General features: G+C 67.7%; 55 protein-coding genes, 5 tRNA genes, 3 pseudogenes and 1 other annotated feature (2 of these 64 running past the window's edge). Of the genes and pseudogenes, 39 read left to right on the top strand and 24 right to left on the bottom strand.

Annotation, left to right across the window (positions count from 1 at the left end):
• The 10 genes from ACXAFN_RS15535 to ACXAFN_RS15490 form a co-directional block, all read left to right on the top strand.
• Positions 1–130, top strand: partial view of an HD domain-containing protein gene (locus ACXAFN_RS15535; RefSeq protein WP_474990062.1) — the 3' portion only. The gene continues 458 nt to the left of window position 1, outside the view; only the last 130 of its 588 coding nucleotides appear in the window; its start codon lies beyond the left edge, outside the window; its stop codon occupies positions 128–130.
• Positions 127–1,737, top strand: coding sequence for a 5-guanidino-2-oxopentanoate decarboxylase (locus ACXAFN_RS15530; protein WP_474990060.1), 1,611 nt, complete (start codon positions 127–129; stop codon positions 1,735–1,737). Before ACXAFN_RS15535 ends, ACXAFN_RS15530 begins: the two co-directional genes overlap by 4 nt.
• Positions 1,738–1,965: 228 nt before the next feature.
• Positions 1,966–2,907, top strand: a complete 942-nt coding sequence (locus ACXAFN_RS15525) for an ABC transporter substrate-binding protein (RefSeq protein WP_474990058.1) — start codon at positions 1,966–1,968, stop codon at positions 2,905–2,907.
• A complete protein-coding gene (locus ACXAFN_RS15520) occupies positions 2,904–3,638 on the top strand; it encodes a class II aldolase/adducin family protein (protein ID WP_474990056.1) in 735 nt (244 codons plus the stop codon). The genes ACXAFN_RS15525 and ACXAFN_RS15520 overlap by 4 nt, the downstream gene beginning before the upstream one ends.
• Before the next feature lie 32 nt (positions 3,639–3,670).
• Positions 3,671–4,864, top strand: a complete 1,194-nt coding sequence (locus tag ACXAFN_RS15515) for a pyridoxal phosphate-dependent aminotransferase (protein ID WP_474990054.1) — start codon at positions 3,671–3,673, stop codon at positions 4,862–4,864.
• Between the two features lie 178 nt (positions 4,865–5,042).
• The gene (locus tag ACXAFN_RS15510; protein WP_474990052.1) at positions 5,043–5,846 is read left to right on the top strand and encodes an ABC transporter ATP-binding protein; all 804 of its coding nucleotides are present in this window, start codon (positions 5,043–5,045) and stop codon (positions 5,844–5,846) included.
• Positions 5,847–5,963: 117 nt separating this feature from the next.
• Positions 5,964–6,731: a transporter substrate-binding domain-containing protein gene (locus tag ACXAFN_RS15505; RefSeq protein ID WP_474990050.1), complete on the top strand. Its 768-nt coding sequence runs from the start codon at positions 5,964–5,966 to the stop codon at positions 6,729–6,731.
• 85 nt (positions 6,732–6,816) lie between these two features.
• Positions 6,817–7,530, top strand: coding sequence for an ABC transporter permease (locus tag ACXAFN_RS15500; protein ID WP_474990048.1), 714 nt, complete (start codon positions 6,817–6,819; stop codon positions 7,528–7,530).
• A gap of 1 nt (position 7,531) precedes the next feature.
• Positions 7,532–8,284 (top strand): ABC transporter permease, encoded by a 753-nt coding sequence (locus ACXAFN_RS15495; RefSeq protein ID WP_474990046.1) that lies wholly within the window; start codon positions 7,532–7,534, stop codon positions 8,282–8,284.
• Positions 8,272–9,711, top strand: a complete 1,440-nt coding sequence (locus ACXAFN_RS15490; protein ID WP_474990044.1) for an aldehyde dehydrogenase family protein — start codon at positions 8,272–8,274, stop codon at positions 9,709–9,711. The genes ACXAFN_RS15495 and ACXAFN_RS15490 overlap by 13 nt, the downstream gene beginning before the upstream one ends.
• Before the next feature lie 56 nt (positions 9,712–9,767).
• On the opposite strand, the gene ACXAFN_RS15485 is transcribed toward ACXAFN_RS15490, so the two are convergent.
• The 6 genes and pseudogenes from ACXAFN_RS15485 to ACXAFN_RS15460 form a co-directional block, all read right to left on the bottom strand.
• Complete coding sequence (locus ACXAFN_RS15485; protein ID WP_474990042.1) at positions 9,768–10,130, bottom strand: cupin domain-containing protein; 363 nt, start codon at positions 10,128–10,130, stop codon at positions 9,768–9,770.
• 113 nt (positions 10,131–10,243) lie between these two features.
• A complete protein-coding gene (locus ACXAFN_RS15480; RefSeq protein WP_474990040.1) occupies positions 10,244–11,563 on the bottom strand; it encodes an NAD(P)/FAD-dependent oxidoreductase in 1,320 nt (439 codons plus the stop codon).
• A 250-nt stretch (positions 11,564–11,813) separates the two neighbouring features.
• Positions 11,814–13,088: an FAD-dependent oxidoreductase gene (locus ACXAFN_RS15475; protein ID WP_474990168.1), complete on the bottom strand. Its 1,275-nt coding sequence runs from the start codon at positions 13,086–13,088 to the stop codon at positions 11,814–11,816.
• A pseudogene (locus ACXAFN_RS15470) lies at positions 13,077–13,238 on the bottom strand (rubredoxin); the annotation flags it as partial. The gene ACXAFN_RS15475 and the pseudogene ACXAFN_RS15470, both read right to left, overlap by 12 nt.
• 11 nt (positions 13,239–13,249) lie before the next feature.
• Positions 13,250–14,692, bottom strand: a complete 1,443-nt coding sequence (locus tag ACXAFN_RS15465) for an aldehyde dehydrogenase family protein (RefSeq protein ID WP_474990038.1) — start codon at positions 14,690–14,692, stop codon at positions 13,250–13,252.
• 57 nt (positions 14,693–14,749) lie between these two features.
• Positions 14,750–15,940, bottom strand: a complete 1,191-nt coding sequence (locus ACXAFN_RS15460) for an aromatic ring-hydroxylating oxygenase subunit alpha (protein WP_474990036.1) — start codon at positions 15,938–15,940, stop codon at positions 14,750–14,752.
• Positions 15,941–16,297: 357 nt separating this feature from the next.
• On the opposite strand from ACXAFN_RS15460, the gene ACXAFN_RS15455 reads away from it, so the two are divergent.
• Both ACXAFN_RS15455 and ACXAFN_RS15450 read left to right on the top strand, forming a co-directional pair.
• Complete coding sequence (locus tag ACXAFN_RS15455; protein ID WP_474990034.1) at positions 16,298–17,989, top strand: BCCT family transporter; 1,692 nt, start codon at positions 16,298–16,300, stop codon at positions 17,987–17,989.
• A 70-nt stretch (positions 17,990–18,059) separates the two neighbouring features.
• Complete coding sequence (locus ACXAFN_RS15450) at positions 18,060–19,310, top strand: M24 family metallopeptidase (RefSeq protein WP_474990032.1); 1,251 nt, start codon at positions 18,060–18,062, stop codon at positions 19,308–19,310.
• Between the two features lie 95 nt (positions 19,311–19,405).
• On the opposite strand, the gene gcvA is transcribed toward ACXAFN_RS15450, so the two are convergent.
• The 3 genes from gcvA to ACXAFN_RS15435 all read right to left on the bottom strand — a co-directional run bounded on the left by gcvA (position 19,406) and on the right by ACXAFN_RS15435 (position 22,100).
• A complete protein-coding gene (gene gcvA, locus ACXAFN_RS15445) occupies positions 19,406–20,332 on the bottom strand; it encodes a transcriptional regulator GcvA (protein WP_474990030.1) in 927 nt (308 codons plus the stop codon).
• Positions 20,333–20,404: 72 nt separating this feature from the next.
• Positions 20,405–21,328: an aromatic amino acid exporter YddG gene (gene yddG, locus ACXAFN_RS15440; protein ID WP_474990028.1), complete on the bottom strand. Its 924-nt coding sequence runs from the start codon at positions 21,326–21,328 to the stop codon at positions 20,405–20,407.
• A gap of 73 nt (positions 21,329–21,401) precedes the next feature.
• Positions 21,402–22,100 carry a helix-turn-helix transcriptional regulator gene (locus tag ACXAFN_RS15435; RefSeq protein ID WP_474990026.1) on the bottom strand — a complete coding sequence of 233 codons (699 nt, stop codon included), beginning with the start codon at positions 22,098–22,100 and terminating at the stop codon, positions 21,402–21,404.
• 110 nt (positions 22,101–22,210) lie between these two features.
• On the opposite strand from ACXAFN_RS15435, the gene ACXAFN_RS15430 reads away from it, so the two are divergent.
• Positions 22,211–22,969 carry a sporulation protein gene (locus ACXAFN_RS15430; RefSeq protein WP_474990024.1) on the top strand — a complete coding sequence of 253 codons (759 nt, stop codon included), beginning with the start codon at positions 22,211–22,213 and terminating at the stop codon, positions 22,967–22,969.
• Positions 22,970–23,025: 56 nt separating this feature from the next.
• Here ACXAFN_RS15430 and acuI read toward each other — a convergent pair whose 3' ends face one another.
• The 4 genes from acuI to ACXAFN_RS15410 all read right to left on the bottom strand — a co-directional run bounded on the left by acuI (position 23,026) and on the right by ACXAFN_RS15410 (position 26,998).
• Positions 23,026–24,009, bottom strand: a complete 984-nt coding sequence (gene acuI, locus ACXAFN_RS15425) for an acrylyl-CoA reductase (NADPH) (RefSeq protein ID WP_474990022.1) — start codon at positions 24,007–24,009, stop codon at positions 23,026–23,028.
• A gap of 71 nt (positions 24,010–24,080) precedes the next feature.
• Positions 24,081–24,725, bottom strand: coding sequence for an acrylate utilization transcriptional regulator AcuR (acuR, locus tag ACXAFN_RS15420; protein ID WP_474990020.1), 645 nt, complete (start codon positions 24,723–24,725; stop codon positions 24,081–24,083).
• Between the two features lie 86 nt (positions 24,726–24,811).
• Entirely contained in the window at positions 24,812–25,939 is a 1,128-nt protein-coding gene (locus ACXAFN_RS15415) for an alkene reductase (protein ID WP_474990018.1), read from the bottom strand.
• Positions 25,940–26,104: 165 nt separating this feature from the next.
• Positions 26,105–26,998 carry a LysR substrate-binding domain-containing protein gene (locus ACXAFN_RS15410; RefSeq protein WP_474990016.1) on the bottom strand — a complete coding sequence of 298 codons (894 nt, stop codon included), beginning with the start codon at positions 26,996–26,998 and terminating at the stop codon, positions 26,105–26,107.
• A 165-nt stretch (positions 26,999–27,163) separates the two neighbouring features.
• Between ACXAFN_RS15410 and ACXAFN_RS15405 the strand changes: the two genes are divergently transcribed.
• From ACXAFN_RS15405 to ACXAFN_RS15380, 6 genes are all read left to right on the top strand, one after another.
• The gene (locus ACXAFN_RS15405; protein WP_474990014.1) at positions 27,164–28,144 is read left to right on the top strand and encodes an alcohol dehydrogenase catalytic domain-containing protein; all 981 of its coding nucleotides are present in this window, start codon (positions 27,164–27,166) and stop codon (positions 28,142–28,144) included.
• A 35-nt stretch (positions 28,145–28,179) separates the two neighbouring features.
• Positions 28,180–28,488, top strand: a complete 309-nt coding sequence (locus ACXAFN_RS15400; protein ID WP_474990012.1) for a putative quinol monooxygenase — start codon at positions 28,180–28,182, stop codon at positions 28,486–28,488.
• Between the two features lie 112 nt (positions 28,489–28,600).
• Positions 28,601–29,200: an NAD(P)H-dependent oxidoreductase gene (locus ACXAFN_RS15395; protein WP_474990010.1), complete on the top strand. Its 600-nt coding sequence runs from the start codon at positions 28,601–28,603 to the stop codon at positions 29,198–29,200.
• A 53-nt stretch (positions 29,201–29,253) separates the two neighbouring features.
• Positions 29,254–30,063: a 2,5-didehydrogluconate reductase DkgB gene (gene dkgB / locus ACXAFN_RS15390; protein WP_474990008.1), complete on the top strand. Its 810-nt coding sequence runs from the start codon at positions 29,254–29,256 to the stop codon at positions 30,061–30,063.
• An 88-nt stretch (positions 30,064–30,151) separates the two neighbouring features.
• A complete protein-coding gene (locus tag ACXAFN_RS15385) occupies positions 30,152–30,838 on the top strand; it encodes a type 1 glutamine amidotransferase domain-containing protein (protein ID WP_474990006.1) in 687 nt (228 codons plus the stop codon).
• 140 nt (positions 30,839–30,978) lie between these two features.
• Positions 30,979–31,737 (top strand): SDR family NAD(P)-dependent oxidoreductase, encoded by a 759-nt coding sequence (locus ACXAFN_RS15380; protein ID WP_474990004.1) that lies wholly within the window; start codon positions 30,979–30,981, stop codon positions 31,735–31,737.
• Between the two features lie 131 nt (positions 31,738–31,868).
• On the opposite strand, the gene ACXAFN_RS15375 is transcribed toward ACXAFN_RS15380, so the two are convergent.
• Together ACXAFN_RS15375 and ACXAFN_RS15370 are read right to left on the bottom strand one after the other, a co-directional pair.
• Positions 31,869–31,944: transfer RNA gene (locus ACXAFN_RS15375), tRNA-Ala, on the bottom strand.
• A gap of 150 nt (positions 31,945–32,094) precedes the next feature.
• Positions 32,095–32,170, bottom strand: a tRNA-Ala gene (locus ACXAFN_RS15370).
• Between the two features lie 217 nt (positions 32,171–32,387).
• Between ACXAFN_RS15370 and uvrY the strand changes: the two genes are divergently transcribed.
• The 8 genes from uvrY (at position 32,388) to nadB (ending at position 39,150) form a co-directional block, all read left to right on the top strand.
• The gene (uvrY, locus tag ACXAFN_RS15365) at positions 32,388–33,035 is read left to right on the top strand and encodes a UvrY/SirA/GacA family response regulator transcription factor (protein ID WP_474990002.1); all 648 of its coding nucleotides are present in this window, start codon (positions 32,388–32,390) and stop codon (positions 33,033–33,035) included.
• A 57-nt stretch (positions 33,036–33,092) separates the two neighbouring features.
• Positions 33,093–34,907: an excinuclease ABC subunit UvrC gene (gene uvrC, locus ACXAFN_RS15360; RefSeq protein WP_474990000.1), complete on the top strand. Its 1,815-nt coding sequence runs from the start codon at positions 33,093–33,095 to the stop codon at positions 34,905–34,907.
• Positions 34,908–35,365: 458 nt separating this feature from the next.
• The gene (pgsA, locus tag ACXAFN_RS15355) at positions 35,366–35,914 is read left to right on the top strand and encodes a CDP-diacylglycerol--glycerol-3-phosphate 3-phosphatidyltransferase (RefSeq protein ID WP_474989998.1); all 549 of its coding nucleotides are present in this window, start codon (positions 35,366–35,368) and stop codon (positions 35,912–35,914) included.
• A 61-nt stretch (positions 35,915–35,975) separates the two neighbouring features.
• A tRNA-Gly gene (locus ACXAFN_RS15350) sits at positions 35,976–36,050 on the top strand.
• Between the two features lie 128 nt (positions 36,051–36,178).
• A tRNA-Cys gene (locus tag ACXAFN_RS15345) sits at positions 36,179–36,252 on the top strand.
• Positions 36,253–36,281: 29 nt separating this feature from the next.
• Positions 36,282–36,368 (top strand) — tRNA-Leu (locus tag ACXAFN_RS15340).
• A 47-nt stretch (positions 36,369–36,415) separates the two neighbouring features.
• Positions 36,416–37,567 (top strand): FUSC family protein, encoded by a 1,152-nt coding sequence (locus tag ACXAFN_RS15335; protein ID WP_474989996.1) that lies wholly within the window; start codon positions 36,416–36,418, stop codon positions 37,565–37,567.
• On the top strand, positions 37,564–39,150 hold the full coding sequence (gene nadB / locus ACXAFN_RS15330) for an L-aspartate oxidase (RefSeq protein ID WP_474989994.1): 1,587 nt from the start codon (positions 37,564–37,566) through the stop codon (positions 39,148–39,150). The genes ACXAFN_RS15335 and nadB overlap by 4 nt, the downstream gene beginning before the upstream one ends.
• 142 nt (positions 39,151–39,292) lie before the next feature.
• Here the strand turns inward: nadB and ACXAFN_RS15325 are convergent, their stop codons facing one another.
• Both ACXAFN_RS15325 and ACXAFN_RS15320 read right to left on the bottom strand, forming a co-directional pair.
• Entirely contained in the window at positions 39,293–39,649 is a 357-nt protein-coding gene (locus tag ACXAFN_RS15325) for a hypothetical protein (protein ID WP_474989992.1), read from the bottom strand.
• 1 nt (position 39,650) lies between these two features.
• The gene (locus ACXAFN_RS15320; protein ID WP_474989990.1) at positions 39,651–39,944 is read right to left on the bottom strand and encodes an FAD assembly factor SdhE; all 294 of its coding nucleotides are present in this window, start codon (positions 39,942–39,944) and stop codon (positions 39,651–39,653) included.
• Positions 39,945–40,136: 192 nt separating this feature from the next.
• Here ACXAFN_RS15320 and ACXAFN_RS15315 point away from each other — a divergent pair.
• The 3 genes and pseudogenes from ACXAFN_RS15315 to lapB all read left to right on the top strand — a co-directional run.
• Positions 40,137–40,451 (top strand): annotated as a pseudogene (locus ACXAFN_RS15315) (integration host factor subunit beta); the annotation flags it as partial.
• A 36-nt stretch (positions 40,452–40,487) separates the two neighbouring features.
• Positions 40,488–40,793 carry a LapA family protein gene (locus ACXAFN_RS15310; RefSeq protein WP_309651697.1) on the top strand — a complete coding sequence of 102 codons (306 nt, stop codon included), beginning with the start codon at positions 40,488–40,490 and terminating at the stop codon, positions 40,791–40,793.
• Between the two features lie 2 nt (positions 40,794–40,795).
• Entirely contained in the window at positions 40,796–41,977 is a 1,182-nt protein-coding gene (gene lapB / locus ACXAFN_RS15305; RefSeq protein WP_474989988.1) for a lipopolysaccharide assembly protein LapB, read from the top strand.
• Positions 41,978–41,982: 5 nt separating this feature from the next.
• On the opposite strand, the gene pyrF is transcribed toward lapB, so the two are convergent.
• On the bottom strand, positions 41,983–42,684 hold the full coding sequence (gene pyrF, locus ACXAFN_RS15300) for an orotidine-5'-phosphate decarboxylase (RefSeq protein ID WP_474989986.1): 702 nt from the start codon (positions 42,682–42,684) through the stop codon (positions 41,983–41,985).
• Positions 42,685–42,893: 209 nt separating this feature from the next.
• Here pyrF and ACXAFN_RS15295 point away from each other — a divergent pair, with 209 nt between their 5' ends.
• A complete protein-coding gene (locus tag ACXAFN_RS15295) occupies positions 42,894–43,172 on the top strand; it encodes a ComEA family DNA-binding protein (protein ID WP_474989984.1) in 279 nt (92 codons plus the stop codon).
• Positions 43,173–43,327: 155 nt separating this feature from the next.
• On the opposite strand, the gene ACXAFN_RS15290 is transcribed toward ACXAFN_RS15295, so the two are convergent.
• Positions 43,328–44,089 (bottom strand): SDR family NAD(P)-dependent oxidoreductase, encoded by a 762-nt coding sequence (locus ACXAFN_RS15290; protein ID WP_474989982.1) that lies wholly within the window; start codon positions 44,087–44,089, stop codon positions 43,328–43,330.
• Positions 44,090–44,278: 189 nt separating this feature from the next.
• On the opposite strand from ACXAFN_RS15290, the gene ACXAFN_RS15285 reads away from it, so the two are divergent.
• The 6 genes from ACXAFN_RS15285 to ACXAFN_RS15260 all read left to right on the top strand — a co-directional run bounded on the left by ACXAFN_RS15285 (position 44,279) and on the right by ACXAFN_RS15260 (position 49,198).
• Positions 44,279–44,797: an FxsA family protein gene (locus tag ACXAFN_RS15285; RefSeq protein ID WP_474989980.1), complete on the top strand. Its 519-nt coding sequence runs from the start codon at positions 44,279–44,281 to the stop codon at positions 44,795–44,797.
• A 203-nt stretch (positions 44,798–45,000) separates the two neighbouring features.
• A complete protein-coding gene (locus tag ACXAFN_RS15280) occupies positions 45,001–45,294 on the top strand; it encodes a co-chaperone GroES (protein ID WP_035595572.1) in 294 nt (97 codons plus the stop codon).
• Positions 45,295–45,352: 58 nt separating this feature from the next.
• The gene (groL, locus tag ACXAFN_RS15275) at positions 45,353–46,999 is read left to right on the top strand and encodes a chaperonin GroEL (RefSeq protein ID WP_474989978.1); all 1,647 of its coding nucleotides are present in this window, start codon (positions 45,353–45,355) and stop codon (positions 46,997–46,999) included.
• A gap of 672 nt (positions 47,000–47,671) precedes the next feature.
• Entirely contained in the window at positions 47,672–47,905 is a 234-nt protein-coding gene (locus tag ACXAFN_RS15270; protein ID WP_474989976.1) for a hypothetical protein, read from the top strand.
• Between the two features lie 43 nt (positions 47,906–47,948).
• Positions 47,949–48,236 (top strand): helix-turn-helix domain-containing protein, encoded by a 288-nt coding sequence (locus ACXAFN_RS15265; RefSeq protein ID WP_474990166.1) that lies wholly within the window; start codon positions 47,949–47,951, stop codon positions 48,234–48,236.
• Entirely contained in the window at positions 48,236–49,198 is a 963-nt protein-coding gene (locus ACXAFN_RS15260; protein ID WP_474989974.1) for a reverse transcriptase family protein, read from the top strand. The genes ACXAFN_RS15265 and ACXAFN_RS15260 overlap by 1 nt, the downstream gene beginning before the upstream one ends.
• A 111-nt stretch (positions 49,199–49,309) precedes the next feature.
• Here ACXAFN_RS15260 and ACXAFN_RS15255 read toward each other — a convergent pair.
• Positions 49,310–50,535, bottom strand: a pseudogene (locus tag ACXAFN_RS15255) (IS3 family transposase).
• Positions 50,141–50,257 (bottom strand) — a sequence feature (AL1L pseudoknot). Its footprint overlaps the pseudogene before it by 117 nt.
• Positions 50,536–50,589: 54 nt before the next feature.
• Between ACXAFN_RS15255 and ACXAFN_RS15250 the strand changes: the two are divergent.
• Complete coding sequence (locus tag ACXAFN_RS15250; protein ID WP_474989972.1) at positions 50,590–50,874, top strand: recombinase family protein; 285 nt, start codon at positions 50,590–50,592, stop codon at positions 50,872–50,874.
• A gap of 80 nt (positions 50,875–50,954) precedes the next feature.
• Positions 50,955–51,689 carry an RNA methyltransferase gene (locus tag ACXAFN_RS15245; protein WP_474989970.1) on the top strand — a complete coding sequence of 245 codons (735 nt, stop codon included), beginning with the start codon at positions 50,955–50,957 and terminating at the stop codon, positions 51,687–51,689.
• Between the two features lie 54 nt (positions 51,690–51,743).
• On the opposite strand, the gene ACXAFN_RS15240 is transcribed toward ACXAFN_RS15245, so the two are convergent.
• From ACXAFN_RS15240 to ACXAFN_RS15225, 4 genes are all read right to left on the bottom strand, one after another.
• Positions 51,744–52,643: a SphA family protein gene (locus ACXAFN_RS15240; protein ID WP_474989968.1), complete on the bottom strand. Its 900-nt coding sequence runs from the start codon at positions 52,641–52,643 to the stop codon at positions 51,744–51,746.
• Positions 52,644–52,714: 71 nt separating this feature from the next.
• The gene (gene catA, locus ACXAFN_RS15235) at positions 52,715–53,659 is read right to left on the bottom strand and encodes a catechol 1,2-dioxygenase (RefSeq protein ID WP_474989966.1); all 945 of its coding nucleotides are present in this window, start codon (positions 53,657–53,659) and stop codon (positions 52,715–52,717) included.
• A gap of 94 nt (positions 53,660–53,753) precedes the next feature.
• Complete coding sequence (locus ACXAFN_RS15230; RefSeq protein ID WP_474989964.1) at positions 53,754–54,821, bottom strand: 2Fe-2S iron-sulfur cluster-binding protein; 1,068 nt, start codon at positions 54,819–54,821, stop codon at positions 53,754–53,756.
• A 15-nt stretch (positions 54,822–54,836) separates the two neighbouring features.
• Positions 54,837–55,030: the 3' portion of a phenol hydroxylase subunit P4 gene (locus ACXAFN_RS15225; protein ID WP_474989962.1), read on the bottom strand. The gene runs 169 nt beyond the window's last position; 194 of the gene's 363 nt are visible here — the last part of the coding sequence; the start codon falls outside the window, past its right edge; its stop codon occupies positions 54,837–54,839.

Below are 55,030 nucleotides of genomic sequence, written 5' to 3'. Positions count from 1 at the left end.
CCAAGCCAGCTTCGACCCGGACTACGACACCCTGCCGCTCGCGCACTTCGTGCCCATGGTGGAACGCGTCCTGGGCCGCGCGCCCTTCGGCGGCCTGCCGCCCATCGTCGAGGAGGAATCCCGCTCATGACCTGCGCCCAGCATCTCATCGCCCTGCTCGAGGCCCACGGGGTCGATACCGCCTTCGGCATTCCCGGCGTGCACACCATCGAGCTGTATCGCGCCCTGGGCGACAGCCGCCTGACCCACCTCACGCCGCGCCACGAACAGGGCGCCGGCTTCATGGCCGACGGCTATGCCCGGGCCAGCGGCAAGCCCGCGGCCTGCTTCATCATCTCCGGCCCCGGCATGACCAACATCGCCACCGCCATGGGCCAGGCCCTGGCCGACTCGGTGCCGATGCTGGTGATCTCCAGCGTCAACCAGCGCACCACCCTCGGCCGCGGCCAGGGCCGACTGCACGAGATGCCCCACCAGGGCGAGACGCTCGCCGGCGTCAGCGTGTTCAGCCACACCCTGCAGGACCCGGCGGCGCTGCCCGAGGTGCTGGCCCGCGCCTTCGCGGTGTTCGCCTCGGCCCGCCCCGGCCCGGTGCACCTCGAGATTCCGCTCGACGTGATGGCCGCGCCGGCCCTCGAGGCGCCGGCCGCCGCCCCGGCGCGGGTCTTCCCGCCGGCCCCGGCCCCCGAGGCGTTGGCCCTGGCCGGCGACTGGCTTGCCCAAGCCGAGCGCCCGCTGGTGCTGCTCGGCGGCGGCACCGCCGCCGCCCCGGAGACCGCCCGGGCGCTGGTCGAGCGCCTCGACGCCCCGGCCTTCACCACCATCAACGCCAAGGGCGTGCTGGGCCTCGACCACCCGCTGGATCTCGGTGCCACCCAGAGCCTGCCCGCCGCGCGCCGCCTGGCCGCCGAGGCCGACGTGGTGCTGGCGCTGGGCACCGAGCTCGGCGAGACCGACTACGACCTGGTGTTCGACGAGGGCTTCCGCCTCGACGGCCGGCTGATCCGCGTGGACATCGATCCCCAGCAGCTGGGCCGCAACCAGGCCGCGGATCTCGCCATCCTCGCCGAGGCCGGCCAGGCCATGCAGGGCCTGCTCCAACAGTTGCCAGCCTGTCGCACCCGGCCGACCGAACGCGGCGGTGCGGCCCGCGCCGCCGAGGTACGCGGCGAGCTCGCCCTGGCCGCGGACCCGGAGCTCGCTCCCTATGTGCCGCTCTACGCCACCCTGCGCGAGGCGCTGCCCGAGGCCATCCTGGTCGGTGACTCCACCGGGCCGGTCTATGCCGGCAACTTCCTGGCCGCGATGCCGGCCCCGCGGCGCTGGTTCAACGCCGCCACCGGCTTTGGCACCCTCGGCTACGGCCTGCCCGCCGCCCTGGGCGCGGCCCTGGCCAGGCCCGAGCAGCCGGTGGTCGCCCTGGTCGGCGACGGCGGCCTGCAGTTCGTGCTCGGCGAGCTCGGTACCGCCCGGGACCTGGGCCGACCGGTGGCGCTGGTGATCTGGAACAACGACGGCTACGACGAGATCCGCCGCTACATGTCGATGAGCGAGGTGCCACACCTGGGCGTCGACCTGGCCGCCCCGGACTTCCGCGCCCTGGCCGAGGCATACGCCTGCCGCCACCTCGGCGTGAGCGACCCGGCGAGCCTGCACGACGCCCTGGGCCGCCTCTCTGAGGCGGATTCCCCGCTGATCATCGAGGTCGATGCCACCGCCTGGGCCGCCTCGCTCTGATCATCGGCACGCTGACCCGCCAAGAAAGAATGAAGATGGAGACATGTGCCGGGGACAAGTCGAAGCGAGGGTCTTTTGACCAGGGAAGGCAAAAGTAGCGCCCATGGAGGGGTTCACAGCGCCCTCGCGCAGGCTTGTCGCCGGGAAAGCCAAGCCGGCTTCTGATGGGCGTTGTGTTCCCACGCATCGCCGGAACCGGCCGCCCCAAGATAAAGGAGACGTCCAAGCATGAAGACGCAGACCACGACCCTGACCGTGACCCTGATCGCCGGCCTGACGCTGGCCGGCCCGGCCCTTGCCGCCGACCGCGACGACCGCCTGCGCCTGGTGGTGCCGCCCTGGCCGGGGGTGACCGTGAAGAGCGAGATCTTCTCCCAGCTCATCGAGCCGCTGGGCTACAGCACCGAGACCCTGGAGGTCAGCTCCACGGTGGGCTACAGCACCCTACAGAGCGGCGACAGCGACGCCTTCCTGGCCGGCTGGATGCCCGCCCAGCAGGAGAGCTACGACGCCGCCATGGAAGCCGATGCCATCGTCGATCTGGGCAACAACGTCAACGGCGCCCGCATGGGCTTCGCAGTGCCCGACTACGTCTATGACGCCGGCATTACCCGCGCCGAGCAGCTCGCCGACCCGGAGATCGCCGAACGCTTCGAGCGCACCATCTACAGCATCGAGAGCGGCTCCACGGTCACCGACATGATCAACGGCGCCATCGAGGCCGATACCCACGGCCTCGAGGACTGGGAACTCATGGCCTCCTCGACCCCCGGCATGCTCAGCGAAGTGGACGGCGCCGTCGACAGAGAGCGCTGGATCCTCTTCTACGGCTGGACCCCGCACTGGATGGTGCCGGAATATGACGTGCACATCCTCGAGGATTCGGCCGACGTCTTCGGCGCCGACAGCGGCCACAGCGACGTCAAGACCATCGTCGCCAAGGACTATGCCGAGGCCAATCCCAACCTGGCCAGGCTGCTCGATCAGTTCGTGCTCTCCGCCGACGAGCAGAGCGAGTTCATTCTCGAATACAGCCTCAAGGAGCGTGACCTCGAGGCGGTCGCCCGCGACTGGCTGGCCGCGCACCCCGAGCGCGTCGCCGAGTTCCTCGAAGGCGTCGAGACCCGCGACGGCGAGCAGGCCCTGGGCGCCGTGGAGGCCAGCCTGTGAGCGACGACGCATCGAGCGAGGACGCGATTCGCCGCGACCTGGCCGCCGCCTATCGGCTGATCGCCCTGGACGGCATGGACGACGGCGTCTCCACCCATATCTCGGCCCGCCTGCCCGGCGAGCGTTTCCTGCTCAACGCCTTCGGGCTGCGCTTCGAGGAGGTCCGGGCCGACAACCTGGTGACCGTGGACGCCGACGGCGAGGTGCTCGACGACCCCACGGGGCTCGGCATCAACCCGGCGGGCTTCACCATCCACAGCGCCCTGCACGCCGCCCGCCCCGAGGTGGCCTGCGTGCTGCACACCCACACCGTGGCCGGCGTCGCGCTGTCCTGCCTCGAGGAAGGCCTGCTGCCGCTCAATCAATGGGCGCTGCAGTTCCACGAGCGGCTCGCCTACCACGACTACGAGGGCATCGCCCTGGACCACGACGAGCGGGCGCGTCTCGCCGCCGACCTCGGCGAGCACTCGGCGATGATCCTGCGCCAGCATGGCCTGCTGACCTGCGGGCGCAGCGTCGGCGAGGCCTTCCTGCGCATGCGCGACCTGGAACGCAGCTGCCAGGCGCAGCTGGCCGCCCAGGCCACCGGCCGCCCGCTGCGCCTGGCATCCCCGGCGATGGCCGAGCACGTGGCGCGCCAGTACGAGGCCTGGGCCGAGAGCCCGGCGGGCACCGAGCGAGCCTGGCGGGCCGAGCGCCGCCGACTGCCCGACGGCCCCGGCCGCTGCTGATGCCTCTCCTTCCCTGACAGAGCGAGACCGAGATGCGATTCTCCAAACTGACCGAGCGTATCGCCGGCGAGGGCGCCGCCGCCTGGGACATCCATAACCGCGCCCTGGCCCGCCAGGCCGCCGGCGAGGACATCACCGTGCTGTCGGTGGGCGACCCGGACTTCGACACCCCGGCGCCGATCGTCGAGGGAGCGGTGGCCAGCCTGCGCGCCGGCGCCACCCACTACCCCGACGTCCAGGGCAAGCGCGCCCTGCGCGAGGCCATCGCCGATCGCTACCGGGCCCGCGGCCTGGATGTCACGCCGGAGCGGCTGATCGTCATGGCGGGCGCCCAGTGCGGCCTCTACGCCGCGGCCCAGTGCCTGCTCGATCCCGGCGACGAGGTGATCGTCCCCGAGCCGAGCTACGTCACCTACGAGGCGGTGCTGCAGTCCACCGGCGCCGACATGGTGCGCATCCCGCTGCATGGCGACGCCGGCTTCCGCCTGAACGTGGCCGACCTCGAGGCGGCGATCACCCCGCGCACCCGGGCGATCATGCTCAACAGCCCCCACAACCCCACCGGCCAGTTGATCGACGCCGAAGCCTGGGCCGCCATCGCCGCGCTGTGCCGGCGCCACGACCTGTGGCTGATCTCCGACGAGGTCTACGCCGAGCTGATCTTCGAGGGCACGCACGTCTGCGCCGCTGGGCTGCCCGACATGGCCAGCCGCACCGTGGTGGTCGACAGCCTCTCCAAGTCCCACGCCATGACCGGCTGGCGGCTGGGCTGGGTGCTCGGCCCCGAGGCGCTGATCGAGCATCTCGGCAACCTGGCGCTGTGCATGCTCTACGGCTGCCCGGACTTCGTCCAGGACGCCGCCCGCGACGCCCTGCGCCTGCCGCTGCCCGAGCTCGAAGCCATGCGCGAGACCTACCGCGGCCGCCGCGACGCCGTGGTCGAATCCCTCGCCGACTGCCCGGGGGTGAAGGTCGTCAGGCCCGCGGCCGGGATGTTCCTGATGATCGATATCCGCGCCACCGGGCTCTCCTCCCAGGCCTTCGCCGACCGCCTGCTCGACGAGCAAAGGGTCTCGATGCTGTCCGGCGAGGCCTTCGGCCCCTCCGCCGCCGGCTTCGTGCGCCTGAGCCTGACCGTCGACGAGGCCCGCCTGCGCGAGGCCTGCCGCCGCCTGGCCCGGGTCGCCGAGGGCGCCCGCGCCGATTCTTTTTCCACCATCGCATGAGCACTCATTTACGGGCATCCGGCGAGAATGAGCGCCGGGGACAGGTCAGAGTGAGGGTCTTTTGGCCATGGATGGCAAAAGTAGCGCCCATGGACGGGTCTACAGCGCCCTCACGAAGACTTGGCACCGGCAAAGCTCATCTCGTGGGTCCGGTAATGAAAGACGCTCAGAGACGCCTATGACATCATCGAGCCAAGCCCATTCCCCCGACGCCTCCGACCGCCTGGCGGTGGAGGTCCAGCACCTCGTCAAGCGCTACGGCGACCTCGAGGTGCTGCGCGACGTCTCCCTCGAGGTTCCCGAGGGCAGCGTCACCTCGATCATCGGCGCCAGCGGCTCCGGCAAGAGCACGCTGCTGCGCTGTCTCAACCTGCTGGAACGCCCCGACCAGGGCGACCTGGCGATTGCGGATGAGGCGATCCGCTTCGACCGCAATCCCCAGGGCGACATCGTCGGCCTCGACCGGCGCCAGCTGCAGCGGCTGCGCGCCAAGGTCAGCATGGTCTTCCAGCAGTTCAACCTGTGGCCCCACTTCACGGTGCTGGGCAACGTCTGCGAGGCGCCGATGCGCGTCCAGGGCCTGTCCAGGCGCCGGGCCATCGAGCGCGCCGAGCACTACCTGGAGCGGGTCGGCATGGCCGACAAACGCGACGGCTATCCGGCGTTCCTGTCCGGCGGGCAGCAGCAGCGAGTGGCCATCGCCCGGGCGCTGGCCATGGAGCCGCGCCTGCTGCTGTTCGACGAGCCCACCTCGGCGCTCGACCCCGAACGCGTCAGCGAGGTGCTCGGCGTGATCCGCGACCTGGCCGACGAGGGCCGCACCATGGTGCTGGTCACCCACGAGATGGCCTTCGCCCGCGAGGTCTCCGACCAGGTGGTGTTCCTCGACCGCGGCTTCGTCGGCGAGGCCGGCACGCCGCGCCGGGTCTTCGAGGAAAGCCAGGACCCGCGCTGCCGGCGCTTCACCGCCCCGGCGGCCTGATCCGCCTCCCTCTCGGATACAGCTCCGGCCCCACGGGGCTTGTCGCCGGAACAGCTCATCGCTGCCCACGGGGGATAAAAAGCCCCCGATTTACAAGACCATAGCAAGGAGAACTGCATGAACCGTCCCCTGATCACCCTGACCGCCGCGGCCGTACTCGGCCTGTCCGCTACCGCCCAGGCCAGCGAGCCGCTGAAGATCGGCATCTCCGCCGAGCCCTATCCGCCGTTCACCTACACCTCCTCCGAGGGCGAGTGGACCGGCTTCGAGGTCGAGCTGGGCATGGCCATCTGCGAGGCCATGGCGCGCCCCTGCGAGATCACCCCCACCGGCTGGAGCGGCATCATTCCCTCGCTCAAGGCCGGGCGCATCGACATGATCATGAACTCCATGTCGATCACCGAGGCGCGCCAGAAGGTCATCGACTTCAGCGATCCCTACTACTTCACCCCGGGCGCCTTCGTGGCCGCCGACGACCTGGAGCTGGGCGGCCCCGACGACCTCGGTGGCAAGGTGCTCGGCGTGCAGGCCGCCACCACCAACGCCACCTACGCGCGCCGCGCCCTGCGCGACAGCGTCGGCGACATCCGACTCTACGACCAGGCCGAGCAGGTCAACCGCGACCTGCTGGCCGGCCGCCTGGACGTGATCCTGGCCGACGAGATCGCCATGACCGAGTTCCTCGAGCGCGACGAGGCCGAAGGCTACGCGATCAAGGCCACCGCGCCGCGCCACGCCGCCTACGGCGAGGGCGTGGGCATCGGCATCCGCCAGGACGACGATGCCCTGCAGGCGGACATCAACGCCGCCATCGCCGAGGTCCGCGAGGACGGCACCTGCAGCGCGCTGTCCGAGGAGTACTTCGGCACCGACATCTGCACCTGATCCCGGTCCTCGACGACGCTCGTCCGGCAGGCGGCCACGGCCGCCTGCCGGCCTCGCCCTGTCTCATCAAGGACACGATTTCCCCATGAACAACGTTTCCCAAGAGGGACTGCTCGACTGGGCCGGTCCGATCCTCCAGGGGGCTCTGACGACCCTCGAGATCGCCGTGCTGGCCTATGCCATCGGCCTCGTGCTGGGGCTGGTCGGCGCCAGCGCGAGACTCAGCCCCTGGGCGCCGCTGCGCGGCCTGGCCACGGCCTACTCCACCGCGGTGAGGGCGGTCCCCGAACTGCTGCTGATCATCCTGCTCTACTACGCCGGCTCCCAGGCGCTCACCGCCCTGACCAACGCCCTGGGGCTGCCCGGCCAGGTCGCCATCAACGGCTTCGTCACCGCCGTGGGCGTGCTGGCCTTCGTCCAGGGCGCCTACATGACCGAGGTGCTGCGCGGCGCCATCCTGGCCATTCCCCGAGGCCAGCTCGAGGCCGCCGACGCCTTCGGCTTCTCCGCCTGGACACGCTTCCACCGCATCGTCATCCCGGCCATGCTGCCCAACGCCCTGCCCGGCATGTCCAACCTGTGGCTGATCCTGATCAAGGACACCGCCCTGATCAGCGTGATCGGCTTCAGCGAACTGTTCTTCACCATCCAGCAGGCCGCGGCCAGCACCCGCGCCCACTTCCTGTTCTATGGCGCGGCCGGGGTCATCTACCTGGTCATGACGCTGTCGTCCACGGCGCTGTTCACCCGACTGGAGCGCCGGGTCCGGCGCGGCCAGCCGCTGCGCGAGGAGGCCTGACATGGACTTTTCCTGGCTCCAGGACGGCTTCTATCAGGAGTACCTGATTGAAGGCTTCGTCAACACCCTGTGGCTGCTCGCGGTCTCCGCCATCGGCGGCCTGGCGCTGGCCGTGGCGGTGGCCATCGCCCGCCTCAAGGGCCCACGCCCGCTGGCCATGCTGGCCAAGGGCTTCACCACGGTGATCCGTGGCACCCCGCTGCTGGTGCAGCTGTTCTTCTTCTACTACGGCGTCGGCCGGCTGCTGGAGGGCATCCCCGGCGTGCAGGACAGCGCGATCTGGCCGCTGCTGCGCGACCCGTTCTTCTACGGGGCCCTGACCTTCATCCTGAGCGTCGGCGCCTACTCCGGCGAGGTGCTACGCGGTGCCCTGCTCAGCGTGCCCCACGGCGAGCGCGAAGCGGGCCGCGCCTTCGGCATGGGGCCCGTCCAGGTGTTCTTCCGCCTGTGGCTGCCGCGGGCCGTCCAGCTATGCCTGCCGACCCTGACCGGCGAGATGATCCTGCTGCTCAAGTCGGTGCCGCTGGTGTCCACCATCGCCCTGATGGACCTGCTGCAGGCCGCCAACATCATTCGCGACGAGACCTTCCTGGTCTACGAGCCGCTGATGCTGATCGCCGGCATCTACCTGGCCATGACCGTGGTGCTGACCCTGGTGCTGCGCCAGGTGGAACGCCACTTCCCCGGCATGCAGCCGACCCGCCACCGCTGGCTGCCCCTGCGTCGAGACGAGACCGCCCCATGCAAGCACTGACCCACCATTTCATCGACAACCGCTGGGTGGCGAGCCACGGCACCCGACAACTGCCGGTCACCGACCCCTACCGCGAGACGCCGATCGCCGAGGTCACCGCCGGTGCCCCCGAGGACGTGAACGCCGCCGTGGCCGCCGCCCGCCGCGCCCTGCCCGGCTGGCGGGCGCTGGGCGGAGCGGCGCGCGGCGACACCCTGGACGCCTTCGCCGACGCCCTGGCCGCACGGCGCGGCGAGCTCGAGGCGCTGTCCAGCCGCAACAACGGCAAGCCGAAAGCCGAGGCCGAGCAGGACCTGAGTGACGCCATCGCCTGCTACCGCCACTATGCCGAGGAGGCCCGGGCGCTGGACGGCCGCCAGGGCGAGGTCGTGGCCACCGGCGAGGCGGGGCTGGTGTCGCGCCGCTACCACGACCCCGCGGGCGTGGCCGGGCTGATCACGCCCTGGAACTTTCCGCTCGTCAGCAGCGCCTGGAAGCTGGCCCCGGCGCTGGCCGCCGGCTGCACGGTGGTGTTCAAGCCCTCCGAGGTCACCCCGCTGCCCGAGCAGGCGCTGGCCGAGATCGCCGAGGCCATCGAGCTGCCGCCCGGGGTCTTCAACCTGGTGCACGGCGACGGCGCCAACGTCGGCGCACCGCTGGCCGCCCACCCCGGCGTCGACAAGCTGTCCTTCACCGGCAGCAACCCGGTCGGCGAGGCGGTGATGGCCGCCGCCGCCCGGGGCACGCGCAACGTCTCGCTGGAGCTCGGCGGCAAGTCGCCGATCATCGTCGCCGAGGACGCCGACCCGGACCTGGCGGCGGCGCTGGTCATGGCCGGCTTCTGCTACAACGCCGGCCAGATGTGCTCGGCCACCTCTCGGCTGCTGGTCCACGAGGGCGTCGCCGAGGCCCTGCACGACAGGCTCGACGCGGCCATCGCCGCGCTGGTGGCCGGCGACCCGCAGAACGCGGCCACCACCCTGGGCCCGCTGGTCAACGCCAAGCAACGCGACCGAGTGAACGCCTACCTGGCGGAAGCCGAGGCCGAGGGCCTCGTGCCCACCGCAGCGGCACTCGCCCTGCCCGACCAGGGCCACTTCGTCGCCCCGCGGGTATACCGCGACGTGCCGGCCACGAGCCGGCTGTGGCGCGAGGAGATCTTCGGGCCGGTGCTGTGCGCGCGGGCCGTCCGCGACGACGACGAGGCGGTGGCCTTGGCCAACGACAGCGACTACGGGCTGGCCGCCACCGTGGTGGCCGGCAGTCACGAGCGTGCCGAGGCCATCGCCTCGCGCCTCACCGCCGGCAACGTCTGGTGCAACACCTACCAGGTGGCCCCGCCGGGGCTCGGCTGGGGCGGCATGAAGGGCAGCGGCATCGGCCGCGAGCTGGGCCGCGCCGGGCTCGAGGCCTATCTCGAGACCCGCTACGTGACCCGGCCAGCCTGAGGCGACTCCCCCCGCATACACTGTGCGGCCCCCATGGGCGGCTGTCGTCAGGTCGGTTACTCCAGACCGTTGAGGGCCTTCCAGTTACCCGGATAGAGGGCGTAGCCGAACAGCGCCTGGCCGCCGTAGACCAGCTCGGTGCCTTCGGGAATCCACAGCATCTGGCCCTGGGTGACGCGATGGGTCTCCCCGGCGGCGGTGACCTCGAGCTCGCCCTCGATGACGAAGATCACCTCGTCGTAGAGCACCTTCCAGGCCACCTCGGCCCCTTCCCAGCGGGCGAAGCCGGCGCCCATGGTCTCGCTCAGGGCGGTGTCCACGGTACGGCCGATCTCGGCGTGCCCGGGCGGACCTCCGCGGTGGCGGAAGGTGGTATCGCGATGATCGAACTTGATGGCGCGGATGGGGGTATCGCTCATGGTGGTCCTTGCTTGGATCTGATCAAAAGGAGCAAAGGACGGATAAGCGTCAGCGTATCCGCCACTCTGCCGGCGCGGTCTCTGAAACGTTGCCGAGCGCAGACCGTTTCAGCTTAGAGTTCGCTGCGGCTGGCCCAGGCCGCCTGCTTCATCCGGGTCTTCACGCCGAGGCTCAAAAATGGCTCCGGGGGATTGAGCGCCGGCTTGCCGGACACCGCCAGCATGTCGGCGAGCTGACTGGAGTCCTGGCCGGTGGCCAGTTCCGGCAGCAGCTTGCCGGAGATGGTGCCCCGCGCCGCGCCGACGCTCTGGTGGACGCCGGACATCCAGGCGTTGTCGCCTACCCTGCCGAAGAAGGCCGTGTAGTTGCGCGACAGCCCGCAGGCCCCGCCCCAGGTAGCCTCGAACGGCACATGAGACAGTGTCGGGTAACGAGCCTCAAAGGACTGGCGGTGCCCCTGGCGAATGCGGGTGCGTTCGGCCAGATTGTCGTGATAGCGCGGCACGAAACGGTACTGGTTGCGCACGATCAGCCGCCGATCCGGGGTCAGTCGCAGCGTGGTGCCGGCATGGTCGGCGGGCGTCAGCCCGAAATGGTGAGGCGCGGTGGAGAACAGCGCCATCTCGTCGTCCGTCAGCGCCCGGGTCATGCTGGCGAAGGTCATCACCGGCAGCACCCGGTGCTTGAGGAAACCGAACTCCCGGGAATAGATGTTGGAGCCGAGCAGCAGGTTCTTGGCACGTACCTCGCCCTCCGGCGTAGTGGCGCACCATTGCCCACCCGAGCGGGTCAGGCTCACTACCGGGGTGTGCTCGTAGAGCTCGGCGTTGTCCGGCAGACTCTCGCCAAGCCCACGCACCAGGGCGGCGGGCTGCATCAGCGCGGTGTTGGCGGTATAGATGGCCGAAGCGTAGTGCCGGGTGCCGAGGATCGGCGCCAGCTCGTCGCGACCCAGCCGACGGTAGGGGTAGTCGAATTCCTGGAGCAGGCGCTCGTAGTGGTCGAGGTACTTGAGGCCGCGCTCGCCCACCGCGCCCTGGTACTTGCCGGCACGGGACCAGCCGCAGTCGATGCCGTGTCCCGATACCAGGGCCTCTAGGTCGTTGATCGCGGCCCGGTTGAGCGACAGCAGCTTGTGCTTGCGTTCCAGGTCATCGCCCTCGAGGTCACGCTTGTGGGGCAGGTCGATGACGAAACCGGTATTGCGCCCGGAGGCCCCCTGCCCCACCCGTAAGGCCTCCAGCACCACCACACGATCGCCGGGCCGCAGCTCGGCGACGCGGCGGGCCGCGGCCAGCCCGGTGAAGCCGGCACCGATCACCAGCCAGTCGGCGCTCTCGCAAGCATTCAGTCGACGAGCCGGCCTCGGGTCATCGAGCAGCTGATACCAACCATTGCACTTGTCGTCACGAGGAAGGGTTGCTTGTGACATTCTTCACCTCCGCCGCACCGAAACGCGACGTCATCACCGGCCAGGCCGGTGGTTCGAGAGTAGGCGGCGCCCGACGGGCGCCGCATGTAGTCATGTAGCGCTGCTGGAAGGCTCGCTACAAGAACTCGGCGAGCGATGATCAGGCAAGGCAAAAATCGGCGAAAATGCTGAATTTACGTGGTATGTAAATGAGCAGTTTGAGCCGTTTTTTAACGCCGTATGATCGAGCGCAGCCAGTTCTTGTCCAGCCTCAGGCGGCCTGGGCCTGGCCACAGGCCTTCACCCAGTCACTGCGCCGCGCCATGGCCGCGTCGCCGACCAGCGCGAAGCCGATCAACCGGCCTGCGGCGTCGTAGCCGGCGGCTTCGACGCCATCGTCGGTAGCGCTGACGTGCCAGCTCACCTGGGCGTCGGCCGGCGGCACCACCGCGCAGACTGGAGCTACCGGGGTCTTGACCATCACCGGCATCACCGGGTAACTGACCGGCGTCGGGGTGCCCGTGAGGGTCGCCGCCAGAGCGCGCAGCCCGGCGTTGATCGGCGCCAGGTAGGGCAGCAGCTGGCCGTCGATCTCCACGGCGTCGCCCAGGGCATAGACGCCTGGGAACGACGTCATGAGGTGATCATCAACGCGAATGCCCCGACCGCAGTCGATACCGGCCGCACTGGCGAGCGCGGTGTTGGGCGCGAGTCCCACGGCGCTGACGACCAGGTCCGCCGACAGCTCGCGGTCATCGGTGAGCGTCAACCGGTAGCCGCCGTCCTCGGCGGCCACGCTGGCCAACGAGCGCGACAGGTGCCAGTTCACGCCAAGCCGCGAGAGCGCTTCGCGCAGGACCTCGCTGCCCGCCTCCGGCAGCAACCGCGGCAGCGGGCGTTCGGCCAGCCCCACCACCTCGACCTTATGGCCCGCCTGGGCCAGGTCATTGGCGAACTCACAGCCGATCAGGCCGTCGCCGATGATCACCACCCGCGCCGCACGGCCGAGGGTGTCGAGGCGCTCGCGCATGGCGGCATAGTCGCCGCGATCGTTGACCGAGAGCAGCGCGCCTGCCTCACCCTCCACCGGGATGCGGATCGGGCTCGCGCCGGTGGCGAGCACGAGCTGCCCGTAGTCCAGTTCGCCGAGTCGGGTGACGAGGCGTTTGGCCTCGGCGTCGATGCGCTCCACCGGGCAGAAGGCATGCACCCGAATGTTCAGACGGCGCTCGATCGACAGCGCCGATTCGTCGAGCAACGCCTCGGCATCCTTGCCCAGAGCGAAGGCGTTGGACAGCGCCGGCTTGGAGTACAAGCCACCATCGTCGGCAGTCACCACGTGGATCTCGCGCTCGGCGTCACAGCCACGCACCGCCTCGGCCAGCCCGTAGCCGGCATGGCCGCTGCCGATGATCACCAGCGGCCCGTCCGGCGTTGCGGCGGCCGGCGCTCCAGTGGCCGGTGCGACAGCGGCCACGGCATCGGCCAGCGGGGCGGGACCCGCCGCCGGAGCCTGGGCGGGCGCGTCATCGGTGATCTCGAGCATCTCGAAATCTTCCTTGCCCACGCCGCAGTCCGGGCAGATCCAGTCGTCCGGGACATCCTCCCAGCGGGTGCCGGGAGGAATGCCATCGCTCGGCCAGCCCTCGGCCTCGTCGTAGACGAGACCGCAGATGATGCACAGCCACTTCTTCATCTGAACCTCCTTCACACGCCCTTGATGCGCACGGCGATGTTGCGGGTCTGGACGTAGCTGTAGAGCGCCTCCTGCCCCTTCTCGCGGCCGAAGCCGGAGAGACCGACCCCGCCGAAGGGCGTCTCCACCCCACCGGCGAACCACTCGTTGATGAACACCTGGCCGCCGCGCAGGCGGCGGGCGGTGCGCAGGGCCCGGTCAAGACGGGTGTCGAAGACCCCGGCCACCAGGCCGAACTCGGTGCCGTTGGCCAGTTCGACGGCCTCGTCCTCGGTATCGAAGGGATGGATCACCAGCACCGGACCGAAGACTTCTTCCTGGAAGAGCTCGCTATCCACGGCCACGTCGGTGAACAGCGTCGGCTGCATAAAGTAGCCCTTCACCCCAGCCACTCTTTCACCGCCCGTAACGCAGGTGGCCCCGGCCTCGATAGCGCGACGACACATGCCCTCGACCTGTTCGAGCTGATCCCGGGAGACCAGCGGCGTCAGGTCCGGATTCTCGACCCCCGGGCCGATGGACAGCCCCTCGGCCAGCGCCCGGGCTCGGGCGATGACCTCGTCATAGCGCGAGCGATGCACCAGCAGTCGCGACATGGCCGAACAGACCTGACCGGCGTTGAAGAAGATCCCCGCCTGGATGCTCTCGAGCACCTGATCGATGTCGGCATCGGCATGCACGATGCCCGCGGACTTGCCCCCCAGCTCCATCACGCTGGGGGTGGCGCGCTCGGCGGCGTCGCGCAGAATACGCTGACCGGTGGGCACCGAACCGGTGAAGACGATCTGGTTGGCATCGCGGTGCTTGACCAGGTGGGAGCCGACCACCGAGCCCTTGCCGCAGAGCAGGTTGACGGCGCCCTTCGGCAGGCCGGCTCGCTCGCAGGCGGTCATCAGGAAGGTCATCGCCAGCGGCGAGATTTCAGGCGACTTGATCACCACGGCGTTGCCGGCGGCCAGGGCCGGGGCCAGGGAGCGGGCGCAGATCGACGGCGGAAAGTTCCAGGGCACGATCTGCACCGAGACGCCCATGGGTTCATAGCTGGTGAAGTCGACGTAGTCGTCGCCCAGCGGGATCGAAGTGCCTTCGATCTTGTCGGCCATGCCGGCGTAGTACTCGAAGTAGCGGGCGGACTCCTCGAACTCGCCGCGGGCAACTTCCAGGGACTTGCCGTTCTCTCGGCACAGCACCAGAGCGGCCTCTTCGGTCAACGCCTTGATTTCCTCGGCGATGGCCAGCAGCCAGGTCACGCGCTGGGCCGGGCGCACTGAACTCAGCGAACCGGCATTCACACAGCGCCGGGCCGCGGCCATGGCGGCATCGGCATCGGCCAGGCTGGCCTCGGCGATCTCGGCGTAGACTTCACCGGTGGCCGGGTCATCGACGGCGAGGTAGCCGTCGGCGCCGACCCAGGCGCCGTCGATATAGTTGTAGTAGCGATCGAGCGTGCTCATCGGGGCACTCCAGTTAGCAACGTTTCGGACCAGACCTTCTCGGAACAAGCCTGAGATTCAAGCGGCCTCGGCATCGCCGCGCACGCGACGCGCCACCCACTGGTGGAAGAAGTGGGTCGGGTGATCCAGCACCGGCGAGAAGACGCCGCCCTGGAAGCCCGGCGACTTGCGACCGCGCTGCATGCCTTCCACGGCACCAATGTCCTCGCCGAACACCACCCGCCAGGACTCCAGGGTCGAGGTGCGGCAGGCGGCGTAGGCGTCCTGGGTCGCCTCGTCGCCGACGTAGTAGACCCGCAGGTGTTCGACGGTCTGGTTGGCGGAGACCGGCTCCAGCATCATGGCGAAGGCATGGTCGGCCTGGATCCCCAGCAGCACGTTGGGGAAGAAGGAGATGTACTCGGCGTGCTCGAGCTTGTCCTGGGGCCAGGACGGGAACTTGGGCAACCGGGTGCCGGCCACGTTGGAGAGCCGATAGGCCAGGCTGCCCTGACCGGAGAAATGCTCGCCGAACTGGATGTTGTAGTGATCCTCGAGGCGCGAGTAGCTGTTCAGGCTGGGGTGCACCCAGGGCAGGTGATAGCTCTCGCAGTAGTTCTCCACCGCCAGCTTCCAGTTGCAATTGACGGTGATCTCCAGGTTGCCGCCCATGTTGACGCGACGCAGCAGGCCAAAGCCCTCGGTGCCGATGAAGTCGCGCCAGCGGCTCTCCAGGGGCGCCACGTGGTCGGCGAAGTCGGGAGCCTGGCCGTCCAGATTGACGAACACCATGTCCATCCACACTGCGCTGCGTACCGGCTTGAGGCCGTGCTTCTCGCACTTGAAGCCCTCGACCTTGTGCTGGCCGACGCCGCCGATGTGCGGGGTGCCCTTGAGGTTGCCGTCGAGATCGTAGGTCCAGGAGTGGTAGGGGCAGCGGATCACCCCTTGCACCTCGCCTTCCTCGGCGATCAGTTGCATGCCGCGGTGGCTGCAGACGTTATGGAAGACTTGGGTCTCGCCGTCCTTGTTGCGCATCATCACCAGCGGCAGGCCCATGAAGTCGACCGGCTTGACGTAGCCGTGCTTGATCAGGTCGCTGGCAAATCCTACGCAGGCCCAGGTGCTGGCCATCAGGCGGTCGCGCTCGGCGGCGAAGAAGGCATCGCTGACATAGGCGGCGTTGGGCATGCCGGTGGCCTCGGCGATCGGGGCGAGCACATCGTCGAGCTGCTGAGCGGGAATCAGGGATTGGGTCGGGTCGGTCATCTTGGCCTCCTCACGGGACACGGGCGGGTCTTGGTCTGTTATGGCCCTACCGGGGGTTCCGGCTGGTGGAGGCGAGTCTGGGAGCGCCGCGACACGGCGACAATCGATGATTCAGCATCAAATCATGATAAAAAGTCATTTATTAGACGAATGGATAACTGCATAAAGCCGCTTTATCCTTTGATTAACTGTGCATAAAGCTGGCGTTATTGCCTCTCCATGGAATGAGAAATTCTCATGCGTTGATGACAAAAAATGGGTTGCTCGCCCCTCCCGCACCGCCCAGTCTGCGCAGCGGGCCACCCGGCCCCATCCCCCCGACATCCGATTGTCCAATAACAACGCGAGAGAGACGCCATGCGCTCATCCAGTGGCCTGCTCAAGGGCCTCAACCCCACGGTGACCATCGCCTCGAAGGTACTAGTCATCGGCTTCGTGATCTTCTGCGCCGTGCTCGCCGAACGGGCGGGCGTCATCTTCCAGGAGGTGTCGACGGTCGTCCTCGACAATGCCAAGTGGTTCTATCTCGGGCTGGTCAGCAGCGTGCTGGCCTTCCTGCTCTACCTGATGATCAGCCGCTTCGGCCATATCCGCCTGGGCAAGGACGACGAGCGTCCCGAGTTCAGCTTCGTCTCCTGGGTCAGCATGCTGTTCTCTGGCGGCATGGGCATCGGCCTGATCTTCTGGTCGGTGGCCGAGCCGATGTGGCACTACGCCGACAACCCCTTCACCGACGGCATGAGCGATGCGGCCGCCGGCATGGCGATGCGCCTGACCTTCTTCCACTGGGGCCTGCACCCCTGGGCGATGTTCATCATCGTGGCCCTGGCGCTGGCCTACTTCTCCTACCGCAAGGGACTGCCACTGACCCTGCGCTCGATCCTCTACCCCTTCATCGGCGAGCGCATCTACGGCCCCATCGGCCATACCGTCGACATCCTCACCGTGGCGATCACCGCCTTCGGCGTCTCCCAGTCGCTGGGCTTGGGGGTGATCCAGATGAACAGCGGGTTGCACACCGTCTTCGGCGTGGAGAACGGCATCGGCGTCCAGCTGACCATGATCGCCGTGATCACGCTGTTCGCCATCGCCTCGGTGATGTCCGGGGTGGGCCGCGGCATCCGCCGACTCTCCGAGTGGAACATGCTGCTGTCGCTGGTCATCGTCGCCATCGTGCTGGCCATCGGCCCCACCCGCTACATCCTCAACACTCTGCTGCAGAGCACCGGCGACTACGCCGACCACCTGATCGGAATGAGCCTGTGGAGCGATGCCAACGCCGACAGCGGCTGGCAGAACTGGTGGACCGCCTTCTACTGGCCCTGGTGGATGACCTGGGCGCCGTTCGTCGGCATGTTCATCGCCCGCATCTCCCGGGGACGTACCATCCGCGAGCTGATCGGCGGCGCCCTGCTGGTGCCGACCCTGGTGACCTTCGTGTGGATGTCGGTGTTCGGCGGCAGCGCCCTGTTCGAGGAGCAACAGGCGCGTCAGGTCCATGAGCAGGCCGTGGCCGAGGGGACGGTAGCGAGCGATGTCGACTTCGCCGGCGGAGAGGTGCTGAAGGCCACCCAGGAGGACACCACCCTGGCGCTGTTCACCCTCTTCGATGCCCTGGACCCGGGACTGCTGGGCAGCGTGCTGTCGATCCTGGCGGTGCTGCTGCTGGCCACCTACTTCATCACCTCGGCGGACTCCGGCACCCTGGTGCTGTGCACCCTGGACAGCGTCGGCAGCCCCGAGCCACCTCAGCCGATCCGCGTGATCTGGGGCCTGGTGATCGGCTGCATTGCCGGCTCCCTGCTCTATGCCGGCGGCCTCAAGACGATCCAGACCGCCTCGATCATCGCCGGACTGCCGATCGCCGTCTTCATCCTGGTGATGACCCTGAGCCTCTACCGCACCATGCGCCGGGAGCCCATGGCCGCCGCCATGCTGCCGCCCCAGGCGCGTCCGTCCGACGCCGACCTGGATCATCACAGCGGGCGGGCCGCCCTCTCGCCGGCACGGGCCGGGGGCGAGCGAGCCGAGCCGGTCCTCGAAACCTGAGGCCCGAGTCGCCCAACCCAACGACAGGGGCACGGCAACGGCCGGGGCCCTGCCATATCGAGGAATAGTCATGCCCCCCGCCGATGCGTCCCATCCCCTCCTCGCAGGAGGCCCCACTCCCCTCAAGGATCCCATCTCTGCGACCACCCTGGAGGCGGCACGTCACTATCGACTATCTCGCGTCCAGGACCAGCTGAGGCGGCACGGCATACCCGCCTTGCTGCTCTACGATCCGGTCAACATCCGCTACGCCACCGACGCCTCCAACATGCAGGTCTGGACCGCCCACAACCCCTCGCGGTATGCGCTGATCTTCGCCGAGGGCCCGGTGATTCTCTGGGAGTTCCATAACTGTGAACACCTCTGCGCGCACCTAGAGACCATCGACGAGGTCCGCGGGGCCATCAACTGGGCCTACTTCGGGGCTGGCCCAAGGGTCGAAGCGAAGGCGCGTCAATGGGCGGCCGAGATCGCCGACCTGCTGCGCCATCACGGCGGCGACCGCCCACGCCTGGCCGTGGACCGACTCGATCCGCAGGGTGCAGCGGCCCTTACCGCCGAAAGTATCGGCCTGATCCAGGGCCAGCCCCTGATGGAACAGGCCCGCGCCATCAAGTCGGCCGAGGAGCTCGAGCTGATCCGCTGGACGATCCGCGTAGCCGAGCGAGGTATCCAGCGCATGCACGATGAGCTTCGACCGGGCCTGACGGAAAACGAGCTCTGGGCTTGGCTGCACTTCGAGAACGTTCGCCATGGCGGTGAATGGCTGGAGACGCGGCTTCTCGCCTCCGGGCCGCGCACTAACCCCTGGATGCAGGAGTGCAGCGACCGGGTGATGCAGGAGGGCGAGCTGATCGCCTTCGATACCGACCTGATCGGTCCCTACGGCTACTGTGCAGATATCTCGCGGACCTGGACCGTCGACCATGGCCCGCCGAGCGACGCGCAGCGCCGTCTGTATCTCCTTGCCTACGAGCAGCTCCAGCACAACATGGCGCTGCTGCGGCCCGGGCTCGGCTTCCGGGAATTTTCGGAGAAAAGCTGGCTGATTCCCACCGAGTACCACCCCAACCGCTATTGCTGCGTGGCCCACGGCGTGGGACTGGCCGATGAGTATCCGGCCATCGCCCACCCAGGGCCGGACTGGTCGAGTAGCGGCTACGATGGCGTGTTCGAGGAGCACATGACCGTCTGTGTCGAGAGCTATATCGGCGCGCCGAACGGCCAGGAAGGCGTCAAGCTGGAGGAGCAGGTGCTGATCACCCGGAACGGCTGCGAGCCGCTATCCCGCTATCCCTTGGAGACAGACTGGCTGAACTGACAGCATGTATTCGAGGACCCGGCAGCCACCGGGTCCTTGTCGTCAAGCGGGTCGGGAAGAGCTCCCCTCATGTGTCGCCGACCACTCTCACCCACTCAAATCAATCCCAATTCGCCCACTTCCCTAGGGATGGTCTCGAGCAACCACTCCCGGAAGGCCTTGACCCCCCGGCGGTGCGACGGCGCCTCGCCGCGCTCGAGCAGGTAGAAGCGCGCCGGGGTACGCAACACCGTCTCTACTGGCCGCACCAGCTGGCCACGTTCCAGATAGTCGTCCACCAGCTGGCTCCAGCCCAGCGCCACCCCCTGGTCCATCATCGCCGCCTGCACCAGCATCGAGTAGCTGTTGATGTTCAGCCGGCGTCGCGGAGGGCGTGCGATCACGCCGACCTCGGTGAACCACTGCTTCCAGCTCATCCAGTCCTGATCGGCATCCTCCAACGACAGCAGGGTGCAGTCGAGCAGCGCCTCAGGCCCCGAGAAGGGCCCGAACTGCTCCAGGTAGCGGGGGCTGCACACCGGGAAGGCCTCCTCGTGGAAGAGCGTGGTGGCCTGCATCGCGGGAGGGGGGGTGCGGCAGTAGAAAAGCGCGACGTCGCACTCCACGCGCGCCAGGTCGCGGAGCTGCTCAATGGTGACGATACGCAGCTCGATGTCATCGTGCTCACGCTGGAACTCGGCGATCTTGGGCAGTAACCACAGCGACGCCATGGCACTGGTGGTGGCCACGGTGAGCTGATGCATGCCCTGCCAGCTACGCACCTCGTCGGTGATACCCGCAATATCCACTAACGACTGGCGAACCGCCTGGGCGTAGCGATATCCCATGGCCGTTAGTTTGACGCTGCGATTAGCGCGCTCGAAAAGCGGCTTGCCAAGGTAGTTCTCAAGGCTTCGCACCTGTCGACTGATGGCACCCTGCGTCACGTGCAGCTCCTCGGCCGCCAGCGTGAAGCTGAGGTGGCGGGCCGCCGACTCGAAGGCCACCAGACTGTTCAGGGGAGGCAGGGGACTGATCTTCATAACGTTTCGGCGTCAACCATGATCGGGGCAGGCGCATCGAGTGTACGCCCCGCGCCCGGGCGACGCCACGGCTCAACGCTGGGCGCCCTCTTCCTTGCGCCTCTGGCGCGGCCAGCCCACTCGGCCGCTGCCGATCAGCGCCCCGCCGCAGATCAGCAGCGCGGCCAGCAGCAGCGTCGGGCTGGCCGTCGCCAGGCCGGCGGCGATCAGCACCAGGGTCGAGCACAGCGGCGTGGCGTAGGACAAGAGCCCCAGCAGGCGCACATGGCCGCGTTTCATGCCCAGATCCCAGGTGAAGAAGGCGCTGCCCACCGGGCCCAGCCCCAGGGCCAGGACCGCCCACGGGTTGGCGCCTTCCGGCCAGCCCACGGGCTCCCAGGCCAGATGGCAGGCGAGCGCCAGCGCCGCGGCGCCGAGGCAGTTCCAGGCCACCGCGGTGGTGGGAATGCGCGCCAGCAATCGCGAGGCCACCGAATAGCCGCTCCACAGGAACGCCGCCAGCAGCGCCGCCAGGTAACCGAAGGTGTATTCCCCCGCCCAGTCGAGTCCGTCGGGCCCCACCAGCAGCGCCGCCCCCAGGAAGCCGCAGGCGCCGCCCAGCAGATGGATGCCGCGCAGCCGCTCGCCGGGCAGTAGCCAGCCGGCCAGGATCACGATCAACAGCGGCCACAGGTAGCTGATCAGCCCGGCGTTGGCCGCCGGCGCATTCTGCTGGGCGATGAAGTAGCAGAGGTGATAGCCGAACAGCCCGCCGACGCCCAGCAGCCAGCCCGCCGGCGGCTGGCGGAAGGCCTCGGCCAGCGCCCGCCCCTCGCCGCGGGCCAGGAACACCAGCAGCGCCAGGCCACCGGCCAGGCCGAAACACAGCGCGGTGAGCAGGAAGGGTGGCACCGGGCCGGCCCATTGGGTGAACAGCGCCAGAGTGGCCCAGCTGAGGACGGTGCTGGCGCCCCACAGGGTGGCGCGGCGCGCCTCGCCGGGGGATACGGACGACATCTCGATACTCCGCTCGGAGGGTGAGCCGGCAGTGTGACGCCTGCGCCCGGCGAGGGCTTGTCGATTTCGGCCATCAGCGCCGGCGACGGAAGGCGCTCGGCGTCATCCCGAAGTGTCGGCGGAAGTGGCGGCTGAACTGGGCCCCATCGGCGAAGCCACAGGCCAGGGCGATCGCGGTGATCGACGCGTCGCCGCCGGCCAGCCACTGCTCGGCCCGAGCCAGCCGCTGGGCCTGCAGCCACTGCCAGGGCGTCTGGCCGGTCACCGCGGAGAGGCTGCGGCGCAGTTGCCGCTCGGAGAGCCGGGCGGCCGCGGCCAGGCGTGCCAGATTCCAGGCTGCGGCCGGCTCGCCCTGCACCAGCCGCGTCAATCGCGCCATGTTCAGCCGCGGCCCGCGCCAGGGCGGCGCCGCGCCGAGGCGTGACAGCAGGGCCTCGTCGCCAAGCCCCCGGGCCTCTTCAGGCGCCAGGCGCAGAAAGCGGATACGCTCGAACAGCGCGTCGAGCGGCCCATCGCCGACCGGCAGGTCCAGCACCCGGCAGCGGTTGTCGGCATCGAGCCCCAGATAATGGTGCGTCGCCGCGGCGGGGATCAGGCAGGCGCCGCCCGGCGCCATGGCGCCGCCATGCCCTTCGACCTCGACGTCCACGCGGCCGTCGAGGCCGATCAGCAGCTGATGGTGGTCATGGGTGTCGCTCAGACAGTCGAGGGGATAGGAACGCTCGACGCTGCGTCCGAGGGCGAGAAGATCGACGCTCATGGTGGTCAGCATGCCGGGTAGCGGGCACGAATGCCAGGGCGAGGCTTGTCGGCGTCGTCGCTCACCGGCAGGATGACGGCGGGACGTATGACTCACACCCATCACGCACGAGGACACCGAGGATGTTCGACAAGCTCATGGCCGCCGTAGGCATCGGCAACGCCCGCGTGGATACCCTGCTGGAAGGCGACGCCGCCGAAGCCGGCGGCCCACTCAAGGGCGAGGTGGTGATCCAGGGCGGCGAGGTCGCCCAGGACCTGGACGCCCTGGTGCTGGACCTGGCCAGCGAGGCGATCAAGGAGATCGACGACAAGAAGGTCAGGATCGGCCATGCCTGGGCCTCCACCGAGGTCTGCGGCGCCATGACCATCGGCGCCGGCGAGCAGAAGCGGATTCCCTTCGAGCTGACGCTGCCGCTGCTGTCGCCGCTGTCGGTGGGCCGCCAGCATCCCAAGACCTGGGTGGCCACCCGCGCCGACATCGCCATGGCCCTGGACCCCCGGGACAAGGATCCGCTGCGCATCCTGCCCGGCAAGGTACACCGCGCCGCCTTCGAGGCCATGGAACAACTGGGCTTCGTGATGACCGGCGCGCCGCTGGAGCTCTCGCGCAAGAACCCGGCCACCGGCTGCCTGCAGGAGTTCGAGTTCAAGCCCTCGCCCGGCAGCCGCTTCGGCCACCTCGACGAGGCGGAGCTGGCCTTCCTGCCCTCCACCGGCGGCGGCCTGGACCTGCTGGTGCAGCGCGACACCCGGGCCACCGGGCTCGGCTCGCTGCTCTCCGAGATGGCCGGCACCGACGAGCGCTTCTACCGCATCTCCCTCGACGGCAACGAATCCGCCGAGACGCTGCGCGGCCGACTGGAGTCGGTGCTGAGCTGACGCCGGTCACCACTCCCCAGACGGCGAGGCACCTTGGCGTGCCTTGCCGATGCCACTCAGCGCGCCATGTCCACCACCAGGCGGCCGCGAATGCGTCCCGCCAACAGTGCGTCGGCTTCGTCGATGGCGTCTTCCAGGCCGATCGTCCGAGTGATGGCATCCAGCTGCTCGGGCACCAGCAGGTCGCCGAGACGACGCCAGGCCTCGAGTCGATCCTCACGTGGGCGCATCACGCTGTCGACCCCCGCCAGGGTCACCCCACGCAGGATAAAGGGCGCGACGCTGGCGGGCAGCTCCATGCCCTGAGCCAGCCCGCAGGCCGCCACCGCCCCGCCGCGACGGGTCGCGGCCAGCACGTTGGCCAGGGTGTGGCTGCCCACCGAGTCGACCGCTCCCGCCCAGCGCTCCCTGGCCAGCGGGCGGCCCGGCTCGGCGAGTTCCCGGCGGTCGATCACCTCACGGGCCCCGAGCCTCTCGAGGTAATCGGCTTCCTCGAGCCGTCCGGTGGAGGCCACGACCGCATAGCCCAGCTTGGCCAGCAGGGCGATGGCGTAGCTGCCCACGCCGCCGCTGGCACCGGTCACCAGTATTTCGCCCTGGTCCGGGGTGACGCCCTGACGCTCCAGCGCCATGACCGACAGCATGGCGGTATAGCCCGCGGTGCCGATGGCCATGGACTGGTGCGCGCTGAAGGCGGCGGGATGGGGAATCAACCATCGCCCCTCCAGACGGGCCTTTTCGGCCAGGCCGCCCCAGTGCTGCTCGCCGACGCCCCAGCCGTTGAGCAGCACGGTGTCTCCCGGTGCATAGTCGACGCAGCGGGAATCCTCGACCGTGCCCGCCAGGTCGATCCCCGGCACCATGGGAAACTGTCGCACCACCGGCCCCTTGCCGGTGATCGCCAGGGCATCCTTGTAGTTCAGCGTACTGCAGGCGACCCGGACGGTGACATCGCCCTCCGGCAGCCGCGCCTCATCCAGGGTGGTCAGTGCGGTCCGCTGCCGCTCGTCCTGCTGGTCGATCAGAATCGCCTTGAACATCGTGCACCTCACTTTTAGACCGATCGTCTACAAAACACCATCCGTCATCGCCCGCGCCTCATCTCGAGGGATCAAGACGAGCGCGGAAGCCCTTCCAGGTACGTGGTGATAAATACCTCCAGCGGGCGCGCTCCGCCTTCCAGGCGGGCACGCATCACCGCCCCTTCCCAGCCGATCCAGAAGGCCTCGGCAAGCCTGTCGCAGTCGGCCTGCTCGGCCAGCTCGCCCTCGGCCCGGGCCTCGCGCAGGCAGCGCGCCAGGCGACGCTGCCAATCGTCGAGGGTGTCCCGCAGCCACCGCCGGTAGCCCTCCGGCAGACCGCCGGCTTCCTGGCCCAGGTTGCCCACCAGGCAGCCACGGCGGAAGTCGTGGCGGGCCATCCCCGCCTTGGCGTCTTCGACGAAGGCCGCGAGCCGGCTCAGCGGGGGGCGCGAGGCGTCCCGCAGGTGGCGGTCGAGCTTGGCCGCGAAGTAGGCGCCGTAATGCTCCATCACGGCACGCCCGAAGGCCTCCTTGCTGTCGAAGTAGTAATAGAAGGACCCCTTGGGCACGCCGACGCGCTTGAGGATGCCGTCGATGCCGGACACGGCGAAGCCTTGTTCGGTAAGCACCTCGACGCCGCTGCGGATCAGCGCCGCCCGGGTATCGGGGTCATCGCGGGGCACCTTGGGCGGTCGGCCGCGTCGGGGCCTGGGGGGAGGGTTCGATTGCGTCATGCCACTTAATATAGACCGCCTGTCTATAAAATCAAGCCGACCTCATGCCCCGAGGCCCGCGGTACTCGGGCCCCGGGGCAACAACGTCAGGACGACGGCGCGAGGCGATCGTGGCCGTTATCGAGAAAGGGGTAGTCGGTATAGCCCTCGGGGCCGCCGCCGTAGAAGGTCTCGGGCTCGGGCGCATTCCAGGCCGCCCCGGTGCGGATCCGCTCGACCAGATCGGGGTTGGCGATGTAGGGCCGCCCGATGGCCACGGCATCGGCGATGCCCGCCTCGATGATCCGGGTGCCACGCTCGGCATCATAGTGGCCGCAGAAGATCAGGCTCCCGGCGAACCGCTCGCGCATGGCGCGACGAAAGGCATCGGTAAAGTGAATCTCGCCGCCCGCCCAGTCGGGTTCGTTCAGGTGCAGATAGGCGATGCCGCGGCGCGACAGCTGTTCCGCCATGTAGAAGGCCATGGCTTCCGACTCGTCGTCGCTGAGGCCGAAGAGCTCGATGAAGGGGGTCAGGCGGACACCGACCCGCTGCGGCCCCATCACCTCCGCCACGGCGTCGATGACCTCCAGCGGAAAACGCGCCCGGTTCTCCAACGAGCCGCCGTAGTCATCGCTGCGATGGTTGCTGCCGGTGGCCAGGAACTGGTTGAGCAGATAGCCGTTAGCCGCGTGGACCTCGACCATGTCGAAGCCGGCCCGGTCGGCGCGAACCGCCGCCTGGCGATAGTCCTCGACGATGCCCGGCAACTCCTCCCGCTCCAGCGCACGCGGCCGGCTGGTGGGGTGACGGCCGGCGCTGCCATCGGGGAACTCGACGAAGCACTCCGCCCCCTCGGCCTTGAGTGCGCTGGGCGCCACCGGGGCCTGACCCTCCGGCTGTACCCACTCATGGGACACCCGGCCGACGTGCCAGAGTTGCAGTGCCATGCGGCCGCCCCGGGCATGCACCGCCTGGACGACGCCCCGCCAGCCTGCCTCCTGGGCATCGCTCCAGATGCCCGGCGTATAGGCATAGCCGCGTGCGGTCGGCGAGATATTGGTGGCCTCGCTGATGATCAGCCCGGCGCCGGCCCGCTGGCCGTAGTAGGCCTGTTGCAGTTCGCCGGGCACACCGTCCGGCGTCCGGGCGCGGGTCAGCGGCGCCATCAGGACGCGATTGGGCAGGGTAAGCTCGCCAAGACGTAGCGGGGTCAGCAGGGTATCGACTGACATGAAGCGTCTCCTTGCAGAACATTCTCGGTAAGACCGCCGGCCTAGCGCCTGCCTCGCGGAACGGAGCAAGCGGTTTGACCGTTGGAGTACCGGATCCGGGAGCCGAGGCTAGCGGTTTTTGAACGCACGCTCAACATTCCTCATCCCGTTTTCCCGGTGGCCGGACTACAGCCGCAGCCGCGGCGCCACATAGTCGAGGAAGGCGCCGATCCGCGCCGATAGCGCCGTGTTGCGGTAGAAGACCGCCCGGATCTGCTCGCGAGGATTGGGGCTGATGAGGCGATCCGCCATCAGGCCGACCAGCCGCCCCTGGGTGAGGTCCTCATGGATCATGAAGCGCGACAGGCAGGCGATGCCCTCGCCGGCCAGGCACAGTTGTCGCATCACCTCGCCGCTCGACGTGCTCAACTGGGACTGGATGTTGGCACCCTGGCGGGAGAGCCCCTCCACCGGCCAGTGGTTGAGGCTATCGGCGTTGAGAAACCCCAGCAGCCGGTGGTCGCGCAACGCCGCAGGGCTCACCGGCACGCCGTGGCGCTCCAGATACCGTGGACTGGCCACCAGCTGCAGCGGCGAGCGCCCCAGCGACCGGGCGTGCAGGGTGGAATCCTCCAGGCCGCCGATGCGAATCGCCACGTCGGTGCGCTGCTCGAGCAGGTTGATGATGTCTTCCGAGGCGGAGAGCTCCAGCTCGATCCCGGGATAGCAGTCCCTGAACCCCCCGATCAGCGGCACCAGTTGATGCAGCATGAAGGGGGTCGCGGCATCGACGCGCAGCGGACCGCTCGGGCGCTCTCGGCTCAGCCGCATGGCCTCCTCGGCCTCGGCGAGTCGGCCCAGGCCCTCGCGGACCTGTTCGACGAACACCCGCCCCTCCGTGGTCAGCGTCACGCTGCGGGTCGTGCGGTTGAGCAGCGGCGTATCGAGCTGTCGCTCCAGTCGCTGCACGGCGCGCGATACCCGCGCCACCGGGATGTCCAGCCGCCGAGCGGCCGCACTGAAGCCACCACTGTCGACGACCGCCACGAGCAGCTCGAGATCTTCCGTACGGCTCTGCAAGTCTGATCCTCCTCGCCAGGCGCCACCTATTATGTCGGGTTTTGCAAAGGTGTTTCTATTTTACCCGCATTTATCGGGTAGAAAAGTCGGTGCAGACTCTGCGGCGATCGAGACGTCGTCACGCCCTTCGAGGCGCCGGCGACACCCACGGCAAGGAGACCATCGATGTCGACCGAACACGCCGCCCTCCCCGACCATGTCGATGCCTGGACCTGGCATCTGCCGGGCGAGCCCGAGGCCATGACCCGCGAGACCCTGCCCCTGGCGCCCCCCGGCGACGGAGAGGTGATCGTCGCTACCCGCGCCATCGGCCTCAACCCGGTGGACTGGAAGTTCATCGCCATGGACAGCGCGTTCTGGCAACCGGGGCATATCCCCGGCGTCGATGCCGCCGGTGAGGTGCTGGCCTGCGGCCCCGGCGTCACCCGGGTCGCACCGGGAGACCGCATCGCGGTGCATACCAGCCTGGCCGGCCCCGGTACCTTCGCCAGCCACCTGCGCCTACCGGCCCGGGCGGTCATCCCGCTGCCGGTGGGCATCGACTGGGCCTCCGCCGCGGCCTTTCCCTGCCCGGGCCTGACCGCCTGGCAGGCCATCGAGAAACTGCCCGTCAAGCCCGGCAAGCGGCTGCTGATCGCCGGTGCCTCCGGCAGCGTCGGCCGCTGGCTGGTCCAGCTCGCGGCGCGACGCGGCTTCCATGTCATCGGCATGGCCTCGGCGCGGCGCCACGCTGCCCTGCGCGAACTGGGGGCCAGGGAAACCCTCGAGGATACCCGGACCCTGACGACACCGCTGTTCGCGGTCATCGATACGGTAAACGGCGATCACGCCCATCGCATGACCGATCTGATCGGCGCCAATGGCCATGTGGTCTGCGTTCAGGACCGGCTGGAGGAGGCCGCGGCGCCCGCCTTCGGCCGCGCCCTGTCCCAGCACGAGGTCGCACTCGGCGCCCTGCATCAGGCCGGCAGCGACGCCGACTGGGCCGAGTTGCGTCAGGCCGGCAGCGAGCTGCTGGCCGACGTCGCCGCCGGCACCCTGACCCTTCCGACACCCGAGGTGGACGGCTTCGACGCCCTGCCAAGCCGCCTGGCCGAGCTCAAGGGCGGACGCCCTCGCCCCCTCAAGACCGTCATCACGCCGTGAATCACGATACCTCACCCATTCAGGAGACCATCGCCATGCTATGGATCATCGCCACCCTCACCACCGCGCCCGGGCGCGACCGGGAGGTCTTGAACGCCCTGCGCGAGGTCGCACCGACCGTGCGACGGGAAGCGGGCTGCCATCTCTACCAACCCGTCGGCGATCATCCGCATGGACTGGCCCCCGACGATCGGCCGCGGGTCGATACCGTCACCGTCATCGAGGCCTGGACCTCCCGCCAGGCCCTCGAGGACCACCTCGCGACCGCCCATATGGCGCGTTTCCGCGAAGACACCGAGGGGCTGATCCTCGATCGCGACATTCGCCTGATGGACCCGGCCTGAGGCTCACCGTTGCGGCCAGCGAGAAAGTGTTTTGCGCTGGACGCCTATTGAAGGCCATCGCTACCGCCCACACCTCGTGGGCACGTAACTCATTAGCCACTTAATGGACTCCATGAATATTCTGCTTCTCAACGGCGCCAAGGCCTTTGCCCATTCCGGCGGCCGCTACAATGACACCCTGCACGAAACGGCTCGCGGCACCCTGGCCGAACAGGGCCATCAACTGCGTGAGACCCGCATCGACGACGGCTATGACGCCGAGGCCGAGGTCGAGAAATGGCTCTGGGCCGACGCCATCATCCTGCAGATGCCCGGCTGGTGGATGGGCACGCCCTGGACCGTCAAGCGTTACCTGGACGAGGTGCTCACCCAGGGCCATGGCAGCCTGTACGCCAGCGACGGTCGCTCGCGCCACGATCCCAGCCGCCAGTACGGCAGCGGGGGGCTGCTGCAGGGCAAGCACTACCTGCTGTCGCTGACCTGGAATGCGCCGCGCGAGGCGTTCGACGAGGCGGGCAACTTCTTCGAGGGGCGCGGCGTCGACGGTGTCTACTTCCCCCTGCACAAGGCCATGGAATTCCTCGGCATGAGCGCCCTGCCGACCTACCTGGCCAACGACGTGATCAAGGCGCCGGACATCGATACCCATCGGGACGAGTACCGGGCGCACCTGGAACGGGTGTTCGTCGACGCCGCCGCGACCGGCGCCTGAATCCGACGACACGCGCCTCCATCATCCAAGGATCCACGACACAAGGAGCGAACATGACGACCACCACGCTGCCCAACCCCGGTTTCGGCACCTTCCGGCTCGAGGGCGATACCCTGCGCCAGAGCGTGCTGACAGCCCTGGACGCCGGCTATCGTCATATCGACACCGCCCAGATCTACGGCAACGAGGCCGAGGTCGGCGCCGCGATCGCCGAGAGCGACGTGCCCCGCGACGAGATCTTCCTGACCACCAAGGTCTGGTACGACCGGCTGACGCCGGGTGATCTCGAGAAGAGCGTCGACGAGAGCCTGGAACGGCTGGGCACCGACTATGTCGATCTGCTGCTGATCCACTGGCCATCGCCGAACGACGAGGTGGCCATGGCCGATTATCTGCCCGCCCTGCGCGAGGTCCAGCAGGCCGGCAAGACCCGTCACATCGGGGTCTCGAACTTCACCCGGGCACAACTCGATCACGCCGTCGAGATCCTCGGCGAGGGCGCCCTGCTCACCAACCAGATCGAGGTGCACCCCTTCCTGCAGAACCGCGCGGTGATCGAGAAATGCCAGGAGCATGGCATCGCGGTGACCGCCTTCATGCCGCTGGCCGTCGGCAAGGTCATGCAGGACGACACCCTGCAGCGCATTGCCGAGGCCCACGACGCCAGCCCGGCGCAGGTCGCCCTGGCCTGGCTGAAGGCCCAGGACATCGTGACCTTCCCGTCATCGACCAAGGCCAAGAACATCCGCAGCAACCTGGCGGCCTTCGACCTGACCCTGGACGACGACGAGATGCGGGCCATCGCCGAGCTCGAGCGCGGCGAGCGCATCGCCGATCCGGACTTCGCGCCGGCCTGGGACTGAGCCCGCTTTACCCGCGGTGCGATACCATCCAGGCTGACCTAACTCACCGGGCCCGATGCGACGGGCCCGCCCATCAGGAGACGCTTCGATGACACCCCGTATTCTGATCGTGCTGACCTCCCACGACCGCCTCGGCGACACCGGCGAGAAGACCAGCTTCTGGCTCGAGGAGCTGGCCGCGCCCTACTACGTCTTCCAGGACGCCGGGGCCGAGCTGACCCTCGCCTCGCCGAAGGGCGGCCAGCCGCCGCTGGACCCCAAGAGCGACGCCGAGGACAGCCAGACCGAGGCCACCCGGCGCTTCCAGCAGGACCCGGAGGCCAAGGCCCGACTCGCCGCGACCCATCGGCTGGCGGACATCAACGCCGACGACTATGACGCCGTCTTCTACCCCGGCGGCCATGGCCCGCTCTGGGACCTGGTCGACGACGCCGACTCGCTGCGCCTCATCGAGGCCTTCTGGGCCCAGGGCAAGCCGGTCTCCGCGGTCTGCCACGCGCCGATCGTGCTGGTCAACGCCCGGGACGAGAACGGCCGGCCGCTGGTCGAGGGCCGCGAGGTCACCGGCTTCACCAACGGTGAGGAGGCCGCCGTGGGCCTGACCGACATCGTGCCGCATCTGGTCGAGGATGCCCTGATCGCCAGGGGCGGCCGCTACACCAAGGCCGACGACTTCGCGCCCTACACCCGCCAGGACGGACGGCTGATCACCGGGCAGAATCCGCCCTCCTCCGAGCCGGTCGCCCGCTGCCTGATGGCGGCACTGCAGGACTGACGCCCGACGCCGGGCCGGCCCGAACGCGGGCATCGACGGGCGGCGCCGCAGCGACGGCGCCGCCCGTCCCGTTATGTCACGATGCCCGACGCGCGGTATGCTGCCCCTTTCATCGACGCCATGACGCAAAGGAGCCTGCCATGAATCGCATCGCCTTCATCACCGGCGCCACCTCGGGGTTCGGACGCGCCTGCGCCCATCGCTTCGCCGAGGCCGGCTGGTCGCTGGTGCTCTCCGGCCGTCGACAGGATCGCCTCGACGAGCTCCACGATGCCTTGAAGGACCAGGTAGCGGTGCACACGGCGGTGCTCGACGTGCGCGACGACGCCGCGGTGAAGGCCCTGGTCGACGCCCTGCCCGCCGGCTTCGCCGGTGTGACATGCCTGGTCAACAACGCCGGCCTGGCGCTGGCCCCCGAGCCCGCCCAGCGGGTCGACCTCGCCGACTGGCACACCATGATCGACACCAACGTGCGCGGCCTGGTCAACGTTACCCATGCGCTGCTGCCGACGCTGATCGAGCAAGGCGCCGGCACCAGCATCATCAACGTCGGGTCGGTGGCCGCCGACACGCCCTATCCCGGCAACCACGTCTACGGCGCCACCAAGGCCTTCGTTCGCCAGTTCAGCTACAACCTGCGCTGCGACCTGCTGGGCACCGGCGTGCGGGTGACCGACGTGGCCCCGGGCCTGGCCGAGACCGAGTTCACCCTGGTGCGCACCGGCGGCAACCAGGACGCCCACGACGCGCTTTATCAGGGCACCACGCCGCTGTCCGCCGAGGACATCGCCGAGCAGATCTTCTACGTCGCGACCCTGCCGGCACATATCAACATCAACCGGATGGACGTGATGCCCGTGCGCCAGGCCTGGGGACCTTTCGCCATCGACCGCGATTGATGCTTGCGGCAACGGGCCATCGAAGCCTCGCTGACGCCAGCCGATCGCGCGGGTAGAGAAAATGGAGAAACAGAGGCAGAAAAAAAGCCGCCCGACACCAAAAGGTACCGGGCGGCTCTTGCGGATTCGGTTGGTGGAGCCTAGCGGGATCGAACCGCTGACCTCAACACTGCCAGTGTTGCGCTCTCCCAGCTGAGCTAAGGCCCCACGCTGTTCCTCGCCGCGTTGCGCCGCGAGAACGGTGCATATACTACTTTGAACGGCCTTTCCCGTCAAGGGCTTGGTGTGTAGGCGAGGTCCAGAAAACAAGAATCGCCCGAGGCCATGGCGGCATCGGGCGATTCTGCGATATTCGCTTGGTGGAGCCTAGCGGGATCGAACCGCTGACCTCAACACTGCCAGTGTTGCGCTCTCCCAGCTGAGCTAAGGCCCCACACTGTCGCTCGCCGCTCTACGCCGCGAGAACGTGGCGAATATTACGGCCATGCGCGCGAACAGTCAATCCTTTTTCGAGAAAAATCATGTCATCGATTGACACCAATTCCCCTTAGGGTGATGTTGTGCCACGCTAGAGTCTGAGCGTTATATCAGCATCGCCGAACCTCGGCGCCAGACGTCATTCAACACCATATTTTTCAGGAGCACCTGCCTTGATCAGGGTTCTCGTTGCCGACGATCACCACCTGGTAAGGACCAGCATCGCCCACCTGCTCGATGACGAGCCCGACATCACCATCGTGGGCGAGGCAGCGGATGGCGAGGAAGCCATCCGCCTGGCCCGTGAACTCAAGCCCGACATCGTGCTGATGGACATCCGCATGCCGGGTATCGGCGGGCTGGAAGCTACCCGCAAGATTCATCGCTACAGTCATGACATCCGCATCCTGGTACTGACGGCCTTCCTCGAGGAAACCTTCGCCCAGCGGCTGCTCGATGCCGGTGCCCACGGCTTTATCAGCAAGGGCTCCCAGCACGACGAGATGGTCACCGCGGTGCGCAGCGTCTTCGCCGGGCAACGCTATGTCAGCCCCGAGATCGCCCAGCGCCTGGTGCTGTCGCGCATCGACGCCAGCGACAACCCCTTCGACCAGCTCTCCCAGCGCGAGCTGCAGGTGGCGATGATGATCGTCAACTGCCAGAAGGTGGCCGATATCGCCGACCGCATGTTCCTGAGCCCCAAGACCGTCAATACCTACCGCTATCGCATCTTCGAGAAGCTCGACGTGCATTCCGACGTCGAACTGACCCACCTGGGGCTGCGTCACGGCCTGGTCGACGGCTTCAGCGAAGCGGAATGACTCGCCCGGCGGCGAGTCTGATAGGATGAGCCCTCATCCTCGTCATACCGCCGCCCGATGAGTTTCGATCCGCGTCACTTCCTCGCCACCGTCACCCAGGCCCCGGGCGTCTACCGCATGCTCGACGAGAGCGGCGAGACGCTCTATGTCGGCAAGGCACGCCGTCTCAAGGCGCGGCTGGCCAGCTATTTCCGGGGCGCGCTGAACGCCAAGACCCAGGCGCTGGTCGGGCGCATCGCCGATATCCAGGTCACGGTCACGAACAGCGAGACCGAGGCCCTGCTGCTCGAGCAGACGCTGATCAAGCAACAGCGCCCGCCCTACAACATCCTGCTGCGCGACGACAAGTCCTACCCCTTCGTCTTCGTCACCGACCGCCATCCCTTCCCGGCGCTGGAATACAAGCGCGCCCGCAGACGCCACGACGACGGCCGCTACCTGGGCCCCTACCCCAGCAGCGGCGCGGTGCGCGAAAGCCTGTCGCTGATGCAGAAGATCTTCCGCATTCGCAACTGCGAAGACAGCGTCTTCGCCCACCGCACCCGCCCTTGCCTGCAGCACCAGATCGGCCGCTGCAGCGCGCCCTGCGTGGGCCTGATCGACGAAACCGACTACCGCCGCGACCTGGAGCATGCCATCCAGTGCCTGGAGGGCAAGAGCGAAGCGGTGACCCGCGAGCTGACCCGCGACATGGAAGCGGCCAGCCAGGCCCTCGAGTTCGAGGAGGCCGCCCGGCTGCGCGACCAGATCCAGCAATTGCGCCAGCTCCAGCAGCGTCAGTTCGTCGATACCGGCGGCGGCGACGCCGATGTCTTCGCACTGGCCTCGCGCCCCGGCGCGCTGTGCATCTCGGTGCTCACGGTGCGCCAGGGCCGACTGCTGGGCGCTCGCCACCACCAGCCGAGCAACGGCCTGGACCTCGGCCCCGAGGCCCTGCTCGGCGAGTTCGTCAGCCAGTTCTACCTCGGCCAGGCACGCGAGATCCCCGCCGAGGTGATCACCAGCCACCCCCTCCCCGACGCCGAACTGCTGGCCAGTGCCCTGGGCGAGCAGGCCGGCAAGCGCATCCGCGTCACCGACCAGGTCCGCAGCCACCGGGCCCAGTGGCAGGAGCTGGCGCGCACCAACGCCGAGCAGCAGTTGGCCGGCCAGCTGGCCAGCCAGACCCAACTGGCCAAGCGTTTCGAGGGGCTGCGCGAGGTCCTGGGGCTGGACCGCGTGCCGGCACGGCTGGAATGCTTCGACATCAGCCACAGCCAGGGGGAAGCCACCGTGGCCTCCTGCGTGGTGTTCGACGCCGACGGCCCCCGCAAGTCCGACTATCGCCGCTTCAACATCGAGGGCATCGAACCCGGCGACGACTACGCCGCCATGCGCCAGGCCCTGACCCGCCGCTTTCGGCGACTGGCCGACGGCGAGGGCCAGCGGCCGGACATCCTGGTGGTCGATGGTGGCAAGGGCCAGCTCAACATGGCCCGCGAGGTGTTCGCCGAACTGAACGTGGAGGGTGTACTGCTGCTGGGCGTCGCCAAGGGCAGCACCCGCAAGGCCGGGCTGGAGACCCTCTACCTGGAGACCGTGGACCGCACCCTGGATCTCGACAGCGCCTCCCCCGCCCTGCATCTGTTGCAGCACATTCGCGACGAGTCCCACCGCTTCGCCATCGCCGGCCACCGGGCGCGCCGCGACAAGGCCCGACGCACCTCCACCCTGCAGGACATCCCCGGCGTCGGCCCTCGTCGCCGCCGGGAACTGCTCCGTTTCTTCGGCGGCCTGCACGGCGTACGCCAGGCCAGCCGCGAGGAACTCGCCCGGGTGCCGGGCATCAGCGCCACTCTGGCGGATACGATTCATCGCGCCTTGCACGGATAAGCAGCGCCGAAAGGGACCGCAAGACGCCTGCCCGGGTGCCGGGCATCAGCGTCCCTTACACCCGGCGGAGACGATTTGTCGCGTCCCGCACGGATAAGCAGCGCCGAAAGGGATCGCAAGACGCCTGCCCGGGGGACGGGCATCAGCGCCCCTTGCACCCGGCGGAGACGATTTGTCGCGTCCCGCACGGATAAGCAGCACCGAAAGGGACCACAAGACGCCTGCCCGGGTGCCGGGCATCAGCGTCCCTAGCACCCGGCGGAGACGATTTGTCGCGTCCCGCACGGATAAGCAGCACCGAAAGGGATCGCAGGACGCCTGCCCGGGGGCCGGGTGTCAGCGTCCCTCTGCCCGCGGCGGAGACGATTCATCGCGCCCTGCATGGATGAGCGCAGCCGAGGCGGATAGAATGGCCCGATACTCGGCATCTCTCTCCTCAGGCAAGGACCGCAGCTTCGATGAACATCCCCAACCTCCTGACCCTGGCCAGAATCGTCTTCATCCCGCTGCTGGTGGTGCTGTTCTACCTGCCCTTCTCGTGGAGCATGCCGGTCGCCGCGGGGCTGTTCGCCCTGGCCTCGGTGACCGACTGGCTGGACGGCTACCTGGCCCGCCGCTGGGACCAGTCGACGCCCTTCGGCGCCTTCCTCGACCCGGTGGCCGACAAGCTGATGGTGGCCGTCGCCCTGGCCCTGCTCATCGAGCGCTATGATGCCAGCTGGCTGACGCTCCCGGCGCTGGTGATCATCGGCCGCGAGATCGTCATCTCGGCACTGCGCGAATGGATGGCCGAGATGGGCAAGCGTGGCAAGGTCGCGGTGTCGTGGATCGGCAAGGTGAAGACCACCCTGCAGATGGTCGCCCTGCTGCTGTTGCTGGCCTTCACGCCCGGCACGCCGGTGGCCGCGCTGGGCGTGGTCACCCTCTACGCCGCGGCCCTGCTGACCCTGTGGTCGATGATCCAGTACCTGCGCGCCGCCTGGCCCCATCTCAGCGACTCCATGTAGGGTGATTCCGAAAAGCATTTGACAGTCACCGACTTATCCGTATAATACACCCTCGAGTCAGGCGGGAATAGCTCAGTGGTAGAGCATCGCCTTGCCAAGGCGAGGGTCGCGAGTTCGAATCTCGTTTCCCGCTCCAGCTTCTCTACGAGAAGCGCTGACTCAAGTGGAGTCAATGCGTGCGACACGAGAGTCGCGAGCCGGTGCGCCGGTCCGATCAAATCTCGTTTCCCGCTCCATTCAACAGACGAATGGCTTGACTCTTGAGGCTGGATGGCAGAGTGGTTATGCAGCGGACTGCAACTCCGTGTACGCCGGTTCGATTCCGACTCCAGCCTCCATCATTTCTTCAGCTGCCCGCTCGAACCCCGCCCGGATGGCGAAATTGGTAGACGCAAGGGACTTAAAATCCCTCGGTGGCAACACCGTGCCGGTTCGAGCCCGGCTCCGGGCACCATGACTTCCTGACCCACCATGGGCTGACCCGTCAACGGTACCTCCCCCATGAAGCTGGCGCGCCTGCTCCGCGACCCCTACTTCACCAATCAGCACCGCCGCATCCTGCATGTGATACGCGTCGTTCTGGCGCTGGTCGTCACCTATGCGATCACTGAACCCTTCGAGATTCCCCATCGTGGCTGGGCGCTGGTCAGCACCGTCATGGTGATGGGCAACCTGCCGCATATCGGCGGCGTGCTCGACAAGGGCCGCCAGCGCCTGCTCGGCACCCTGCTGGGCGCCCTCTGGGGCCTGCTGCTGATCGTCGTTCCCTTGCCCTGGCACGGCCTGCTGCCCCTCGGCACCCTGGCCGGCATCGCCGCGGCCACCTGGGCCACCTTCGCCAAGCGCTACGGCTACGGCGGCCTGATGTTCGCCATCAGCCTGCTGCTGGTGGTCGGCGGCGGCACCCCGGAGCTGGACGTGGCCCTGTGGCGCGGCCTGAACGTGCTGCTGGGCACGCTGATCGGCATCGGCGTCACCGTGCTGGTGCTGCCCCACAAGGCCACCGACCTGCTGCGCTTCGCGATGGCCGACCACCTGGACCATATGGCGCGGCTCTACCATGCCCATACGTCGGCCAGCGCGCCCCCCGACCTGGACACCCGGAGCCTGCTCAAGGCCTGCAGCAAGCTGCTGGTCAAGCAGCGCGGCCTGGTCGACGCCATCCACCGCGAGCACCGCCTGACCCGGGGCGAACAGGACGACCTCATCTCGCTGCAGCGACGCATGTTCTCGACCATCGAGCTGCTGCTCGAGACCCACTGGAACACCCGGGCCGGCCACGAGCGCATCGACGCCATGGACGGCCTGCGCGACCAGCAGCACAGCCTGGCTCGCGCCATCGGCACCCTGGCCTTTCAGGTGCGCACTGGCCGCCCCATCGACGTCGACCTCGACGCCTTCGACCTGCAGCGCCACGCCGATCTGGCGGTCGACGCCCACGGCGAGGATGGCCGGCGGCTGTTCAGCCCCAGCGGCTACCTGTGGCTGAATCGCGAACTGGCCCGCCTGACCGGCGAGCTGATCGAACGGCTGGGCGGCCTGGAGCGCCTGCCCAGCCGACGCCTGCGCAAGGGTGCCAGGCGGCATGGCCTGCTCGCCCCGCATGACACCCACGAGACGACGGAGTCACCCCGGCAAGGACGGTCCGAATGAGCGATGCCAAGCGAGACGTGCTGATCATCGGCGGCGGTATCGCCGGCCTGGTGCTGGCCCTGGAAGTCGCCGAACGGCGCCCCGTGACCCTGCTGCAGCCGGCCCGCGACGGCCTCGGCGCCAGCCGCTGGGCCCAGGGCGGTATCGCCGCCGTCCTCTCGCCGGACGACGACATCGAGGCCCACGTGGCCGACACCCTGGTCGCCGGCGACGGCCTGTGCGATGAGGCGGCGGTGCGCTTCACGGTAGAACAAGGCCCGGCGGCCATCGCCTGGCTGCTGTCGCGGGGCGTGCCGTTCACCCCGGATCCCGATCCGGACGCCGGCTATCCCTACCACCTGACCCGGGAAGGCGGCCACGGGGCGCGGCGCATCATCCATGCCGACGACGCCACCGGCCGCGCCGTGGTCGAGACCCTGCGCCGCGACGTCGAGGCCCATCCGGCGATCCGCCTGCGCACCGACCTGGTCGCCGTCGGCCTGATCGGCGACCAGGTCGGCCAGTGCCGAGGCGCCCGCTGCCTCGACGAGGGCGGCCAGCCCCGGGAGCTGCTGGCCGCGGACACCGTACTGGCCACCGGCGGGGCCAGCGGGCTGTTCCGCCACACTACCAGCCCCGGCCCGGCCTGCGGGGAAGGCATGATGATGGCCGCCGAGCTCGGCGCCGAACTGATGAACCTGGAATTCCAGCAGTTTCACCCCACCTGCCTGTTCGACCCGGACGGCCCGCCCTTCCTGATCAGCGAGGCGGTGCGCGGCGAAGGCGGCCATCTGCTCGATGCCGAGGGGCGACGCTTCATGCCCGGGGTCGACCCGCGGGCCGAGCTGGCGCCCCGCGACGTGGTGGCCCGCGCCATCGACGCCGAAATGCAGCGCAGCGGTCGCGATCATGTCTGGCTGGACATCCGCCATCTGGGCGAGGCGGCGATCCGCCACCATTTCCCGACCATCCATGCCCACTGCCTGGCCCGCGGCCTCAACATCGCCGCCGCGCCCATCCCGGTGGTGCCGGCGGCCCACTACAGCTGCGGCGGCGTCAGCACCGATCTCGAGGGCGCCACCTCGGTGCCGCGCCTCCATGCCGTGGGCGAGGTCGCCGGCACTGGCCTGCACGGCGCCAATCGCATGGCCAGCAACTCGCTGCTGGAGTGCCTGGCCTTCGCCCGCAGTTGCGCCCGGCGCCTGCGCGATGCCCGATCGCTCGACGCCGCCCCGCTCACGCCCTGGCATATCGGCCGGCGGCGCCTGCCCGACGAGGAATGCGCGGCGCTGATGGCCGAGCTGCGAGAGATCATGAGCGCTCGCGTCGCCATCGTGCGCCACGATGCCGGCCTCGACGAGGCCGCCCGGCGACTCGCCGCCCTCGCCGATCGCGTGGCACCGCGACTCGCCGACGCCGCGCCTGGCGTCGACTCGTCACGTCTGTGGCACGCCCTGCGCCTGGCACGGCTGACCGTGGCCAGCGCCCGGGCTCGCCGGGAATCCCGCGGCCTGCACTTCAACCCCGACTGCCCGCTGCATGGCGACCCATCACCCCGGGCGTCGCGCATCCATCTACGCGATCTCGACGCCGCCCCGGCCTGACGCGGGCTTACCCCATCCGGCACCCGCCCACCACGGCGGCATACCGGCAGCGCGGGGTGGCAACGCCGAGAACGTCCGCCACGATACCGGCGACAGCCCCATATCCTTAATCGGCGGAAAGAAATCGTGTCGGCCAGGGGCCTCAGGGCAGGCTCACCAATAGCTTGCGCAGGCAGCGCAGCGACTCGACATCGCTGCTGTCAGGCCATAGCCACAGGCGACATCCGTCGAGCCGCAGCCCGATCAGCCAGGGGCCGAGATAGTCGCAGCGCAGGACCGTCTCCCGCCAGTCTCCCCCTTCGCCCTCGCGCCAGTCCCAGCGTGGCGCGACGCCGTCTGCCATCACACAGCGAAGTTGCCCCGCGGGGCGGCGACGCAGCACGGCCAACAGCACGCCGGCCAGCACCAGGGTCGCGAGCAGGACGGTCCAGCCCGGCACATGCAGGCCCAGCCACCCCAGCACGCCCAGGGCCGTCAGGCCCTGGGCGAGCGGCGACACCCTAGAGGGTACGATAGTGATCGTTGTCGGTGGTCTCGGCATGCTCGACGATCATCTTGACGAGGCGGCGGCGCTCGGGCTCCTCGGGCCATTCGCGGCGCATCAGCCAGGCGAAGAGATCCTGGTCCTCTTCGTCGATCAGGCTCCGGTAGGCAGCCTGGTCGCGCTCGTCGAGGTCATCGTAACGCTGCTCGAGGAAGGGAATCAGCAGCAGGTCGAGCTCCCACATGCCGCGGCGGGAATGCCAGTAAAGGCGTTTGCGAAGGGCGGCTGCCGCAGACGAATCGTCGTTCAAGGTCGGCCTCGTCGATTGCATGAGTGTGGGCACAGTATACCCGAGCCCCCCTGACCCCGGGATAGTCCCGGCTGCACATCGCCCCTTCATCCGCATGCCTCCTGGGTCAACCGTCTAGTGCGTTGTTTTATCGAGATTTGCACAGTATGCTTTGAGGGACGATCGCCCTGAGCCGCGACGGTCCAGGCCAGGACAGCACGGAGAGAGCCGATGACCAAGTCCGAACTGATCGAACAGATTGCCATGCGACAGCCCGAGCTGTCCGTCAAGGAAGTCGAGGCGGCCGTGCGCATGATCCTCGACGACATCACCGACACCCTGGCGGACGGCGGGCGCGTCGAGATCCGCGGCTTCGGCAGCTTCTCGCTGCACTATCGCGAGCCGCGCACCGGCCGCAACCCCAAGACCGGCGAGCCGGTCGAACTCGACGGCAAGTTCGTGCCACATTTCAAGCCCGGCAAGGAGCTGCGCGAACAGGTGGACGCCAGTCGCGCCCTCGGCTACTGACTCTCCCCTCCTTCCACTCGACACGGGAATTCCTACATGCGTTGGCTAAAAGGCCTGATCCTGGCCGTCATCCTGCTGGTGGTGCTGCTGGTCGGCATTCTGTTCGCCGTCAACAACCAGCAGGCCTTGCCCCTCAACCTGATCTGGATCGAACTGCCCCCGGCCTCGCTCTCCGTGTGGCTGCTGGCCTCCCTGGCTGTGGGCGTGCTGCTAGGCATGCTGGCCATGAGCGGCGTCTACCTGCGGCTGCGCACCCTGCTGACTCGTGCCCAACGCCATAATCAGCAGCAGCGCAAGGAGCTCGACAAGCTGCGAGTCCAGGAGATGAAGGAACTGCCCTGAGCATGCCCGATGTTCTGCTGCTGGCCCTGTTGTTGGCAGCGGTCGCCATCGGTTGGTGGCTGGGCCGCCGCGAACGGCGGGCCTCCGATACCGCCGCCTCTCCGCCCCTGGTCCGCGATTACTTCGTGGGCCTGAACTATCTACTGAACGATCAGCAGGACCGCGCCATCGAGACCTTCATCGGCGCCCTGGAGGTCAACAGCGAGACCATCGAGACCCACATCGCCCTGGGCAACCTGTTCCGCTCACGGGGCGAGGCCGATCGGGCGGTGAAGATCCATCAGAACCTGCTGGCCCGCCCTACCCTCAGCGTCGAGCAGAGCGACCGGGTGCAGCTGGAGTTGTCGCGGGACTTCCTCCAGCTCGGCCTGCTCGATCGCGCCGAGCGGCTGTTGCATGGCCTGGTCAAGGAGAGCCACAACGACGAGCATCGCCAGGCGGCCCGGCACCTGCTGGTCGACCTGCTGGAGCGGGAGGGTGAGTATCAGCAGGCCCTCGACGTGGCCCAGCCCGCGCTGGTCAAGGAGAGCGACGATGTGCGCCGTGCCGCCGCCCACTGGCTGTGCGAGCTGGCCGAGCAGGAGCGTCACTCGGCGAGCCCGGTGCTGGCGCGCCGCCACCTCAAGCAGGCCCTGGCCACCGATCGGCGCTGCGTGCGCGCCAACCTGCTGCTGGCCGAGATGGCCCTGGACACCGGCCAGTATCGTCAGGCGATCCGCCTGCTGCAGCGAGTGCCCGACCAGGACAAGACCTTCATTCCCACCCTGCTCGAGCCCCTTGCCCGTGCCTATCGGCTGCTCGACGACGAACAGGGCCTGATCCGCCACCTCGAATCGCTGCTCGAGATCGCGCCCTATACCAGCATCATCATCCTGCTCGCCGAGACCCTGCGACGCCACCACGGCGATACCCAGGCGGCACTGGCACTGCTGACCCGCGAGCTCGACCGCTCGCCCAGCCTCGGCGCGGTGGACTACCTGATCGGCCTTTACCAGCGCCAGGAAGGCGGCAGCGACGACCAGCGCATCGAACTGCTGCAGCGCCACACCCACACCCTGCTCAAGGCCCTGCCCCGCCATCGCTGTCGCCGCTGCGGGTTCAGCGGCGAGCACCTCCACTGGCAGTGCCCGCGCTGTCGCAGTTGGGGCACCACCAAGCCGATCACCGGCATCGAGGGAGAATAGTCCCCTCAGCCGGCCGCCAGCTCCGCCTCGATGGCGGCCAATGCCGACATGGGATCTTCTGCCTGGGTCACCGGCCGCCCCACCACCAGATGCGAGCTGCCGGCGGCCATGGCCGCCGACGGCGTCATTACCCGACGCTGATCGCCGGCCTCCGCCGTGGCCGGGCGAATCCCCGGCGTCACCTTGAGAAAGCCGTCGCCGCAAAGCGTGCGCAGCCGTGCGGCTTCCTGAGCCGAGCACACCACTCCGTCCATGCCGCTGTCACGGGCCAGCACTGCCAGACGCTCGACCTGCTCGGCGGGCGTGGCGGCGACACCCACTTCCGCCAGATCCTCGTCCGCCATACTGGTCAACACCGTGACCGCGATCAGATGGGTGGACAGGTCGTTCTGGACCAGCCGCTGCTTGGCCGCCTCCATCATGCGGCGACCGCCGCCGGCATGGACATTGACCATCCACACGCCCTGCTCGGCGGCCGCCTGCACGGCACCGGCCACGGTATTGGGAATGTCGTGGAACTTGAGGTCCAGGAACACCTCGAAGCCGCGCCCGTGCAGGGCCTCGAGCACATCGGGGCCGCTACGGGTGAACAGCTCCTTGCCCACCTTGACCCGGCAGCGCGACGGGTCCAGTCGATCGGCCATGCACAGGGCGGCATCCAGGGAGGCGTAGTCGAGAGCGATGATCAGGGGAGACGGGGTGGGCACGGACAGGCTCCTGGCAGCGAAATGGACCCGCACAGTATATCAGCCATGCCCCCTGACACATCGGCGGATCTCCTCGCCGGCTCGTCCGCGATCACGGCAAACACGCATCGCCATCGGCGGACACGGCCGATCTCGGCCCACATCTAGCTTGAAGGCAGGTGCCGTGAGGGCACCCGGTGAGCAAGAATCCAACAACGGAGGGAGCACCCATGAAGAGAAATCACCAGCACGGCATTGCCGTCCTGTGTCTGCTGATGCTGCTAGGTCTCGCCGCCCCGAGCCTGGCCCAGGAGGCCACCCCGATCAACGTCAACACCGCGGATGCCGCCCTGCTCGCCGAGCTCCCCGGCATCGGCGAGACCAAGGCGGCCGCCATCGTCGAGGACCGCGAGGCCAATGGCCCGTACGAGTCGGCCGGCGACCTGGCCCGGGTCAGCGGCATCGGCGACGCCACCGTGGAGGGCCTCGCCGACCAGGTGACCTTCTAGGCCACTGAGCGGATTCGACGAGGTTACACGCGCGGGCGGTGGCTCGAGCCGGTATCGAGCCACCGCCCGCTTGCGGCCGTGACGGACGAAGCCCGCCCCCGACCACTCACTGCCTGGCCGCGACCATGGCACGATCCACTCGCCCGGTCCCGGGGCTAGACCCGGAGCCCGCCGTCGCACTCCACGATCCGTCCGGAAAAGTAGTCATTGGCGAAGATGAACGCCACGCTCTCGGCGATGTCGCCGGGCTGGCCCATCGCGCCCAGCGGAATGCCGGCGGTGATCCGCTCGCGCATGTCCTCGCGCAGCGCCGCGGTCATCTCGGTCTCGATGAAGCCCGGGGCCACCGCCCCCACCCGAATGCCATGGCGCGCCAGCTCCCTGGCCCAGGTCACCGTCAGCGAGGCGACGCCGGCCTTGGCCGCCGCGTAGTTGCTCTGGCCGATGTTGCCCTCGCGCACCACGCTGGAGATATTGACGATCACGCCGCGGCGACCGGCCTCGATCATGCGTGAGGCCGCCTCGCGGCCGCACAGGAAGACGCCGGTCAGGTTGACGTCGATGACCCGTTGCCAGCTCGCCAGCGACAGCGTCTCGGCGACCTCGCCGTCGCGGGCCTTGACCAGCAGGCCGTCGCGTACGATGCCGGCATTGTTGACCAGGCCATCCAGCGGCCCCATCGCCTCGACGACGGCCGCGAAGGCCGCGACCACCGAGGCCTCGTCGGCCACATCGACGACGAAGCCCCGCGCCGCGATGCCCGCCTCCGCCAATTGGCCCACGGCGGCGTCCAGGCTCTCGCCGTCGTGATCCAGCAACGCCAGGGCCGCACCCTCGCGACCCAGGCGCTCGGCCATCGCCAGGCCCAGGCCACGGGCGCCGCCGGTGATGGCGATCAGGCGTTCTTGAAGTGTCATGTCAGGTCTCCGGTCGGTGGTGTCATGGGCCTCGCCGGCCGGCCGCAGGAACCGCTGACGCCAGGAGGTACTCCATTAGCCTACCCCGTCTATTGCATTGCAACATCCTCTTTTGGTCGAGGCGCCGCCCGGCTTGATTTTCGCCGGGGATGTCCCCATCTCCCGAGTAATCGTCAACGCGGAGCCACCATGCCCTTTCTTGCCCTCTTCACCGTCTTCGCCCTGCTCGACTTCGTCCTGTTGTTCAGCGTCGGCAGCCAGATCGGGCTGCTGACCACCCTGGCCCTGGTGCTGGCCACCGGTTTCCTGGGCCTGCACCTGATCCGTCGCGAGGGGATGGCCACCTTCGCCCGTGCCCAGGAGCGCATGGCCCGAGGCGAGCTGCCCTCCGGCGAGTTGCTCACCGGCGCCGCGCTGATCTTCGGCGGCGCCCTGCTCATGGCCCCCGGCTTCCTGTCCGATGCCCTGGGCTTCATGTGCCTGATTCCCGACGCCCGCCGCCTGCTCGGCAAGGGGCTGGGCAAGCTCGGCCTGCGTCTGCAGGGCGTGCATGTCCAGGCCGGCGGCTATCGCCCCCGCCAGGGCAGCGACGCCGACTGGCAGCAGGCCGGCGAATCCCATGAGCCGGGCCAGCGCACGTCCTCGCGGGACGATGCCGGCCAGCCGCTGGAGGGCGACTTCATCGCCCACGACGAACGGCGCGGCTGAACGGCAAAAAATTTTCGGACGGGGGCTTGAAAGACCACTGGCCAGCCCCACTTATCCGACAGCAACGAGCTTCGACCCCGGCCCGCCGGGGTCATCCACACGGAAGGCAGGCGCCTTCACCCCGCGGCCTCGCCTGCGGGTTGATGATGAAACCGCCGTGGCAGCGACGCCCGGCACAGCAAACCATCAGGAGAACGTGAGCAATGAACATCCGTCCCTTGCACGATCGCGTCGTCATCCGTCGCGTCGAAGAAGAGCAGAAAACCGCAGGCGGCATCGTGCTCCCGGGCAGCGCCCAGGAAAAGCCGACTCGTGGCGAGGTTCTCGCCGTCGGCAACGGCCGGATTCTGGACAGCGGTGACGTGCGTCCGCTCGACGTCAAGGTCGGCGACACCGTGATCTTCAAGGATGGCTTCGGCGTCGAGAAGCAGAAGATCGACGGTGAAGAAGTGCTGATCATGAGCGAATCCGACATCCTGGCCGTCGTCGAAGGCTGAGCCGCGACCGCCATACGCTCGCAACTGACGTTCACGAACTCACAGGAAGCAAACGAAAATGGCAGCGAAACAAGTCAAGTTCTCCAGCGATGCCCGCACCCGCATGGCCAAGGGTGTCGACACCCTGGCCAACGCCGTCAAGGCCACCCTGGGCCCGAAGGGCCGCAACGTGGTGCTGGAAAAATCCTTCGGCGCGCCGACCGTGACCAAGGACGGCGTCTCCGTGGCCAAGGAAATCGAGCTCAAGGACAAGTTCGAGAACATGGGCGCGCAGATGGTCAAGGAAGTCGCTTCCAAGACCTCCGACGTCGCCGGTGACGGCACCACCACCGCCACCGTGCTGGCCCAGTCCATCGTGACCGAGGGCCTGAAGGGCGTGATCGCCGGCATGAACCCGATGGACCTCAAGCGCGGCATCGACCAGGCCGTCACCGCCGCGGTCAAGGAAGTCGGCGAGCTGGCCGTGCCCTGCACCGACTCCAACGCGATCGCCCAGGTCGGCACCATCTCCGCCAACGGCGACGCCAACATCGGCCGCATCATCGCCGAGGCCATGGAGAAGGTCGGCAAGGAAGGCGTGATCACCGTCGACGAGGGCCGTGGCTTCGAGGACGAGCTGGACGTCGTGGAAGGCATGCAGTTCGACCGCGGCTACCTGTCGCCCTATTTCGTCACCAACCAGGACACCATGGCGGTCGAGCTGGAAGATCCGTTCATCCTGCTGGTGGACAAGAAGATCTCCAACATCCGCGAACTGCTGCCGACCCTCGAGGCCGTGGCCAAGGCCGGCAAGCCGCTGGTGATCATCGCCGAGGACATCGAGGGCGAGGCGCTGGCTACCCTGGTGGTCAACACCATGCGCGGCATCGTCAAGGTCGCGGCCGCCAAGGCCCCGGGCTTCGGCGACCGTCGCAAGGCCATGCTGCAGGACATCGCCATCCTCACCGGCGGCACCGTGATCTCCGAGGAAGTGGGTCTGGACCTCGAGCAGGCCACCCTGGACCACCTGGGCACCGCCAAGCGCGTGACCATGTCCAAGGAGAACACCACCATCATCGACGGCGCCGGCCAGGACGGTGACATCGAGGCTCGCGTCAACCAGATCCGCGCCCAGATCGAGGAGACCTCCTCCGATTACGATCGCGAGAAGCTCCAGGAGCGCGTCGCCAAGCTGGCCGGCGGTGTCGCCGTGATCCGCGTCGGTGCCGCCACCGAGGTGGAGATGAAGGAGAAGAAGGCGCGCGTCGAGGACGCACTCCACTCCACCCGTGCCGCCGTCGAGGAAGGCGTGGTGCCGGGCGGTGGTACCGCCCTGATCCGCGTGCTGACCAAGATCGCCGGCCTCAAGGGCGACAACGAAGACCAGACCCACGGCATCGCCATCGCCGTGCGCGCCATGGAAGCGCCGCTGCGTCAGATCGTCACCAACGCCGGCCAGGAGGCTTCCGTCATCCTGAACCGCGTCAAGGACGGTGAGGGCAACTTCGGCTACAACGCCCAGACCGGCGAGTTCGGCGACCTGTTCGAGATGGGCGTGCTTGACCCGGCCAAGGTCACCCGCTCTGCCCTGCAGTCCGCGGGCTCCGTTGCCGGCCTGATGATCACCACCGAGTGCATGATCGCCGACGACCCGGACGAGAAGGAAGCCGGTGGCGCCGACATGGGCGGCATGGGCGGCATGGGTGGCATGGGCGGCATGATGTAATCTGCCAGCCACCCCTAGCATCCTTTTGAAATCAATGTCTTAAATAACGATGTAGGCAGCGATGTAGGAAGGAATGTAGGAAGATTGTAGGAAGGTCTGGAAATGGCTTCCAAAGTTGCCAGACCTCCTCCTCACGAGCTTCCTGCCCTGCTAAACAAAACCCCCGGTCATGGGAATGTAGGACGCCTACTCCCAGACACCGGGGGTTTTCTTTTGGGAGCTGTATGGTCCAGCTCTACCCTTGGCACTCGCTCAACCGCTCACCTCGCGCCCAATTCATTTGGCACTCAAGATTTGACTCAGAGTAAAACTCCAGCTACCTTATTCTACAGGCTGGGTGTACCACCCAGGTGCTCTTTAAACGTGTTGATTTACCTCGATTGAGCTTGCAAGCGGGCCAACCTAGTTGGTCAACCCAGGGAGTTGTTCCCCCAGGGTTCACTTGCCGCACAGCGATCCTGCTGCTCGGCGACCCGGCGACCCGGCGACCCGGCGACCCGGCGACCCGGCGACCCGGCGACCCGGCGACCCGGCGACCAGCAGTCTTGTACGGCGGGAGGCTCCTTTGCCAAGGAGCTGAACGGTGGTTTGCTGGAGCATCTACGCGTTCCTTATCGGCTCAATTGCTTGACGGCGGGGCAATTCCGCCCGATGAGAGACGAGGTATTTCCGATGGATACTGCACGTTTAATCAAGACTGTTGACCTGCTCAAGCAGGTGCGGTCAGGGATGCACGACGACGTAGATGCTCGCGTTACAGATGGACTGGATGAGGCGATTGCGATTCTGGAGGAAGCTCTGACTACCGATCCCAAGCCAGCAAGGGCGGCTGCCGCTCTGGCCAAGCTCGGTGAGGCGTTGAAGTACCTTCCGGTGATCAAGGCGCTCTTTGAGGACTTCATGTGACACAGCAAACCACTACTTTAAGATTTTCGGTTGGTTGCGCGATATGAATATTGGGTACGCAATCAAGCTATGCCGCCAGCAGCGTAAGCTGACTCAAGGGGAGTTGGCCAGACGGGCTGGCGTGTCAGTTTCCTATCTATCGCTACTTGAGCGGGGTGAGCGGTCAGACCCAGGCCTATCATCGCTGGAAAGTATCGCTAAAGGGCTGGATGTTCCCATGACCCTGCTGCTCTTCCTCGCTGCCGATGAGGAAGACTTGACAGGGTTTACTCCAGAGCTAAAGGAAAAGCTCTCTGCGGCAGCCCTGAATCTGATGAGGGAGTCCGCTTGATGTCCGGCTCCTATGACCTGACACCCTCTTACCCCCACAGTCCGATTGTCGACCCTGAGCGTCTTGCGCGGTTACTGAATACTCCGCTCCCCAGGCTACAAGCGATTGCCAACGCTGCTTCTGAGTCCTATCGGCCTGTCCCCCGAGAGAAGAGGGATGGCAGCCTTCGGATGACCTATGACGCACATCCAGATCTGAAACGAGTACAGCATCAAATCGTCCAGAAGATCCTACACAAGGTGAGCTTCCCACGTTACTTGCATGGCGGCATCAAGGATACCGAATTCCCGAGAGATCACGTATCGAACGCCGCACTGCACACGGGCGCAGCGATTTTGATACTCGACGACATTGCAGACTTCTATCCATCGTTGGACCGCAAGCTAGTGTTCACGGTCTGGCTACGATTCTTCGGGTTTTCTCCTGAAGTATCGGAACTGTTGACTGAGCTGACAACACGAAAAGGAGCCATACCGCAGGGGGCCAAGACCAGCAGCTATCTGGCTAACCTCGCATTCTGGGACCGAGAGGCCCAACTGGTTGAAGATCTGAAGCCAATGGGCCTGACATACTCTCGGTTCGTCGACGATGTGACGTACTCGTCATGCCGCCAGGTTTCAAACAGCACCATCGGCGAAGCTAGGGCCAAGGTGTACAGAATGCTGGCATCAAAAGGGTGTCGCCCCAAACGCTCCAAGAGTCATGTCAGCCGCAAGGGACAAAAACTCGAAGTCACTGGACTGGTTACAACCGGCGGCTCCCCAGCAATTGGCAAGGCTGAGCGGAAAAGAATTCGCTCGGCAGTCCATAACCTGGAGAAAGCCGTCGGCAGAGATGGAATGACCCCAGAAAATCGGAAAGCGTGGGACAGCGCCAAAGGACGAGTAGGAAGGCTAGTCCGCCTGAAACACCCCGAGGCAAGGAAGCTGTCCCAGCGTCTGGATGCAATTCGTCAAGGCTAATACTAGAGATCTGACTTCATGACCAAGGAGCCCCCTCACCTGACGATTTCAGCCAGCAGGGCAATCAGATCCTGAACCGTACCGGCTTTCTCGGAGACTCGTTGGTTTGAGTCAGGCCGCCTTCTTGGCCTGACCCTGTTGCTCGTAATACAGGGCTTCTCGCTCAGCCGGTGGCATGTTGCCGATCGGCTCCAGTAGCCGCCGGTGATTGAACCAGTCGACCCACTCTAGGGTGGCGAACTCCATGGCTTCCAAGTGCCGCCATGGCCCGCGTTGGCGGATTACTTCGGTCTTGAATAACCCGATGACCGTCTCAGCCAGCGCGTTGTCGTACGAATCGCCCACGCTACCCACCGAGGGCTCGATGTCGGTCTCCGCCAAACGTTCCGTATATCGAATTGAGACATATTGAACGCCCCTATCGCTATGGTGGATCAAGTTGCTGCCTGATCGCTGAGGGCGTTCGTGAAGCGCCTGTTCCAGCGCATCCAGCACCATGTCGGTGCGGGGTGTGCGGGAGGCTCGCCAGCCGATGATTCGCCGGGCAAAGGCATCGATGACGAAGGCGACATAGACGAAGCCCTGCCAAGTCGCGACATAGGTAAAATCCGATACCCACAGCGCATTCGGCCGAGTGGGGTGAAACTGTCGCCGTACCAGGTCTGCCGGAGAAGCCTTGGTGGGATCCGGCACGGTCGTACGGACCGGCTTGCCTCTCACCACGCCACGCAACCCCATCCTGCGCATCAGGCGCTCTACAGTGCAACGAGCGGCAGGGATAGCGTCTCGATGCAATTGGCGCCAGACCTTGCGGATACCGTAAACACCGAAGTTCTCGTCCCAGACACGCTGAATTTCAGCGCACAGCCAGCGATCACGCTGGACTCGGGACGGCGCGCGGTCAGGCTGTGCTTCACGGGCCTTGTGCTCGTAGTACGTCGACGGGGCGATCGGCAGGACGCGGCAGATTGGCTCGACCCCCTACGTCTCCCGGTGATCATCGATGAACTCGATCATCACTTGCCGCGGCGGTCGAGCTCCGCCTGGGCAAAATACGCAGACGCCTTACGCAGGATCTCGTTGGCCTGCTTCAACTCCCGGTTCTCGCGCTCCAGTGCCTTGATCCGCTCACGCTCTGACGTCGTGGTGCCTTCACGGCGACCTGCATCACGCTCAGCCTGTCGGACCCAGCTCCGCAGGGTTTCTGGCGTATAGCCAATCTTGGGGGCAATGGCACCGATGGCCGCCCACTGGGAGGGGTAATCAGCCTCGTGATCAAAGACCATGCGGACCGCCCGCTGGCGTACCTCGGGGGAGTAGCGTTTCGACGTGCTCATGGCTCCATCCTCTCAAGGTTTGGAGCCTCCGGGAATCCCGGTACGGTTCAGAGCATGGCTCCATGGGTAGCCTCGTCGTACGCCGAGAACATCAGTGGCACCAAGGCGGATCACTCAGAACTGATGCGGCTGCTGTCCGACTCAGGGCCTGGGGATGTCCTCCTCATCGAGCAGGTGGACCGTCTCACCCGGCTGACCAGCGATGACTGGGAAACGCTGAAGAGCGCCATCCAGAAGGCGGGGGTGAAAGTGATCTACCCCCTGCCCCAGGCCTGGCCTGAGACAGCCCCCCGCCGGGAAACCGGCGGGGGGCTTTTTTGTTACAGGCGTGAGGCGTGAGGCGTGAGGCGTGAGGCGTGAGGCGTGACAGGGTAAGATGGCGTCGATCGCCATTTTCATAGCCCCTCTACCGAGACCCCATGCTCTCCAATATCCGCATCGTTCTCGTCCAGACCTATCATCCCGGCAATATCGGCGCCTCGGCGCGGGCCATGAAGACCATGGGCCTCACCGAGCTGGTGCTGGTCAATCCCCGCTGCTTCCCCGACCCCGAGGCATCGCGCCTCGCAGCCGGCGCCGAGGACGTGGTCGAGAGCGCCCGAGTCGTCGACTCCCTCGAGGCGGCGGTGAGCGACTGCGTCCAGGTGATCGGCGCCAGCGCCCGGCTGCGCAGCATGCCGCTGCCCCACTTCGACGAGCCCGCCGAGATGGCAGAGGCCCTGGTCGGCCACGCCGCCGCGGACCCCGTGGCCCTGGTGTTCGGCCGCGAGCGCTTCGGCCTGACCAACGACGAGATCCGCTGCTGCAGCCACCAGGTCAGCATTCCCGCCAACCCCGACTACGGCGTCCTCAACCTCTCACAGGCCGTGCAGGTACTGGCCTACGAGACCTTTCGCGCCTGGCGCCAGCGCCCCGACAACGACTTCCGCGCGCCCCGGCCATCCCACGATCGCCAACCGACCCGCGAACAGCTCGGCCACTTCCATGAGCACCTCTCCAAGGTGATGCGAGAAAGCGGCTTTATCACCCAGCCCCATGCCCGCACCGAGGAGCAGCTGCAGGCGCTGTTCGCCCGCGCCCAGCCCTCACGCAAGGAACTCTCGCTGCTGCGCGGCCTGCTGAGCTCGCTGGAACGGCAGATCATCGAGAAATGACGACGGCGGCCCCTCATGGGGCCGCCGTCTCGTCTAGAACCTTGTCCGTGCGCCTCAGAAGCGCTTGGTCAAGGTGACCCTGAACAGGTCGCCCTCGGGCCGGTCGCGGTTGTCGTACTCGTGGTAATAGGCGCCGTTCAGCCCGAGGGCCAGCGATGGCCAGAAATACCCCGCTTCGGCGCCCACGGCATGCTGCTCGGCCTTGTCGTTGGGCAAGCCAGGCGCTACGCCATCGTCCGCCTCGAGCTGCCAGGCGTCATACCCCACCAGTCCCAGCTTGAGACCGCTGACCAGGCGATGGCCGAGCCCCCACTCCAGCGTCAGGCTGTCGCCGGGGGTGATGCCGGTGTCGTCCTGTTCGCCGTGGAGCTCGTAGCGCGACAGCGCCGAGACGGTCCAGCGCTTCTCGGCATCGACGTGCCAGGCACCGCCCAGGGTGAACATGGTGGAGCCGAAGCCCTTGCCGGGTGAAGCCGGCCGGTCGGCGGAGAAGTCGCCGCTGGCGAACCAGTAGCCGGCGGCGGCCACCGCACCCCAGCGCTCGCCGTGCCAGCCCAGCACCAGCGGACTCAGGAAGACGTCGCCGACGCCGCTGTCGCGCTCGTCGAGGCCGGCGACGTTGAAATCGAGCGACGTCTCCAGCACCGGCACGATCGCCTCCATGCCTACGTCGGCGCCGAGGAAGCGCTTGTCGCTCACCCAGACGACGCGGTTGACCAGGGCGTTGACCTCGCCGGTGTTGCTCGCCGGCGCGGCGTCGCCCTGCCCATCGCGCAGGCGGTCGATATCGTAGTGCACCAGGTAGCCGCGGTAGTAGAGCCCGGGCGGCGGCACCACCGGGCCGTCGAGGCCCTCGACGCCGGGGACGTAGTGGCCATTGGCGGCCTGGGCGGCGGAAGACAGGGCGCAGCCGCCCAGTGCCAGCCCGAGGGCCAGCGTGATCTTGTGTGTCATGGGGAGATCCCTTGTTGTCGTTATGTTCGGCCAGTGCCGACGGGGCACCGGCGCGCGGTGTCGTGCCGAGCTCAGCCGGCGGACACGCCTTCCAGGGCCCGGGGGCGGGCATGGCGGGTCTGCAGCTCGTGTGCGTCGGTCCTCGTCAGCGCGACGTCGAAGACCACCTCGGTGAAGGGCCCGTCGAAGCCACGCGTGTCTGCCTCGGCGAGGTCCTCGATGCGCGTGCCCGCCACCACCAGCTCCTCGCGGGTAGCAAAGGCAAAATCGTCGTAGGTGTAGGGATCGCCGGCTAGGTTGATCTGGGTCGTCAGATGCTGGTGCCCCGGCGCGGAGACGAAGAAGTGGATATGCGCCGGACGCTGGCCATGGCGGCCCAGCAGCTTGAGCACCCGGTCGGTAGAACTGCCATCCGGCACCCCGTAACCGGACGGGATGATGCTGCGCGCCTGGTAGCGACCCTCGGCGTCGGTGAGGATGGTACGCCGCAGGTGATAGTCGCTCTGGGTCGGGTCGAAGAACGAATAGTTGCCCTTGGAGTCGGCGTGCCAGATCTCGACCTTGGCCCCGGCGATCGGCTGGCCGTCGGTGTCGCGCACCCGCCCGGTCAGCCACATCGCCTCGGCGTCCGGGTCGTTGCCATCGTCCATGCGCGCAACGCCCTCGGCCACGGGAGCGCCGGCCACGTATAGCGGGCCCTCGATGGTGCGCGGCGTGCCGCCGGCCAGGCCTCGCGCCTCGTCCTCGGCGTCCATGCGAATATCGAGGTAGTGGTCGAAGCCCAGCCCCGGGGCCAGCAGCCCGAACTGGGTCTGTTGGCCCAACTCGTTGAGCACGCTGACCGAGGACCAGAACTCCTCGGGGGTGACATCGAAGTCATCGATCAGCCGGTACAGGTCGGACACCAGGCGATGCAGGATCCGCTTGGCGCGCTCGCTGCCGCCGGCCTGATCGAGGCCGGCGACGGCCTGGAGGAAGTCCTGGACCTCGGGAGTATCGAAAATCTTGACGGTCATGGTGAGTGGCTCCTTGTGATTCTTGTGATAAACGGCCCAAGGCCGTGGCCTGGATTCCCCGGTGCGGGATCCTTTTGCGCTAGATTCGTTTGAGCTAGATCCGTTTAAACAGGGCCGAACGCTGCTGGGCCTCGGCACCGTCGGCGGCGGTGAGGAAGCGCTCCATGTGAATGTCGCGTTCGAACAGCCGCCCCTTCATCAGCGCGCCGATGGCCGATTCGATCATCGGCGGCGGACCGCACAGGTAGGCCTTGTGCTCGCTGAAGCGACCGTCGAAGTGCGCGATGGCGGCATCGTGGACAAAGCCCACGACGCCGTCCCAGGCGTCGTCGTCCAGCGGCGCATTGAGCGCCGGCACGTAGTCAAAGCGTGGATGCTCGGCGGCGAGCGCCTCGAAGCGCTCACGGTGGTAGAGCTCGGCGAGATTGCGTGCGCCCTGGAACAGGGTGATGCGCCGGGTGTCCTCGGGGTCGGCGAGCAGGTCGAGGATCATCGACTCGGGGCTCGAGAGCCCCGAGCCGCCGGCGATGAAGATCACGTCCTTGGGATCGGACTTGCGCACGAAGAACTGGCCGTAGGGGCCGCTGAGCTCCAGCGCCTGGCCCTCCTCCAACTGCTCGTGGAGCCAGGTGGTGGCGGCTCCGCCCTCCACCCTGCGCACGTGCAGCGCAATCTCGTTGGGCTCGCCCGGCGCCGTGGCGATGGAGAAGGCCCGGGTGCCCTCCACCCCCGGCACCTGCAGGTTGATGTACTGGCCGGCCTGGAAGGCCATGCCCTCGCCGGGAAGCGTCAGGCGAATCTCGCGAATGGTCGGGGTCAGGTCGACGATGGCGCTGACGGTGGCCGTCCAGTCCTGCACCGGATGACCGGCGAAGTCCGGGTCCTCGTCGACGTCCGCCTCGATCACCAGATCGCTCTCGGGGCGACAGCAGCAGGCCAGGCGAACCCCCTCGTCACGCTCCATGTCCATCAGCGCAAAAGACGAGGCCTCGCCGACTTCGGCTTCCCCCTCCAGCACCTGCACCTTGCAGGTGCCGCAGGTGCCGTGGCCACAGGCGAAGGGCAGCCACACGCCCTGGCGCAGGGCGGCGTCGAGCAGGGTCTGGCCCTCCTCCACCTCGACGATCTCGCCCGTGGGTTCGATGGTCACTGCATAGCTCATGACACTCTCCTCCCCTCAGATGGCCGCATCGGCCAGCTCGGACAGCCGCGGCGTGATCAGGCGCAGCTGAGACTTGTGGCCGATGCCGTTGTCGGCCAGCGAAGCCTCGCCCCGCGGCGTGACGTCCTCGCCGTCGAGGCGCCAGCGCGCTGCGGTGAAGTCCAGCACCTCGCTCTCGGGGTGCGGCGCCAGCGCCGGTGCCAGCACCT

Source organism: Halomonas sp. ABH4_019 (assembly GCF_056159885.1).
Note: the sequence above shows the minus strand (reverse complement) of the source record. Positions and strands in the feature narration are given on the sequence as shown.

Coding starts and splice junctions, on each gene's coding strand:
- ACXAFN_RS15530 (WP_474990060.1), top strand. CDS start 127: ATGACCTGCGCCCAGCATCTCATCGCCCTGCTCGAGGCCCACGGGGTC.
- ACXAFN_RS15525 (WP_474990058.1), top strand. CDS start 1,966: ATGAAGACGCAGACCACGACCCTGACCGTGACCCTGATCGCCGGCCTG.
- ACXAFN_RS15515 (WP_474990054.1), top strand. CDS start 3,671: ATGCGATTCTCCAAACTGACCGAGCGTATCGCCGGCGAGGGCGCCGCC.
- ACXAFN_RS15510 (WP_474990052.1), top strand. CDS start 5,043: ATGACATCATCGAGCCAAGCCCATTCCCCCGACGCCTCCGACCGCCTG.
- ACXAFN_RS15505 (WP_474990050.1), top strand. CDS start 5,964: ATGAACCGTCCCCTGATCACCCTGACCGCCGCGGCCGTACTCGGCCTG.
- ACXAFN_RS15500 (WP_474990048.1), top strand. CDS start 6,817: ATGAACAACGTTTCCCAAGAGGGACTGCTCGACTGGGCCGGTCCGATC.
- ACXAFN_RS15495 (WP_474990046.1), top strand. CDS start 7,532: ATGGACTTTTCCTGGCTCCAGGACGGCTTCTATCAGGAGTACCTGATT.
- ACXAFN_RS15490 (WP_474990044.1), top strand. CDS start 8,272: ATGCAAGCACTGACCCACCATTTCATCGACAACCGCTGGGTGGCGAGC.
- ACXAFN_RS15485 (WP_474990042.1), bottom strand. CDS start 10,130: ATGAGCGATACCCCCATCCGCGCCATCAAGTTCGATCATCGCGATACC.
- ACXAFN_RS15480 (WP_474990040.1), bottom strand. CDS start 11,563: ATGTCACAAGCAACCCTTCCTCGTGACGACAAGTGCAATGGTTGGTAT.
- ACXAFN_RS15475 (WP_474990168.1), bottom strand. CDS start 13,088: ATGCTCGAGATCACCGATGACGCGCCCGCCCAGGCTCCGGCGGCGGGT.
- ACXAFN_RS15465 (WP_474990038.1), bottom strand. CDS start 14,692: ATGAGCACGCTCGATCGCTACTACAACTATATCGACGGCGCCTGGGTC.
- ACXAFN_RS15460 (WP_474990036.1), bottom strand. CDS start 15,940: ATGACCGACCCGACCCAATCCCTGATTCCCGCTCAGCAGCTCGACGAT.
- ACXAFN_RS15455 (WP_474990034.1), top strand. CDS start 16,298: ATGCGCTCATCCAGTGGCCTGCTCAAGGGCCTCAACCCCACGGTGACC.
- ACXAFN_RS15450 (WP_474990032.1), top strand. CDS start 18,060: ATGCCCCCCGCCGATGCGTCCCATCCCCTCCTCGCAGGAGGCCCCACT.
- gcvA (WP_474990030.1), bottom strand. CDS start 20,332: ATGAAGATCAGTCCCCTGCCTCCCCTGAACAGTCTGGTGGCCTTCGAG.
- yddG (WP_474990028.1), bottom strand. CDS start 21,328: ATGTCGTCCGTATCCCCCGGCGAGGCGCGCCGCGCCACCCTGTGGGGC.
- ACXAFN_RS15435 (WP_474990026.1), bottom strand. CDS start 22,100: ATGCTGACCACCATGAGCGTCGATCTTCTCGCCCTCGGACGCAGCGTC.
- ACXAFN_RS15430 (WP_474990024.1), top strand. CDS start 22,211: ATGTTCGACAAGCTCATGGCCGCCGTAGGCATCGGCAACGCCCGCGTG.
- acuI (WP_474990022.1), bottom strand. CDS start 24,009: ATGTTCAAGGCGATTCTGATCGACCAGCAGGACGAGCGGCAGCGGACC.
- acuR (WP_474990020.1), bottom strand. CDS start 24,725: ATGACGCAATCGAACCCTCCCCCCAGGCCCCGACGCGGCCGACCGCCC.
- ACXAFN_RS15415 (WP_474990018.1), bottom strand. CDS start 25,939: ATGTCAGTCGATACCCTGCTGACCCCGCTACGTCTTGGCGAGCTTACC.
- ACXAFN_RS15405 (WP_474990014.1), top strand. CDS start 27,164: ATGTCGACCGAACACGCCGCCCTCCCCGACCATGTCGATGCCTGGACC.
- ACXAFN_RS15400 (WP_474990012.1), top strand. CDS start 28,180: ATGCTATGGATCATCGCCACCCTCACCACCGCGCCCGGGCGCGACCGG.
- ACXAFN_RS15395 (WP_474990010.1), top strand. CDS start 28,601: ATGAATATTCTGCTTCTCAACGGCGCCAAGGCCTTTGCCCATTCCGGC.
- dkgB (WP_474990008.1), top strand. CDS start 29,254: ATGACGACCACCACGCTGCCCAACCCCGGTTTCGGCACCTTCCGGCTC.
- ACXAFN_RS15385 (WP_474990006.1), top strand. CDS start 30,152: ATGACACCCCGTATTCTGATCGTGCTGACCTCCCACGACCGCCTCGGC.
- ACXAFN_RS15380 (WP_474990004.1), top strand. CDS start 30,979: ATGAATCGCATCGCCTTCATCACCGGCGCCACCTCGGGGTTCGGACGC.
- uvrC (WP_474990000.1), top strand. CDS start 33,093: ATGAGTTTCGATCCGCGTCACTTCCTCGCCACCGTCACCCAGGCCCCG.
- pgsA (WP_474989998.1), top strand. CDS start 35,366: ATGAACATCCCCAACCTCCTGACCCTGGCCAGAATCGTCTTCATCCCG.
- ACXAFN_RS15335 (WP_474989996.1), top strand. CDS start 36,416: ATGAAGCTGGCGCGCCTGCTCCGCGACCCCTACTTCACCAATCAGCAC.
- nadB (WP_474989994.1), top strand. CDS start 37,564: ATGAGCGATGCCAAGCGAGACGTGCTGATCATCGGCGGCGGTATCGCC.
- ACXAFN_RS15310 (WP_309651697.1), top strand. CDS start 40,488: ATGCGTTGGCTAAAAGGCCTGATCCTGGCCGTCATCCTGCTGGTGGTG.
- lapB (WP_474989988.1), top strand. CDS start 40,796: ATGCCCGATGTTCTGCTGCTGGCCCTGTTGTTGGCAGCGGTCGCCATC.
- ACXAFN_RS15295 (WP_474989984.1), top strand. CDS start 42,894: ATGAAGAGAAATCACCAGCACGGCATTGCCGTCCTGTGTCTGCTGATG.
- ACXAFN_RS15290 (WP_474989982.1), bottom strand. CDS start 44,089: ATGACACTTCAAGAACGCCTGATCGCCATCACCGGCGGCGCCCGTGGC.
- ACXAFN_RS15285 (WP_474989980.1), top strand. CDS start 44,279: ATGCCCTTTCTTGCCCTCTTCACCGTCTTCGCCCTGCTCGACTTCGTC.
- ACXAFN_RS15280 (WP_035595572.1), top strand. CDS start 45,001: ATGAACATCCGTCCCTTGCACGATCGCGTCGTCATCCGTCGCGTCGAA.
- groL (WP_474989978.1), top strand. CDS start 45,353: ATGGCAGCGAAACAAGTCAAGTTCTCCAGCGATGCCCGCACCCGCATG.
- ACXAFN_RS15270 (WP_474989976.1), top strand. CDS start 47,672: ATGGATACTGCACGTTTAATCAAGACTGTTGACCTGCTCAAGCAGGTG.
- ACXAFN_RS15265 (WP_474990166.1), top strand. CDS start 47,949: ATGAATATTGGGTACGCAATCAAGCTATGCCGCCAGCAGCGTAAGCTG.
- ACXAFN_RS15260 (WP_474989974.1), top strand. CDS start 48,236: ATGTCCGGCTCCTATGACCTGACACCCTCTTACCCCCACAGTCCGATT.
- ACXAFN_RS15250 (WP_474989972.1), top strand. CDS start 50,590: ATGGCTCCATGGGTAGCCTCGTCGTACGCCGAGAACATCAGTGGCACC.
- ACXAFN_RS15245 (WP_474989970.1), top strand. CDS start 50,955: ATGCTCTCCAATATCCGCATCGTTCTCGTCCAGACCTATCATCCCGGC.
- ACXAFN_RS15240 (WP_474989968.1), bottom strand. CDS start 52,643: ATGACACACAAGATCACGCTGGCCCTCGGGCTGGCACTGGGCGGCTGC.
- catA (WP_474989966.1), bottom strand. CDS start 53,659: ATGACCGTCAAGATTTTCGATACTCCCGAGGTCCAGGACTTCCTCCAG.
- ACXAFN_RS15230 (WP_474989964.1), bottom strand. CDS start 54,821: ATGAGCTATGCAGTGACCATCGAACCCACGGGCGAGATCGTCGAGGTG.